The sequence below is a fragment of the Streptomyces sp. NRRL F-5727 genome (genome assembly GCF_000719555.1).
Classification (GTDB): domain Bacteria; phylum Actinomycetota; class Actinomycetes; order Streptomycetales; family Streptomycetaceae; genus Streptomyces.
Map to the genome: position 1 here is coordinate 1 of NZ_JOGX01000035.1, position 54520 is coordinate 54520.

A 54520-nucleotide genomic window follows, 5' to 3' on the forward strand; every position below is an offset into this window, starting at 1 on the left:
GGGGGGGCGGGGGCGGTGGAGGGGGTGGCCGCGTACAGACCGAGGAGGATCGTGACGGCGGCCGCCGTCGTGCCCGCGGCGAGGACGGCGGCGGGGAAGGCCGGCCGGCGGAGCGGGCGGCGGCGGACCGGGCCGCCGCGCCGGTGGCGGCCGGACGCGGGCGCGCCCCGGTCCCGCGGGCGTTCGAGGGGGACGAAGGGGTCCGGGCCGTCGTGGGGGACGAAGGGGTCCGGGCCGTGGTGGGGGTCGAAGGGGTCCGGGCCGTCGTGGGGGTCGGGACCGTCGTACCGCATGGGGCTCCGCTCTCTCGCCTGGGCCGCCGTCGGGTCCGGCGCCCGGGCGGGCCGCCGGGGCGACGGGGTCAAGGCTTTCCGCGCTCCGCCGCCCCGACACCCCACGTCAACCCGGTGGGTCAACTCCGTGCGTCAACCCGCCGCACCGGCTTGACGGGCGGCCCCGTCCCGCCTCAGCCCTGCGGGACCACCGCCACCGGGCACGGTGCCAGGTGCAGTGCCGCGTGCGCCACCGAGCCGATCCGCTGGCCCAGCGCCCCGCGCTTCGCCCGCCGGCCCACCACCAGGAGCTGCGCGTTGCCGGAGGTGGTCAGCAGCACCTGCCCGGCGCTGCCGAGTTCGACGTGCTCGGTCACCGGCACGTACGGGTACCGCTCGCGCCACGGCGCCAGGGCGTCGCGGAGCGCCTTCTCCTCGAAGGGCACCAGACCTCCGGCGTCGTCGGCGAGCCGCATCGACGCCGGGCTGTACGCGAAGAGCGGCGGCAGGCTCCAGGCGCGCACCGCGCGGATCGCCGCGCCGCGGGCCGCGGCCGTCTCGAAGGCGAACCGCAGCACGGCCTCGCTGTCCTCGGGGCTGCCCTGCTGGCCCACCAGGATCTCGCCGGTGGGCGGTTCGGCGGCCCGGTCGTCGCGGGCACGGACGGCGACCACCGGGCGGGTCGCGGCGGCGATGATCTGCTGGCCGTACGAGCCGAGCAGGAACCCGGCCACCGCGCCGTGGCCGCGCGAGCCGATGACCAGCATCCCGGCGTCGCCGATCGTGTCGAGCAGCGCGGCGACCGGGGTGTCGGTGAGCACCTCGGCGGTGATCTCCAGCTTCGGGTGCCGGGCCGCGATCTCCGTCTCGGCCGCGCGGACCACCTCCTCGGCGGCGCGCTGCTGCGTCTCCTGGTCCTGGACGAGCGGCAGGTCGAGCGGTTCCCACCGCCAGGCGTGCGCGAGCCGCAGCGGGACGCCCCGGTGCTCCGCCTCCCGCGCGGCCCAGTCGGCGGCGGCCAGGCTCTCCGGCGAACCGTCCACCCCGGCCACGATCTCCCGGCCCGCGCGGGACTCCCGGGTCTCGCCGCCGTCCGCTCCGGTCTGCTGGGCCTCGCGACTCATCTGACGTCCTCCCTGGTCGTGGCGTGACGGGCCCGGCCCGGCGGCCGGGGCCCTGCTCACTCCCAGCTTGGGGCCTTCGGCCGTCCCGGATGAGGGCCGGAGGTCCCGACATGCCGGTCCATCCGCCCCCGGGACCCAAGTTGAACGCGTTCAAGACGGCGTGGCAGGATGCTCCCGGGGGTGATCGTCATGAAGACGGCGACACGGACCGGTCCTCCTTCGTTCGGCCGGATCCTGATGGTGGCGACGGGCATGCTCATGCTGGAGCTGACGTCCGTCGCGGTGGTGGCCGCGCTGTACGGGGCGACCCGGGAGCCGGCGACGGGCGACGGCTACGGGTTCACGGTGATGATGCTGCCTCTGGTGGCGCTCCCGGCGACGCTCGTCGTCGCCGTCGCGGCCCTCGTCCTCGTGGTGCCGGCCGTCGTGCTCGCGGCGGAGCTGGGGCGGCGGCTCGGCGGCGCGCCCGAGGGGGAGCCCGGGCCGTGGTGGTGGACCCCGGTCTCCGCCGCACCGGTCGCGGCCGCCGGTGTCCTGTTCCTCCTGCGTGCGGTGCCGTCCCCGCGCGCGGCCCTCCTCGCCTGGGCGGCGCTGGTCGTGCTGATCGTCCCGGCCGCGCTGGTCGCCCGGCTGCGCCGGCGGTGGCTGCTGCGCGAGATCGCCCTGTGGGGGACGGTCGGACTCATGGGCCTCGCCGTCACGGGTGGTCTCGTGCTCGGCAGCGGCGTCCTCGACGCCCACGAGCCGCCGGTGGCCACCCGGGAGGAGCTGGTCGGCACCTGGACGGACGGGCGCGGCGGCACGCTGGAGCTGGCCGCCGACGGCACCGCGGAGGCGGACGGCGTCATGGAGCCGCCGGGCTTCGCTCCGCTCCCCGGCGAGGCGGGGGAGACCTGTACGGCGCGCGGCACGTGGACGTTCGCGGCGGCCGACGGGTGGGGCGAGAGCGTCGTGACCGACCTCCCGGACTGCGTGTTCGAGCCCTGGGAGATCGGGGGCGAGGACGACCGGGTGGTGCTCCGTCAGTGGGACGTGGACGGTGAGGAGACGGTCGGGCTGAGCCGGGCCGGCTGACCGGGCGGCCCCGGATCAGGCACTGCGCGCCAGCCGTGCGTGGGTGCCGTTGAGGTAGTGGTCGCCGATGTCGCGGAGGCGGTGGGACGGGCGGGTGCGGGCGGTGAGCGCGCGGGCGTTGCGCCAGAAGCGGTCGAAGCCGGGGCCGCCGCCCCCGGCGGGCGGGGCCCCCTCGACGAGTTCCAGGATCCGGGTGGTCAGCTGGACCGCCGCCCGGCCGGTGACGGTCTCGGCGGCGGCCACCAGCACCGCCAGGTCGGCGCGGTCCTCGACACCGAGCGTCCAGCCGGAGCGAAGGCCGCGGGTGAGGGCGTCGGTGGCGCGTTCGGCGACCGCGGCGGCGGTGTGCGCGGCGGTCGCCAGCTCCCCGTAGGAGAGCAGCAGATACGGGTCGTCCCCCTGGTCCTGCAGCGCCTCGGCGGGCGCCGCGCCCGGTTCCGGGACGGCCGCGCGGCTCACGTCGCGGGCCTCGGCGAGCGCGCCCTCCGCGATGCCGAGCGCCACGTGCACGAGCAGCAGCCGGAGCACGAGCGGCGCGAGCGCGGTGAACGGCGCCACCGCGTGCTCGTCCGCCGGCAGGGTGCCGAGGACCCGCGCGCGGGGCACCGGCACGTGGTCGAAGACCACCGTCCCGGCGCCGGTCAGCCGCTGCCCGACCCGGTCCGCCGCCGCCTCGGCGCGCACCCCGGGGTGGGCCGGGTCGACCAGGACGACGAGCTGGTCCCCGGTGCCGGCCGGGCGGGCGGCGACGACCAGCCGGTCGGCGACGGTCACGGCCGAGTCGAAGGCGCGCCGGCCGTCGAGGAGCCAGCCGCCCCGGTCGACGCGGGTGAGGGTGAGACCGTGGCCCGCGCCGGACGGCGCGGGTTCGGTGGCGCCGGCGAGCAGCCAGCCCTCGGCCGCCGTCCGGGCGTCGAGGCGCGGGAACGTTCCGGCGCTGCGGCCCGACGGGCCGGCGAGGAAGCGGCTCGTCCAGGACAGAGCGTAGTGGTGGGCGAGGAGTTCGCCGACCGAGCTGTCGGCGGCGGAGAGCTCCCGTACGGCGGAACACGCGGTGCGCAGGTCGGCCCCGTGCCCGCCGCCGAGGGCGGGGTCGGCGGCCGTGAGGAAGGCGGGGAGGCCCGCCTCCTGGAGCCGCTCCACCTCGTCGCGGGGGCTCCGGCCGGCCCGGTCGCGGGTGTGCGCGTCGACGGCCAGGTCGTCGGCGAGTTCCCGGACGACCCGCCGCCAGAGCGTGTCGTCCCTCGGCGTCGTCTGCTGCGCGCTCATACCGTCCCCACCCGCTCTCCGTAATCCCACTGGATCACTAGGGATAGTGGCAGAGGGGTGGCCGGGGCCCCAAGGGGCGTCCGAGGTGTGGATGAGCCTGTTCCGGTGGGTGAGACAGGGTCAGATCGGCGCAGGTGGCGGGGGTTGCCGCCGCTGCGAGCGGCGGGGTGGTGGCCCGTCAGGGGTTGGTCCACGCCTCCGGGTCGTCCGCCCGCGCGGCGATCTCGGCGGGCAGCCGGGCCGAGGCGACCTCCGCGAGCGAGACGCCCAGCACGTCGCGCACGCCGGCCCGCAGCGCGATCCACAGCGTCAGCAGCGACTCGGCGGGGCCCGTGTACGAGAGGTCCGGCGGGCGCTGGCCGCGCACCGACACCAGCGGGCCGTCCACGCAGCGGATGACGTCCGCCACCGAGATCGTCTCGGCGGGCCGTGCCAGCCAGTAGCCGCCCCGCCCGCCGCGCTGGCTCTCGACCAGCCCGCCCTTGCGCATGTCGCCGAGGATGCTCTCCAGGAACTTGTGGGAGATGCCCTGCCCGTCGGCGATCGCCTCGGCCTTCAACGGCCCGGCGTCGCCCGCGGCCGCGAGCTGGAGGGCGGCCCGCACGGCGTAGTCGGCCCTGGCTGAGATGCGCATGCGGCGCATTATTCCGTACGGCTCCGAGGGGCGCCGGACGCCGGTCGCCCGGGCCCCGCCGCCCCGGGCGCGGGGCCCCTCCGCGTACCGTCCACGCCCGCCGGACCGGTCCCCGGGCCGGGGTCGAGGCGCCGGCGGGCCGTCCGGTCCGCACCCTTGACGGCGTCCGCCGGCCGCCGGACACTCGGGGCAGGCAACCCGAGCGGACAGGTAGGGAACGGCATGCGACACGGCGACGGGCCCGACGGCCACCCGGCCCGGCCCCTGCCGCGCTCCCTGCCCCTGACCTCGCGCCGCCACATCGACCTGCTGCGGGTGTGCAGCGCGGCCTGACCGCGCCCGCCGCCTCCGCCGAGGCCCTCCCCGGCCACCGGCTTCCCGTCACTCAGCCGCCGCCGCGCGGCGCTCCGCCGCGTCCCGACGGAGCCCGCCCGGACCCGGCACCGAGCAACCCTGGGAGCACCATGTCCGTCGTCGTCCCCTCCGCGCTGCTGCCCGCCTCCGCCGCGCCCGCCTTCCGCGGCCGGATCGGCCGGTCCGCCGACAGCGGCCACTACGCCGTGCCGCACCGCTACCGGCTCCACCTCGCCCCGGCCGACCCCGACTGTCTGGGCCTCGCCGTCACCCACGGACTCCTCGGCCTCGACGCCACCCTGCCGCTGCGCCTCCTCCCCGAACTCCCCGACGCCGCCGACGGCTCGTACACCGCCCTCCGCCCCCTCTACGAGGCCGGCGCCCACCTCTACACCGGCCCGGCCACCGCGCCCGTCCTCGGCGACGCCTGGACCGGACGGATCGTCAGCAACCACGCCCCCGACATCCTCCGCGACCTCGCCCTCCGCTTCCGCGGCGACGGCCCCGACCTGCTGCCGGAAGAGCACCACGCGGAGATCGACGGCCTCGCCGCGCTCTGCGCGGACGGCGTCCACCGGGCGGCGCAGCGCGCCGGCGAACTCGGCCTCCACCCCGACGCGGACGCCCGGCGGGAGGCCGAGGACGCCCTCGGGACGCTCTTCGCGGCGCTCGCCGCCCTCGACGCGCGGCTCACCGGCCGGCCCTACCTCCTCGGCTCCGCCCCGACCCTCGCCGACGTGCACGTGTGGGGCGCCCTGCTGCGGCTCGACACCGTCCACCGCTGGCACCTGGACGCCGCCGCCCTGCACCGCGTCGCCGGGTACCGGACGCTCTGGGCGTACGCCCAACGGCACGCCGCCCACCCGGCGTTCGCCCGCCACCTCGACGTCGACGCGGTCCTGCGCCGCCACCGCGCGCACTGCCGGGGACGGGAGGCGGCCGGCGCGGCGATCCGGATCGTCGACTGGGGCGGCGGCACCGACGGCTGACGGCGGTCCACGGCCACGGCCACGGCTCTCGGGCGGCGGGACTCAGGCGGCGCGGCGCCCGGCCAGGGGTGCCGTGTCGGCGCCCGCGCCGGAGCGCACCCCGCGCAGGAACGCCTCCAGCGCCTCCACCGAGCTCGCCTCCGGCCGCCACTCCAGCTCCTCGCGCGCCCGGTCGGTCGACATCACCGGGATGTGCCGCAGGAGGTCGAAGAGGCCGGGGGAGGCGGGCGCGAGCCGCAGATGCCAGGCCGCCGCGAGCGCGCCGCGCACCGCGCCCGCCGGGACCCGCACCGGGCGGGCCCCGAACAGCTCGCCGAGCAGCGCCGCGTCCACCACCGGCTCCGCCGCCAGATTGAACGCGCCCCGCACGTCCCGCAGCACCGCCCGCGCGTACGCGTCGGCCGCGTCGTCGGTGTGCAGCACCTGGAAACGCAGGCCCGCCGGCTCCGGCAGCACCGGCAGCAGATCGGGCCGGACCAACTGCCCGGGCAGGAACCGGCCCGCGAAGATCCGGCGCTGCTCGCTCGCCGCCTCCTCCTTGAAGAGGAACGCCGGCCGCATCCGTACCACCCGGGTCTGCGGGTGATCGCGCTCGAAGGTGTCGAGCACCCGCTCCAGATACGCCTTCTCCCGGCTGTAGGCGGCGCCCGGCCAGCCGTGCGTCGGCCACGCCTCGGAGACCGGCGCGCCGCTCTCCGGGCCGGGGGAGTACGCCCCCACCGAAGAGGCGCACACCAGCGCCGGCACCCGGGCCGCCGCGACCGCGTCGCACACCCGCAGCGTGCCCAGCACATTGGTGCGCCAGGTCGTCACCGGGTCGTGCGTCGGCTGGAAGCGCCACGCCAGGTGCACGACCGCGTCGGCGTCCGCCACGTACTGGGCGAGCCGGGGTTCGTCGCCGTCCCGGGACAGGTCGACGGCGGCCCACTCGACGCCCGGCAGGTCGAGCCCCGGCAGCCGGCGGGCCAGCCCCAGCACGGAACCGACCTCCGACGAGGCCCCCAGGGCCCGCACCACGCTCGTGCCCACGTTCCCGGTGGCGCCCGTGACGACCACCCTCAGCCGCGTACTCGCGTTCATGTCTTCGACCCTCCGCCATCCGGGCGACGTCCGCACCTCGGCCCGTCCCCGGGTGACACAACGTGACCATCCGGGTCGCGCGAGCGACCGGCCATGAGCACCATGGAGCGACGCACGAGACGGGGGGCCGCCACGGAGGAACCCATGCTGCTGCCCGACCGGAACACCGTCGAACGGCTCCTCCGGCACTACCGCGCCCAGGAACGCACCGTCCGCGCCACCCCCGGAGACCCCTCCGTCCGCCGCCGCTTCGAGGACACCGCCTACACGCTGTGCGTGCTCATGGGCGTCCGCTCGACCCCCGAAGCCCTCCGCGCCGCCGAACGGTACGTCGCCCTGAAGTCCCGGGCACCCCGGGCACCCCTGTGACCGCGTCCGCCCGCCCGGCGTAGCGGAGCGCCGGTACGTTCCCGGCGGTGCGCCACCCGAGAACGGTTCGCCCGACTCAGAGGCGCGGCACCCGGCGGCGCCAGGCCCAGAGGGCGACCGCGGCCGCGCAGGCCGAGGCGACCAGCGTCAGGGGGAGCGCCACCGACGGGCCCTGCCCGGCGGCTTCCGCGGCGGCGGCCTCCGGGGCGGCGGCCGGGTGCTTCGCGGCGGTGCCCGCGGCGGCGGGAGCGCCGGCCCCGCCGCGTACGGACACGGTGCGGGTGTCCGAGCCCTCGGCCGGCGGTGTCTTCGGCGGCAGCAGCGAACCGACCGGCTGGACCTTGCCCGCCGCCGCGAAGCCCCAGTCGAGCAGCGAGCGGGCCTCCTCGTAGACGGCGAGCCCGCCGCCCGACTGCGGGTTCATCACCGACACGACGAGGGTGCGGTCGCCGCGGCGGGCGGCGGCGACGAGCGTGTTGCCCGCGTTGCTGGTGTAGCCGTTCTTGATCCCGATGATGCCCGGGTACCGGCCGACGCCGTCCGCGCCGGTGAGGAGCCGGTTGGTGTTGGCGATGCCGTACGACCACGAGCCCGCCGGGAAGTCCGCGTACGCGGTCGAGCAGTAGCGGGTGAACTCCGGGTCCTGGATCCCCGCCCGGCCGAAGACCGCCAGATCGTACGCGGACGAGACCTGGCCCGGCGCGTCGTAGCCGTCGGGGGAGACCACGTGGGTGTCCCGGGCCCCCAGCGACCGGGCCTTCTCCTGCATCTGGCGGGCCATCGACTCCCAGCCGCCGCTCATCGCCGCGAGGACGTGCACGGCGTCGTTGCCCGAGCTGAGGAAGACGCCGTTCCACAGGTCGGAGACCCGGTACGTGTACCCCTCCTTCACCCCGACGAGGCTGCTGCCCTCGCCGATCCCCGTCAGCTCCTCGTCGGCCACCGTGTGCCGCTCGTCCGCCTCGTGGTGCGGCAGCGCCGTCAGCGCGAAGAGGGCCTTGAGCGTGCTGGCCGGCGGCAGCTTCCGGTGCGCGGAACGCGCGGCGAGCACCTCGCCCGTCCCGGCGTCGGCCACCACCCAGGACAGCGCCGAGACGGAGGGCACGGCCGGGGCGCCGGCCAGCGGCTGCACCTGGGTGCCGGACCGGTCGAGACGGGCCGGGTCCACGAACCGCCGCGCGGGAGGGGTCGGTTCGGAGACGGAGCCCGGTCCGAGGGCGGGGGCGGACGCCGGGGCGCGGAGCGGGGTCGCGGCGTCGGCCACGGGGGCGGAGAGCACGAGCAGCATCGCGGCGGAGCCCGCGGCGGCATGGCGAAGAGCTGACGTGACGATCATTCAGCCACCGTAGGAAGGAGGGGAGGAGCGCGCAGAGCGGAGTGCGCCACCCGGCCTAGCGAACGCGACACCGGGCGGCGCGTCGTGCCGCCGGGCGGGTGGTCGTGACGCCCCCCGCACCCCGTCCGGCGGGTGGTCCTGAGCCCCCGCACCCTGTCCGGCCGGGTGGTCGAGAGCCCCCCGGCACCCTGCCCGGCGGCGGTCGCGAGGCGCCCGCACCCCGCCGGGCGGGTGGGGCGACCCGCGGCGGACTCCGGCCCGGGGCCGCGCCCTTCGGCCACAACCGCACGCGAACGGGGGTGCGTTGACCCTAGGATGCGGGCGGCCGTCCCGGTGCCCGTCCGGCGGTCTCCCTCTCACCCGTCGTCAGGAGTGGACATGGACGCCAGCCCCGGAACCGCCGCGGAGCGCGCCCCCGAGGCGGAGCCCTACCGGCTCGACCCGGCCGGCGGCTGCCCGCACGCCGTCAACGCCCGGCTGCTCGCCCAGGGCGCCGTGGCCCCGGTGGTACTGCCCGGAGACATCGACGGCATGGTGGTCCTCGGCCACGACGCCCTCCGCGACTTCCTCTCCGACCCCGACGTCGCCAAGGGCCCGCAGCACTTCACCGCGCTCGCCGAGGGCCGCATACCGGAGGGGTGGCCGCTGCGCACTTTCGCCACCGTGCCCGGCATGACGACCGCCGACGGCGCCGACCACCGGCGGCTGCGGACCCTCGTCAGCAGCGCCTTCACCGCGCGCCGCGTCGAGGAGCTGCGCCCGCGCGTCGAGGCGGTGACGGCGGGTCTGCTCGACGGCCTCACCGCGGCCGCCGCGGCCGGCGACGGCGTCGCCGACCTGCGCCGCCACTACGCCCTGCCGCTGCCGCTCGGCGTCATCTGCGAACTCCTCGGCGTCGACCCGGCCCTCCAGGAGCGGCTGCACCGGCTGTCCAGCCTCGTCGTCGCCACCGACACCGAACCGGCGCAGGCCGTCGCCGCCAACCGCGAGCTGGCCGAACTGCTCGCCGCGATCACCGCCGCCAAGGCGGCCGCGCCCGGCGACGACCTGACGAGCGCCCTGATCGCCGCCCGCGACGAGGGCGGCGACCGGCTCGCCCAGCCGGAGCTGATCGGCACCCTGCTGCTGCTGATCGTCGCGGGCCACGAGACCACCCTCAACCTCGTCACCAACGCCGTCCGCGCCCTCTGCGCCCACCGCGACCAGCTCGCCCTGGTCACCGACGGCCGGGCGGCCTGGGCGGACGTCGTCGAGGAGACCCTCCGCTGGGACAGCCCCGTCAGCTACTTCCCGTTCCGCTACCCCACCCGGGACCTGACGGTCGACGGCACCCTCATCCCCCGGGGCACCCCCGTCCTCGCCGGCTACTCGGCGGCGGGCCGCGACACGGCGGCGCACGGCCCGGACGCCGACCGCTTCGACCTCACCCGGACCGGGGCGGCCAAGCACCTGTCCCTCGGCCACGGCCCCCACTACTGCCTGGGCGCCCCGCTCGCCCGGATGGAGGCCGCGGTCGCCCTCGAAGCGCTCTTCACCCGCTTCCCCGAGCTCGACCTGGCCGTCCCCGAGACCGGCCTGACCTGGCACGCGGGCTTCGTCGGCAACAGCGTCCGCACCCTGCCCGTCCGGCTCGGCGCCCCCGCCCGCTAGGCCCTGTCGTCACACTCCTGCCGTCGCCCGCGTGGCAGGCGGGAGTGTGACGTCGGGGCCCGGCCCGCTCAGGCGCGGCGGCCCCGGTCCACCGCGGGGGCCGCCGCGCCGGGAGGCGAGCCGGGGGCGGCACGGAGGGCGGAGACGAGGCGCAGCAGCCGGTCCTCGTTCCCCGCGAGGCCCGCCGCGCGCAGCGCCTCGTCGGCCTCCGCCATGGGGTTCGTCAGCATCATCCCCGCGTACGGGGCGAGCCGCGGGTCCGTCAGCACGGCCTGGGTGGACTCGAGGAGGCGCAGGTACGCCTGGGCCGCGGCGCGCTCGGTGGCGGAGATGGTGGTGGTCATGTCGGGCTCCCTCTCGACGGCTTGACGCACCCCACCCTCTCGCACGGGTCTGACAATGCCCCTCAGGCCCGCCCGCGCACCCGCGTGAGCAGCCGCTCCAGGAACACCCGCTGCCCCGCGACGAGCAGCGGCTCCGCGTCCTCCGGCGCGAACCAGCCCACCCGGTCCAGCTCCGGGAACTCGGCCAGGGCGCCCGAGCGGGGCGGCCACTCCAGGGTGAACGTGCCCGGCACCACGGCCGCCGGGTCCAGATCGCCCTCCAGCGCCCACACGGTGACGGTCTTTCCGCCCGACTGCCGGACCTGCCCGAGGGCGAGCCAGTCGCCGTCCGGGACCGGTAGCCCCAGCTCCTCCAGGAACTCGCGCCGGGCCGCGTCCTCGGGAGCCTCCTCCGGCCCGTACTCGCCCTTGGGCACCGTCCAGGCGGCCTCCTCGCGGCGCGCCCAGAAGGGCCCGCCCATGTGCCCGATGAGCACCTCGATCCCGCCGTCCCCCGTCCGTCGGAAGACGAGCAGACCCGCGCTGCGTGTGACCGGCATACGGTCAGTCTGACCGCGTCCGGCCCGCCCCCGGCCGAGGGCGCGTCAGACCGGCGTGTCCCCCGGATCCTTCGCCGGTCCGGACGCCCCGCCGGAGAGGTGGGCCAGGACGGCGCCGGCGACCGCGCGGCCCTCGGCGGCGGCCCGTACCGCGGGCTCGCCGGCGTGCGACAGACCGCCCGCCGCGAACACCCCCGGCACCCCGGTCCGCAGCGCCGCGTCCACCAGCGGACCCCGGCCGCCGGGCGCGAGCGGCAGGCCGCCCGCGCGGGCCAGTTCCTGCTCCGGGATCCAGGCGCCGGTGAGGACGAGCGTGTCGCACCGCACGGTCCGCGGCCGCCCGTCCCGGCCCCGTACCGTCACCCCGTCCAGCCGCCCCCGGCCGGTCAGCTCCGTCACCACCGTCCCGGTGAGCACCGGCACGTCCCGGACGCCGGTCGCCGCCCGCGGCCCCTCGACCACCACCGCCGCGACCGTGACACCCGCGCGGCGCAGCAGCCGGACGGCGTGTCCGGCCACCGGGTCGTCGCCGACGACGACGGCGCGCCGCCCGATCCGCTCCGGACGCGCGCCGAACAGGGCCACCGTCCGCTGGAGCTCACCGGTCGTCAGCACCCCCCGGGCGCGGGTGCCGGGCAGCAGCCGGGCCGGCCGGGAGCGTTCGCGGGCGCCCGTCGCCAGGACCACCGCGCGCGCCCCGATCGTCTCCAGGCCGGTCGGTGCGGTCGTCTCCAGCCGCAGCGGGCCCGCCCAGCCGGTGGCCGACACGCCGGTCCGCACGACGGCGCCGGCCCGGAGCGCCGCGCGCACCGCCCGCCGCGCGTACCCCGGGCCGTCCATCGCGCGTCCGCGCGCGTCCGCGCCGAAACCGGTCCGGGCGCAGTGGCGGGGGACGCCGCCGGCCTCCGGCTCCCGCTCGAGCACCTCGACCCGTCCGGCGCCCGCCGCCGCGAGCCGGGCCGCCGCGGCGAGCCCCGCCGGGCCCGCGCCGACGACCAGCACGTCGACGGCGCGGGCCGTCCGCTCCTCCACCGGCCGTCGGTTCACCGGGCCCCGGCCCCCTTCCCGTACTCCTCGAACAGGGCGCGCAGGGCCGGCCGGCAGTGGCCGCCCTGGCAGCGGCCGGCCCCGGCGCGGGTGCGGCGGCGCAGCCCGTCCAGACCGGTCGGCGGGACGACGGACGTGAGCGCGGCCCGCACCTCGCCCCGGGTGACGTGCTCGCAGTGGCAGACGACCGTCCCGAAGGCGGGGTCGCGGGCGACGGCGCCGGCGTCCCGGTAGGGGCGGGGGAACGCCTCGCCGAGGTGGGGCATCCGCACCGGGGCCAGCGGCCCTTCCGGGCCGGTCCGCAGGCCGCACTCGGCGAGCAGGCCGAGGACGTGCTCGGCGAGGGCGAGGGAGGCCGACAGGCCGGTGGAGCGGATCCCGCCGACCGTGACGTACCGCAGGGCCGGCCGGGCGCCGCACCGGTAGTCCTCCCGGCCGGTCGCGGCCCGCAGTCCGGCGTACGCGGCCGTCACCTCCTCCGCCACGAGCGCGGGCACGATCCGCGCGCCCAGGTCCCGCAGCCCGGCGAGTCCTTCGGCGGTGGTGCCGGTGGCCGCGCGGTCGTCGAGGTCCTCGGCGGTCGGGCCGAGCAGGACGTTCCCGTACACGGTGGGCGCGACGAGGACGCCCTTGCCGAGCGGGCCGGGGACGGGCAGCAGGATGTGCCGCACGAGGTCGCGGGCGGCCTTGTCGTACACGAGCAGCTGGCCGCGGCGGGGCGTGACGGTGAAGTCCCGCACGCCGAGCAGCGCGTCGAACCGGTCCGCGTCCAGTCCGCAGGCGTTGACCAGGAAGCGGGCGGTGAGCGGGCCGCGGGTGGTCGTCAGCCGGTGGGGTGCTCCCGGGCCGGCGACGACGTCCGTCACCCGGCAGCCGAGGAGGAGGTCGGCGCCGGAGAGGACCGCCTGGGTGGCGTAGGCGAGGGTGGTGGTCCAGGGGCAGATCAGCGACTCGCCCGGCACGGCCAGCGCGGCGAGCGCGCCGGGGCCCAGGTGGGGCTCGCGGTGGCGGAGTTCGGCCGCGCCGACGATCCGGGTGGCGTGGTGGCCGTTGCGGGCCGCCTTGGCGGCGAGCCCCGGGAGCGCGGCCCGCTGCTCCTCGTCCCAGGCGACGAGGAGCGCGCCGACCGGTTCGACGGGGATGCCGGCCTCGGCGGCGTAGCCGGAGAGCAGCCGGTGGCCCGCGCGGACGAGTCCCGCCTCCAGGGTGTCGGGGGCGGCGTCGAAACCGGTGTGGAGGATCGCCGTGTTGGCCTTGGACGTGCCCTCGCCGACGTCGTCCGCCGCCTCGACGAGCGCGACCCGCAGCGGATACCGGGCGAGCGCACGGGCGATCGCGCACCCCACCACCCCGGCCCCCACGACCACGACGTCGTACGCCGCGTCCGCCCCACCGGGCAGCGGCCCCCGTCGGCTGACCGTGCCGCCCTCGGGCGACGGCCCGCGACGGCCGACCGCCCCGCGCCGCCGGGCCGTGGTCATGCCGTCTCCCGGAGGGCGTCGCCGCCGGCCGCCGAGGGGCGGTCGAGCAGGGCCGTCACCTCCGTCCGGAAGCGGCCCAGCCGCTCGGCCGCCTCGTCCGCGGAGATCGCGGGCTCGTAGACGGCGGACGGCTTCCAGGGCGGTACGGCCTCCGGCACGGCGAGCGACGGGTCGTGGCCGAGGCGGGCCATCGCGCCGACGCCGAGCGCCGTCGCGTCGGGCAGCGCGGCGACCTCCACCGGCAGCTGGAGCAGGTCCGCCTGGGTCTGCATCAGGAGCGCGGAGCGGGTCAGGCCGCCGTCGGCGCGCAGCGACTCCAGGGGTGCGCCCCGGTCGATGGCCGCGGCTCCGGCGAGTTCGACCACCTGGGCGGCGATGCCCTCGACCAGGGCCCGCACCAGGTGTCCGCGGCCGGTGTCGAGTCCCAGGCCGGTGAGGGTGCCGCGGGCGTCGCCGCGCCACCAGGGGGCGGCGAGTCCGGCGAGGGCGGGCACGAAGGCGACGCCGCCGCTGTCGGGCACCGAGCCGCCGACGGCGTCGAGGTCCCCGGCGCCGCCGACGACGCCGAGGTCGGTGAGCCAGCGGACGGCGGACGCGACCGTGTACACCTGCCCGTCGAGGCAGTGTTCGGTACGGCCCCGCAGCCGCCAGGCCACGCAGCCGACGAGGCCGGTCGTGGTGCGGCGGGGCAGCGGTCCGGTGCGGGCGAGGAGGAACGCCCCGGTGCCGTAGGTGCACTTGGCGGCGGCCGGCGCGGTGGCGCTCTGCGCGAGGAGGGCGGCCTGCTGGTCCACGACGAGCCCGGTGAGCGGCAGCCGTGGGCCGAACGCCGTGGTGGTGCCGGCGGGTTCGTCGCAGTCGACGATCCGGGGCAGCCGCTCGCCGCCGAGCCCGTAGAGGTCGAGCGCGGCCGCGGACCAGGAGACGGCGGCCGGGTCGAGGAGTCCGGTGCGGCCGGCGGTGGCCGCGTCGGTGACGAAGGCGCCCGTCAGCCGGTGCACCAGCCAGGCGTCGCTCGTGGTCACCACCCCGGCGCCGGTCGCGTGGCGGCGGATCCAGGCCATCTTCGGGGCGGCGAAGTACGGGTCGACGGGCAGGCCGGTCAGTTCCGTCAAGGTGTCCGTGTGCGGGGCGAGTTCGGTGCAGATCCCGGCCGCTCTGCGGTCCTGCCAGACCAGGGCGTCCGTGAGCGGTTCGCCGGTGGCCGGGTCCCAGGCGAGCACCGTCTCGCCCTGGTTGGCGAGGCCCACGGCGACCACCGGGACGCCCGCGTCGGCGAGGGCCGCGCGGCCTGCCGCGACCACGGAACCGTACAGCTCGCCGGGGTCCACCTCGACCCGCCCGCCCGGCAGCGGGCGGGGTGTGACCGGCGCCGTGCCGCTGCCCAGCACCCCGCGCCGGGGGCACAGGACGAGCGCCTTGGTGCCGGAGGTGCCCTGGTCGACGGCGAGTACCGGACCGCCCGTCATGAACCTGCTCCCGTCCTGGAGTCCACCGCCCCGGGTGATCGCCCGGTCACGGAAAGGGGTCAGGCTCGCGGGCCGACGGCCGTCAGTCAAGCTCCGTCCGGTGAACCTGTCAGGTAGGCGATGACTACCTGACGGTAGCTCAAAAGCTGTCAGTGGCCTGATAGTTGCGATCACGAAAATGATCCGGACGATCACCTTCGGTCGCGCCTATAGTGAGCGCCGCTCGCCGACGGACCGCGGGCGCCGACCGACCGCGCCCGACCGAGGACCGATGACCACGCCCACCGCCAGGCCCACGCCGCCCGGCCGCTCCGCCCGCTGATGCCCGGCCACGCCTTCCGGCCCGTCTTCCACCCGGCGGGCCACGACCACGCCCTGCGGCACGCGCTCCAGGACCTGCGCACCGGCCGCTGGGGCGAGATGGCGCGCCTGCTCGAGGACACCGCCGACACCGCGTACGCCGCAGGTGCCGGCCGCTGGGACGGCTGGACCCGCCGCACCCAGATCCTCGCGACCGTCGCCGCCGGCACCGACGTCGTCCACGCCTGGCGCGCCGAACAGCCCGCGAGCGCGGCCGCCGCCGTGATGCACGGCCGCGTCGCCGTCGAGCGCGCCGTCCGCGCCCATCGCGCCGGGCACGCCCAGACCCGCCTGCTCTGGCAGGAGGCGTGGACCGCCTGCCGGGAGGCCGCCGACCGTGCCCCCGCCGACCCGGTGCCCTGGATCGGCTTCCTCGCCCTCGCCGCGCTCGACGCCCGCCGGCACATCGCCGAGCACCGCGTCCCGCCGCCCGCGCCGATGCTGCCGCCCGGCCCCTGGGGGCTGCTCGCCGAGGCCGAGAAGCGCGACCCGTACAACCGCGAGGCGTACCACCGCATGCTCCAGTTCGTCTGCGCCCGCCGCGAGGGACCGCTCTCCGAGGCGGTCAACTACGCCCAGTGGGCGGCCTCATCGGCGCCCCGCGGCTCCGCCCTGCACGCCCTGCCGCTCTATGTGCGGGTCGAGCGCTACCGGCGCGACCGGGGCCACGAACACGCCCTCGACCTGCACTGGGTCGCCGAGGACGCGGTGCGCGAGGCCCGGCGGGCGATGGACGCCTGGTTCCTCTTCTGCGCCCTGCCGGAGGCGTCCCAGCTGGACCTCAACCATCTGGCGCACGCCCTCTTCGGCGCCCTGCGCTTCAGCGACGCGGCGCGCGTCTTCGAGGCGCTCGGCCCGTACTACACGCCCGCGCCCTGGGCCCACCGCACCCCGCGCCCGGACGACCGCGCCCTCGCCGAGGAGGTCTTCCTGCGCGCCCGCGCCCGCTGCCTCGGCGGCTGAGCGCGCTCCCGTACCGCTCCGTCCTGTCCGTCCCCCCGCCCGGAGGTCCCCCGATGCCCCGCACCGCCCCCACGGACGCGCCGCCCACGCCGCCCGTGGCCGCCTTACCGGACGAGGAGGCCCGGCTGCGCGAGCTGGGCTACCAGCCGGTGCTCGCCCGCCGGATGGGCGGCTTCGGCAACTTCGCCATCAGCTTCTCGGTCATCTCCGTCCTCTCCGGCTGCATGACCCTGTACGGCTTCGGGCTCGGCACCGGAGGGCCCGCCGTCATGCTCTGGGGCTGGGTGGTCGTCGGCCTCTTCGTCCTCTGCGTCGGCCTCGCCCTCGCCGAGGTCACCAGCGCCTACCCCACCTCCGGGGCGCTCTACTACATGGCCGACCGGCTCGGCGGCCGCCGCTGGGGCTGGTACACCGGCTGGCTCAACCTGCTCGGTCTGCTCGGCGCCATCGCCGGCATCGACTACGGCGCCGCCCTCTTCACCGGCGCCTTCCTCAACCTCCAGTGGGGCTTCGACCCCACCCCCGGCTCCACCTTCCTGATCTTCCTGGCGATCCTGCTGCTCCACGCCGGCCTCAACCTCTTCGGCGTCCGCCTGGTCAGCGTGCTCAACTCGATCAGCGTCTGGTGGCACCTGGCCGGCGTCGCCGTGATCGTCGGCGCCCTCGCGATCGTCCCCGACCACCACCAGCCGGCCTCCTTCGTCTTCACCGAGTTCGTCAACGACACCGGCTGGGCCAACCCGTTCTACGTCGCCGCGGTCGGACTGCTCCTCGCCCAGTACACCTTCTCCGGCTACGACGCCTCCGCCCACCTCTCCGAGGAGACCGCCAACGCCTCCGTCACGGCGGCCAAGGGCATCGTCCGCGCCATCTGGGTCTCCTGGATCGCCGGCTTCGCCCTCCTCGCCGGACTCACCTTCGCCATCCAGGACTACGCCGGCACCGTCGGCAGCGAGACCGGCGTCCCGCCCGCGCAGATCCTGCTCGACGCGCTCGGCACCGGCGGCGCCACCGCCCTGCTCCTCGTCGTCATCGTCGCCCAGCTCTTCTGCGGCAACGCCGAGGTGGCCGCCGCCAGCCGGATGGTGTTCGCCTTCAGCCGCGACAACGCCCTGCCGGCCTCGGCGACCTGGCGCAAGGTCAGCCGCCGCACCCGGACCCCGGTGCCGGCCGTCTGGCTCTCCGTCGGCGCCGCCGCCGTGCTCGCCCTGCCCTCGCTGTACTCGGCGACCGCCTACGGCGCGGTCACCGCGATCAACGTCATCGGCATCACCCCCGCCTACGCCATCCCGATCCTGCTGCGGCTGCGGGCCGGGCGCGCCTTCACGCCCGGCCCGTGGAGCCTCGGCCGCTGGAGCCGGCCGGTCGGCTGGACCGCGGTCGTCTGGGTCGCGGTGGTGACCGTCCTCTTCTGCCTGCCCCAGAAGAGTCCGGTGACCGTCGACACCATGAACTACGCGGTGATCGCCCTCGCCGCCGTCCTGCTCCTGGCGACGGTCTGGTGGTACGCCGCCCGCCGCTCGTACGGCACGCCGACCGCGTACGGCGGCAGCGCCCGCGAGGAGGCGGAGATCGCGGACGGGCTCGTCTGACCCCGGCCGGTCCGGCCGGTCAGAGGCTGTACTCGTACGTCCAGGCGGCCTCCTGGGCCGAGAAGTCGATGTCCGTGACCTCCAGGACGTGCCCGTGCTGGTCGCTCACCACCCGGTGGACGCTCAGCCGGGCCGCGCCGCCGGCCGCCGACCCCGCGGCGCCGGCCGGGACCCGCACCGACTCCCGGTGGGTGGCCCGCAGGCCGGCCTGGTGCATCCAGTGGTAGAGGAGGCGCAGGTCCGGCTGGTTGACGCGGGAGAGGGTCCGCCGGTAGCGGGCCAGCTGCGGGATCTCGTCGAGCGCGGGCCGGGAGAACCAGGACACCGCGCGCTGGAGCTCGCGGCCGTGCGGGGCCAGCACGCGGTGCCGGTGGACCAGCGTCGGCTCGCCCGGCGTGAGGTGCAGCCGCGCGGCCAGCGCCGCCGGCGGGGCCTCCCAGCCGAGCGAGGCCCGCACCAGGGCCTCCGCCGCGCGCGGGCCGCCCGGGAAGACCGGCCGCGCCGCGGGCGGCGCCGCCGGCGGCCCGGGCGGCGGGAGTGGCCCGCCCGCCGGGCCGTCCGCGGCGAAGGTGCCCCGCCGGTCGGTGACCACCAGCCGTTCCTCGCGCAGCAGTTGGAGCGCGCTGCGGACGGTCTGCCGGTTCACGTGGTACCGCTGCGCCAGGGAGCGCTCCGAGGGGAGCCGGCCGCCGGGGGCCAGGGCGCGGCGGACGAGGTCGTCCCGCAGGGCGGCGGCGACCCGCAGATAGCGCGGGACCTCCCCTTCGGGGGCGCCGACGGGAGACGCGGTGGGGGACGAGACGTGGGGCGAGACGTGGGACGAGACGTGGGACAAGGCGTGGGACGAGGCGTCGGATACGGCGTCGGATGCGACATCGGGTACGACGTCGGGTGCGGCCATGATCAACCCCTTCTTCGCTCAGCGTGACAGCGCGGGCCGTATGGGTGATCAATTCCTATCATTGGTCTAAACCATTTTGCTAGGGCGACCGTGCAGAGTGGCCGAAACCCGCGGCGCACCCTGTAATGGGGACCAGGCGACAGGACCGGCGGCTGCCGGTGGTGGAACAGGGGTGAGGCCGGATGACGACGCCCGCTGAGCACGCCCGACGCGGCCGCGCGGCCCGCAAGCGGGTCCCGCGCTCCTCCCACGGGCGCTGGATACCGAGCTCCCAGCGCCCCGACCCGCTCACCGTCCTGGAGAAGCAGGCCGCCGACCGCCTGCCCGACCTCGCCCCCGTGCGGTACGGACGGATGGCCGCCTCCCCCTTCGCGTTCCTGCGCGGCGCCGCCGCCGTCATGGCGGCCGACCTCGCCGCCACCCGCAACACCGGACTCACCGTGCAGCTCTGCGGCGACGCCCACCTGCTCAACTTCGGCGTCTACGCCTCACCCGAACGGACGCTCCTCTTCGACGTCAACGACTTTGACGAGACCCTGCCCGGCCCCTTCGAGTGGGACGTCAAGCGGCTCGCCGCCAGCGTCACCGTCGCCGCCCTCCAGAACGGCAGCCCCCGCTCCAAGGCCCACCGCGCCGCGCTCGTCGCCGCCGAGTCGTACCGCACCACCATGCGCCGCCTCGCCGGCCTCGGGGAGCTGGCCGTCTGGTACGAGCGGATCGACGCCGACGAGATCACCGCCCTCGCCCGCCCCCGCGAGCGCGAGCGGCTCACCCGGAACCTCGCCAAGGCCCGCCGCCGCACCAGCCTCCAGGCCCTGGAGAAGCTCACCGTCCCGGACGGCGACGGCGGCCGCCGCATCGCCGACGACCCGCCGCTCCTGGAACGCGTCGCCGACCTGGACCGGGTCACGATCGGCAAGATCTTCAGCGACTACCGCAGCTCGCTCTCCGAGGAGCGCCGGCTCCTCCTCGACCGCTACACCTTCCGCGACGCCGCCCGCAAGGTGGTCGGCGTCGGCAGCGTCGGCACCCGCTGCTTCGTCGTCCTCCTCGAGGGCCGCGACGCCGGCGACCCGCTCATCCTCCAGATCAAGGAGGCCGGCCGCTCGGTCCTGGAGGCCTATCTGCCGCCCAGTGCCTACCCCCACCAGGGCCGGCGGGTCGTCTGCGGCCAGCGGCTCACCCAGGCCGCCAGCGACATCTTCCTCGGCTGGATGACCGGCCCCGAGCAACGCCACTTCTACTGGCGCCAGTTGCGCGACATGAAGGGCTCGGCCGAGGTCGAGACGATGTCCCCGTCGACGCTGCGGGGCTACGCCCGGCTGTGCGGCCGGACCCTGGCCCGCGCCCACGCCCGCTCCGGCGACCGCATCGCCATCGCCGCCTACCTCGGCTCCTCCGACGTCTTCGACCGCGCGGTCGCCGACTTCGCCCTCGCCTACGCCGGCCAGAACGCCGACGACTACGCGAGCCTCGGCGCCGGCATCGCGGCCGGCATGGTGACGGCGGCCCCGGGCGTCTGACCCCCGGGCCCGCCGTCGACCGCCGTCAGTCCCCGACCCGCAGGGGCGGCCCCGCCGGGGTCTCCGGGACCGGCGAGAACAGCGCCGCCCGCACCACGGCCGGGGCGAACAGGCTGGTGAGCGGCGCCGTCAGGGTCAGCACCGCGCGGAACGGCACCCCGACCACGGCGTCGCCCGCCGCGCGCTCCTGCACCCGGGCCAGGTACCAGCCGGTCACCCGGTCCGCCGGCTTCGACCGGGCCGCGTCGCCCGTCGCGCCCGGCATCTTCTTGTCCGCGCCCGCCGAGATGTCCCACGCCTGCCGGGACGCGTCGAGCAGCGCCCGCTGCACCCGCCGGGTGGTCGGCGTCCGCCGGGTGTCGGACAGCGCCCGGCGCAGCGCGACCGCGGCGAGCGCCGCGACCGCCATGCCCTGCCCGTAGATCGGGTTGAACGAGCACAGCGCGTCGCCGGTGGCCAGGAAGCCGGCCGGACGGCGGCCCGGACGGTCGTACCGGCGGCGGACGTTGGCGGTCTGCCGGAAGCCGTGCACCGAACCGGCCGGCTCCGCGCCCGCCAGCCACTCGCTGAACACCGGATGCGGCAGCCGCTTCGCGTACTCCTCGAACGCCCCCTCGTCGGTGGGCGGTTCGTCCCCGCGCAGCCCCGACATGGTGACCATGTGCCGCCCGTCCCCGAGCGGGACGATCACCCCGCCGTACGGCTGCCGGGGGCCCGGCACGATGTAGTAGCCGAGCGCGTCGGTGTCCGGCACCGCCTCCGTCGCCCGGTAGACCCGCGAGCCGTAGGCGAGTCCGGTGTCGAGGGTCTCCTCGTGCGGCGCCTCCGCGCCGATCGCGGCCAGCCAGTCGGCCGCCTTCGTCGACCGCCCGGACGCGTCCACCACCAGATCGGCGGCGAGGGTACGGGGCTCCCGCCCGGTGCCCGCGCCGCGCTCCCGCAGCCGCACGCCGGTCACCCGCGCGGCGGTGCCGGTCAGGCCCACCGTCTCGGTGCCCTCGACGAGTTCGATCCGCGGATCGGCGAGCACCCGCTGCCGCACCAGCCACTCCAGCTGGGGCCGCGGGCCGCTGTAGAAGTGCGCCGAGGCGGGCAGCCGGGTGAACCACTGGCCGGCCTGCCACTGCACCATGTCGGAGGGCATGCCGACCCTGGGCGCGCCCAGCTCCCGCAGCTCGTCCATGAAGCCGGGCAGCAGTTCGTCGAGGGCCTGCTGGCCGCCCGCGATGAGTACGTGCAGATGCCGCCCCTGCGGCACTCCGGGCCGGGCGTCCGGCCCCTCCGGCAGCCGGTCGCGCTCGACGACCGTGACCCGCTCCGCGTGCTCCGCGAGGACCCGCGCCGCCAGCAGTCCGGCGAGACTTCCCCCGATGACCACCGCGTGACGTGTCCCGCGGCGCCCCAACTCGTCGGCCATACCCGCCCTTTCCCTTCGTGGACATGAAACGGTACCGACCAGTATCCACCGTCGGAGGGGAGGCGTACCGGCGCGCGCCGGGGGCGGAAGGGCGCGAACGGGCGCGCGCCTCGGGTGCGGCGGCGGGCCGCAGGTCAGTCCTCCGGCCCCGGCTCCTCCTGCCCCAGCTCCTCCAGCGCGGCCGTCAGCCACTCCACCCAGAACCGCTCCAGGTCGATGCCGCCGCGCAGCACCAGATGGCGCAGCCGGTCGGGTTCGCCGGCGCGCCGCTCGGCCGGGAAGTCCCGTTCCTCGATGAGGTGGTACTCGTCGAGCTGGGCCCGGTGCAGGGCGAGATGGCGCTCCAGCTCGGCGCGCAGCCCCGCCGAGCCGACCACGGCCGCGGCCCGCATCCGCAGCAGCAGCGCGGACCGCAGCGGCTTCGGGTCCTCGGCCGCTCCGACCCACTCCCGCAGGAACTCCCGCCCGGCGGGCAGCACTTCGTACTCCTTGCGCTGCCCGCGCACCGGGACGGGGGAGGGCAGGGCGCGGATCTGCCCGGCCTCCTCCAGCCGCCCCAGTTCCCGGTAGATCTGCTGGTGCGTGGCGGACCAGAAGTAGCCGATCGACCTGTCGAAGCGGCGCGTCAGTTCGAGGCCGGAGGACGGCTTCTCGAGCAGCGCGGTGAGGATCGCGTGCGGGAGGGACATGCTCGCATCCTAGGTTCGGGCCGCGCGCCGTACGGGCGGGGCCGGCGTCACAGGGTGGCGGCGAGCCGGGTGCCCTGGTCGATCGCCCGCTTGGCGTCCAGCTCGGCGGCGACGTCCGCGCCGCCGATCAGGTGCGCCGTGCGGCCGGCGGCGACCAGCTCCTCGTACAGGCTCCGCTGCGGCTCCTGGCCGGAGCAGAGGACGACGGTGTCCACCGGGAGCAGCTGCCGCTCGCCGTCGACGGTGAGGTGCAGGCCCTCGTCGTCGATCCGGTCGTAGCTGACGCCCGCGACCATGGCGACGCCGCGGTGCTTGAGCTCGGTGCGGTGGATCCAGCCGGTGGTCTTGCCGAGCCCGGCGCCGACCTTGGTGGTCTTGCGCTGGAGCAGGTGCACCTGGCGCGGCGGCGCGTTCCGCTCGGGCTTGCGCAGTCCGCCCCGGTTCTCGTAGGAGGTGTCGACGCCCCACTGGCGGAAGTACGTCTCGGGGTCCTGGCTCGCGCCCTCGCCGCCGTCGGTCAGGAACTCGGCGACGTCGAAGCCGATGCCGCCGGCGCCGATGATCGCGACCCGCTCGCCGACCGGCGCGCCGTCGCGGAGCACGTCGAGGTAGCTGACGACGCTCGGGTGGTCCTCGCCCTCGATGCCGGGGCTGCGCGGGGTGACGCCGGTGGCGACGACGACCTCCTCGTAGCCGTCGAGGTCGGCGGCGGTGACGTGGGTGCCGAGGCGGACGTCGATGCCGTGTTCGGCGAGCTGGACGCGGAAGTAGCGCAGGGTCTCGTCGAACTCCTCCTTGCCGGGGACCCGCTTGGCGACGTTCAGCTGGCCGCCGATCTCGGCGGCGGCGTCGAAGAGGGTGACGGAGTGGCCGCGTTCGGCGGCCGACACGGCGCAGGCGAGGCCGGCCGGTCCGGCGCCGACGACGGCGATCCGCTTGGCGAGCCGGGTGGGGGAGAGGACCAGCTCGGTCTCGTGGCAGGCGCGCGGGTTGACCAGGCAGGAGGTGATCTTGAGGTTGAAGGTGTGGTCGAGGCACGCCTGGTTGCAGCCGATGCAGGTGTTGATGGTCTCGGCGCGGCCGGCGGACGCCTTGTTCACGAAGGCCGGGTCGGCGAGGAAGGGCCGGGCCAGCGAGACGAGGTCGGCGCGCCCGTCGGCGAGGATCTCCTCGGCGACCTCGGGGGTGTTGATGCGGTTGGAGGTGACGAGCGGGATGCTCACCGCGCCCATCAGCTTCTTCGTCACCCAGGTGTAGGCGCCGCGCGGCACGGAGGTGGCGATGGTGGGGATGCGGGCCTCGTGCCAGCCGATGCCGGTGTTGATGATGGTCGCGCCCGCGGCCTCGATCTCCTTCGCGAGCCGGACGACCTCCTCCAGGGTGGAGCCGCCGGGGACGAGGTCCAGCATGGAGAGCCGGTAGACCACGATGAAGTCGGTGCCGACCCGCTCGCGGATCCGGCGCACGATCTCCAGCGGGAAGCGGACCCGGTTCTCGTAGGAGCCGCCCCAGCGGTCGGTGCGCTGGTTGGTGGCGGCGGCGATGAACTCGTTGATGAGGTAGCCCTCGGAGCCCATGACCTCGACGCCGTCGTAGCCGGCCTCCTTGGCGAGCTCGGCGCACCGGGCGTAGTCCTCGACGGTCCGCTCGACCTCGGCGTCGGTCAGCTCGTTCGGCACGAAGGGGCTGATCGGCGCCTGGATCGCGCTCGGCGCGACCAGGGCGGGGTGGTAGGCGTACCGCCCGAAGTGCAGGATCTGCATCGCGATCCGGCCGCCCTCGGCGTGCACCGCCCCGGTGATCAGCCGGTGCTCGGCGACCTCCTCGGCGGTGGTCAGCTTGGCGCCCCCGTCCCACGGCCGGCCGGCCTCGTTGGGCGCGATGCCGCCGGTGACGATCAGGCCGACACCGCCGCGGGCCCGTTCGGCGTAGAAGGCGGCCATCCGCTCGAAGCCGTGCTCGGTCTCCTCCAGGCCGACGTGCATCGAGCCCATGATCACCCGGTTGGGCAGGGTGGTGAAGCCGAGGTCGAGCGGGCTGAGCAGATGCGGGTACGGGGTCGTGGCGGTCACGGGGCGCCTCCTCGCGCAGGGATCGTCGAATCCTGTTGTAGGCGACGCGAGGCGGCTTGTGCAACTAGTTGCAGAAGGATCGGGGTGTGATGGTTACTACTCGGTAGAACGTGGCCGGGGCGGGGCGCGGTGTGCTCGCGCCGGCCGCCGCGACCGACGGCGGCGCCCGGTGCGGGCGCGTGGCTCCGCGCCGGGTCGCCCGGGCCCGCCCCCGGCCGACGCTCAGCCCACCCGGTCCAGCAGGAGGTCCAGGTCCTCCGCCGTTCGGGGGGCCGGGGTGCCCTCCGGTAGGAGGCCCTGGGTGCGGAGCAGGCGGCCGACCGACACCGCCCAGGGGCGCCGCAGCCGCGCCGCGTCCAGGAGCGCGTCCTCGGCCAGCAGGTCGGCGGCCGGGCCGGTGCGCAGCCCGGCGGGGGAGAGGACCGCGGCCTCGTCCGCCCACCGCAGCGCCAGGTCGACGTCGTGCGTGGCCATGACCACCGTCGTGCCCGCCGCCCGCAGCCGCTCCAGGGTCTCCAGGAGCCGTTCCTGCCCGTGCGGGTCGAGACCCGCCGTCGGCTCGTCCATGATCAGGACGCGGGGGCGCATCGCGACCGCGCCCGCGATCGCCGCCCGCTTCCGCTGCCCGTAGGACAGCAGATGCGTCGGCCGGTCCGCGAGCGCCGTGATGTCCAGCGCCTCCAGCGCCTCCGCGACCCGGAGCCGTACCTCCTCCTCCGGCAGCCCCAGGTTCATCGGCCCGAACGACACGTCCTGCGCCACCGAGGCGGCGAAGAGCTGGTCGTCCGGGTCCTGCACCACCAGCTGCACCGAGGTCCGCAGCCGGGTCAGCCCCTTCCGGTCGTACGCCACCTCCTCGCCGTCCAGCAGCAGCGTCCCCTCCCCGGGCCGCAGCCCGCCGCTCAGCAGCCGCAGCAGCGTCGTCTTCCCGCCTCCGTTGCGCCCGAGCAGCGCGACCGCCCGCCCCTCGCGCACGGCGAAGGAGACGCCCGAGAGGACGGCCGGCCCGTCCTCGTACGCGAAACCCGCGCACACCAACTCCACGACCGGGGTGGGTGTCGTCATGGCAGGAACCTTTCCAGTACGAGGGTGAGGGCGACGAGCCCCGCCAGGAGGCCGCCCGTCGCCGCGAGGAACGGCCGGGAGACCGCCGCCCCGGGCAGCAGGACCCGCAGCGTGCCGTCGTAACCGCGCCCGGCCAGCCCGGTCTGGAGCCGCTGTGCCCGGTCGAAGGCGCGCACGAACGAGGTCGCGCCGAGCCCGGCCAGCGACCGCCAGACGGCCGCCCGGGTGGTCGCCCCGAGCCGCGCCGCCTGCGCCTGCCGCACCTTCGCCTGCGCGTCCAGGAGCAGGAAGACGATCCGGTACATCACCAGGGCCACGTCGACCACCGGCGCCGGCACCCCGGCCCGCACCAGACGCGGCAGCACGTCCGACACCGGCGTGGTGAAGGCGAACAGCAGCACCCCCAGCGAGGCCGAGGCCGTCCGCAGCAGCAGCTCCCCGGCGTGCACCGGACCGTCCGGGGCCCAGGCCACCGCGCCCCCGGGCCCGCCCACCGCGAACAGCAGCGGCACGGCGCCCGTGACGCAGAAGCCGAGCGGGATCCGGAAGGCCCGCCACAGCTGCCGGCCCGGCACGCCGGCCGGACCGAGCAGCACGGCGAGGGTGGCCGCCGCGACCAGAGGCGCGCCCGGCCACGGCGGCAGACACACCGCGCACAGGGTCAGACCGAACCCGAGGACGGCCTTCTCCGCGGGATGGCGGCGGCGCCAGCGACTGCTGTGCGCCGCCGCGTCGATGGGCAGCATCGCCGGCTACGCGTCCGCGCCCGGGTCGGACGGCCCGGCCTCCGCACGGACCGCGGCCCGCTGCTCGCCCTGCCGCCGGCCGCGCCGCAGCCCGAAGTAGTACGCGAGCACGCCGGCGCCCAGCGCCGCCTGGAGCGAGAACAGCGCCGACTCGATCTCGCCGGACGGCGGCTCGTACAGCGGGCTGAACCACGGCTCGTAGTCCGGCTCGATCTCCGTGATCGCCGTCTCCGCCTCCGCGTCGGCGCCGGTGAACGGCTCCTCCTTGTGGTCGCCGAGACCGAGCGCCAGCGGCAGCACCGCCAGCGCCGCCACCAGCGCGAGCAGCAGGGTGTTGATCTTCGCGTTCCGGCTCATCACGCCGCCGCCTCCTCGCGCTTGGGCTCCGGCCGGGCGAGCACGCCCAGCCGCAGCAGGTCTCCCTTGCTGGACTGCGTGAGCAGCCGCATCACCAGGACGGTCAGCAGCCCCTCGCTGACGGCGAGCGGAAGCTGCGTCACCGCGAAGATCCCGCCGAACTTGGCGAGCGACCCCGCCACGCCGCTGCCCGGGTCGGGGAAGGCGAGGGCCAGCTGGACGCTGGTCACGCAGTACGTCGACAGGTCGGCCACGAACGCGCCGAAGAAGACGCCCACCATCAGCGGCGCCCCGAACCGCCGGAACAGCAGGTACGTCCCGTACCCCGCCCAGGGTCCGACGATCGCCATCGAGAAGGCGTTCGCCCCCAGCGTGGTCAGTCCGCCGTGGGCGAGCAGCAGCGCCTGGAAGAGCAGGGTGATGGTGCCGAGCACCGCCATGATCGGCGGCCGGAACAGGATCGCGCCGAGCCCCGTACCCGTCGGATGGGAGCAACTCCCGGTCACCGAAGGCAGTTTGAGAGCGGACAGGACGAACGTGAAGGCGCCGGAGGCGCCGAGCAGCAGGGTGGACTCGGGGTTGGCGCGCACCTCGCGGGTGAGCGCGCGGACGCCGTGGACGACGAACGGAGCCGATGCGACGCCCCAGGCGGCCGCGTGGACGGGGGGCAGATACCCCTCGGCGATATGCATGATCGGGAGACCCTCTCCAGCACCTCGTGGATGGACAACGCGCCCTGGCCGGTCTCCTGGCTGACGGTAGTGACGCCCGACTCCGCCTTCCCACCCCGCGACGGTCTCCCGCGGCGGCGCAGTGGCTTCCCCTGGGGGATGGAGCCGGACCTCCCGATCACAGTGGCGAGGGCCGCACCGGTACTGCACCGGTTTCCCGAACACCAAGGCGCTGTGACCTTAGTGCGTTGACCTGCTTCATCACAATGCGGGGTCGGTCACGTGCGCTGCGGAGTTCCCCGCACGGACCCGTTGTCAGACCCCCGCACTAGCGTGGACGTGTCCAAGTGCGTTGCTGCTGCTCGGACGACCGGGGGCGCCCCCGGCGGCGTGGAACCCGGCCGGAGGCGCCCCCATCGGCACCCGTCAGACCTTGCGGTAGGCGTACGCCTCCGAGGCCGCGGCCGCCACCGCGTCGAGGTCGCCGCCCGCGCTCGCCGTCACCAGCGCGGCCACCGCGCCCTCCACGAAGGGGGCGTCCACCAGCCGTGTCCCCGCCGGGAGTTCGTCGCCCTCCGCGAGGAGGGCCTTCACCGTGAGGACCGCGCTGCCCAGGTCGACCAGGACGGCCACCCCGGCCCCCGCGTCGACGTCCTCCGCCGCCGCGGCGATCAGCGCCGCGCTCGTGCCGAGGCCCCCGTCCGGGGTGCCGCCGGCCGCCGCGACCGGCGCCAGGTCCCCGCCGCCGGCCAGCCCCCGGGCCAGCTCCGCCACCGCCGCCGCGACGGCCGCGCTGTGCGAGACCAGCACGATCCCCACCCGGTCCCCGCTCATCCGTCCGTCACCTCCGCCAGCGCCGCGAACAGCAGCGCCGAGGACGTCGCCCCCGGATCCTGGTGCCCGACCGACCGCTCGCCGAGATAGCTGGCCCGGCCCTTGCGGGCCCGCAGCGGGACGGTCGCCACCGCGCCCTCCTCCGCGGCGGCGCGCGCCGCCGCGAAGGACTCGCGCAGGGCCGCCACAGCCGGAGTCAGCGCGTCCAGCATCGTCTTGTCGCCCGGCACGGCCCCGCCGAGCTGCCCGACCGCGGCGACCCCGGCCGCCAGCGCGTCCGCGAGGTCGTCCCGGGTGACCTCCCCGGCGTCGCCGAGCGCCTTGCCCGCGCGCCGCAGCAGCGTCCCGTACAGCGGCCCGGAGGCGCCGCCCACCGTGGAGATCAGCTCCCGCCCGGCGGTCACCAGGACCGCGCCCGGCGTCGCGGGCGGCTCCTTCGCCAGCGTCCCGGCCACGGCGGCGAAGCCGCGCCTGAGGTTGGCGCCGTGGTCCGCGTCGCCGATCGCCGCGTCCAGGTCGGTGAGCCGCCCGGCCTCCCGTTCCACCGCGGCCGCGACCGCCGCCATCCACGCCACCACGACCCCGGTCCCGTACGTCGTCTCCGTCATCGCCCGCTCACCGGCCCCAGCGCAGCGCGGCGGTCGCCACCGGCGCGTCCCACAGCCGCAGCAGCTCCTCGTCCGCCGCGCACACCGTCACCGAGCAGCCGGCCATGTCGAGGGAGGTCACGTAGTTCCCGACCAGCGTCCGCGCCACCGGCACCCGGCGCGCCTCCAGCACCCGCCGCACCTCCGCGTTGAACCCGTACAGCTCCAGGAGCGGCGTCCCGCCCATCCCGTTCACCAGCAGCAGCACCGGATCCGACGGCCGCAGGTCGTCCAGGACGGCGTCGACGGCGACCTCGGCGATCTCCCGCGCGGTCATCATCCCGCGCCGCTCCCGCCCCGGCTCGCCGTGGATGCCGACGCCCAGCTCCAGCTCCCCGGGCGGCAGATCGAAGGTCGGACCGCCCTTCGCGGGCGTGCTGCAGGCGCTCAGCGCGACCCCGAACGACCGCGACCGCGCGACCACCCGCCGGGCCAGCGACTCCACCCGCTCCAGCGGCGCGCCCTCGTCGGCCGCCGCCCCGGCCAGCTTCTCCACGAAGAGCGTGGCCCCGGTGCCGCGCCGCCCCGCGGTGTACAGGCTGTCGGTCACCGCGACGTCGTCGTCGACGAGGACCTTGGCCACCTGGATGCCCTCGTCCTCGGCGAGTTCGGCGGCCATCTCGAAGTTCAGCACGTCCCCGGTGTAGTTCTTCACCACGAACAACACCCCCGCACCGCTGTCCACGGCGGCCGCGGCCCGCACCATCTGATCCGGCACGGGCGAGGTGAACACCTCCCCGGGACAGGCCGCGTCCAGCATCCCCGGCCCCACGAACCCGGCGTGCAGCGGCTCGTGCCCCGAGCCGCCCCCCGACACCAGCGCCACCTTCCCCGCCACCGGCGCGTCCCTCCGGACCACCACCCGCCGCTCCACGTCCACGGTCAGCTCGGGGTGCGCGGCGGCGAGCCCCCGCAGGGCATCGGCGACGACGGTCTCGGGTACGTTGATCAACATCTTCACAGGTACCTCCCTGGTGAGATGAGAGCAGGCTAGCTGCCGGCTGTCCTGGCTTCGCGGCGGATTCAGGGGGCGGTGAGGGTGGCGGCGAGGACGGTGACGTCGTCGCGTTCCCAGTCGGTTCCGTGTCGCTGGGCGGCGGCGTGGAGCCGTCGGACGGTCTTGCGCGGGTCCGGTCCGGCGCCGGCGAGGAGGGCGGTGACCGCCTGTTCGCCGAGCATGGAGCCGTCGGCGTCGCGGGCCTCGGTGAGGCCGTCGGTGGCGAGCAGGACGAGGTCGCCCGGGGACAGGGGGGTCGTGACGACCTCCCAGGTGCCTTCGGGGGCCGTGACGAAGGATCCGATGACCGGTCCGGTCGGGGAGAGCTCCTCGACCGTTCCGTCGGCCCGGCGCACGCGGGCGAACTCGTGTCCGGCGTTGAGCCAGCGCAGGCGCCCCCGACCGGGGTCGAGCACGGCGATGACCAGGGTGGTGAAGCGTTCGTCCTCCGTGGAGAGCATGGACCAGGCGGCCGCGGCGGCGGTCCTCGGGTCGAGGCTGAGGCGGAGTGCGGACAGGACGGCGCTCTTGGTCTGGACGGCGAGCAGGCCGGCGTCGACGCCGTGGCCGGCGATGTCGCCCTGGACGAGGGCGGTCGTGCCGTCGGACAGGGTGAGGGTGTCGAAGAAGTCGCCCGCGATCAGGCCCTCCGCCGCCATCAGCTCGCCGTGCGCGGCCACGCCGGGGCCGGGGGAGTGCTGGGCGGTCAGGATCCGCCGCAGGCCGAGGGAGGTCGCGGCGTCGGTGCGCAGGGCCCGGTCGGCCTGGGTGGCGCGGTGGCGGGACTGCTTGAGCAGGAGGAGGGTGCGTTCGGCCTCGCTCCACACGCCGCCGACCCAGCCCCGGGTGGTGGGCGGGGAGAGCGCGGCCGTGTCGGAGGCCGTGCTGCCGAGGCGGGCCTCCAGGTCGGCGAGCGGGCGGACGATCCTGCGCCACAGCGTCCAGACCAGACCGCCCAGCAGGACGAACAGGGCGGCGACGAAGACGCAGTGAAGCGCGAAGAGCGTGTTCTGCGCGGTCTCGGCCGCGTGCCGGGCCCGCGCCTTGCGGGCGTCGAGGGCGGCGGCGAGGCGGTCCGTCGTCGTCAGGAGGGGCTGGATGCCGGCCGCGGGGTTGACGACCCAGGTGGCGAGGGCGGAGTGCAGGGCGGTGCCCTCGGAGACCAGGCCCAGGGCCGCGGTCTCCCGGGTGATCGCGTCCCCGAGCACGAGGGCCCGGTCGGCATGGACCTCCGGCACCGGCGCGGTCCCGGCCGCCGAGCCGAGCAGGTGCCGGCCCTCCTCGCTCTCGTGGACGACGGAGAACAGCCTGCCGACGTCGCGCGTGACGCTCTCGGCCCGCCCGGCGTCCGGCGACGGCCCGGCGTGCACCCGCACGGCCAGCAGGACGTCGATGACCGTCATCGCCACGATGACGACCACCAGGGCCACGAGCGCGTCCGCGGGTGACCGGAGCGGACGGGCGAAACGACTTCGCCAGGACACAGGCGGTTCCCGCCCCGGCCGACCCCGCACCGGGAGCGGGCCCGGCCGAGCTGGTCGACTCCCCGACGCCCGGTCCGCCGTCAGCATGCCCGCCCGCGCGTTCGGAATCCAGCACGCTCACCGTCGCTGGCGGTTCCGCCGCCGGGCCGTCCTCGCCGTCGCCGTCGCCGCCGTCGCCGCCGTCGCCGTCGCCGTCCTCGCCGTCGCCGTCGCCGTCGCCGCCGTCGGCGGTGTCCGGCGACCGGGCCGGCCGGCGGTCAGGGGCGGGTGGCCGCGACCTCCCGCTTGAGGATCTTGCCCGTCGCGCCCTTGGGAAGGGTGTCCACCAGCCACACCACCCGGGGGTACTTGTACGCGGCGACCTGGCCGCGCACGAACTCGCGCAGCTCCTCCGGGGTCGCCTCGGCGCCGGGACGCAGGGCGACCGCTGCGGCCACCTCCTCGCCGAGCGCGTCGTCGGGCAGTCCGATCACGGCGGCCTCGGCGACGGCGGGGTGCTCGTACAGGACCTCCTCGATCTCCCGGGGGTAGACGTTGTAACCGCCGCGGATCACGAGGTCCTTCTTGCGGTCGACGACGGAGTAGTAGCCGTCCTCGTCGACGCGGGCCAGGTCGCCCGTGTACAGCCAGCCGTCCCGCACCGTCTCGGCGGTCGCCTCCGGGCGCCCCCAGTACCCCTTCATGACGTTGTGTCCGCGCACGCACAGTTCGCCGACCCCGTCGACGACGTCCGCCAGCCGCAGCTCGACGCCCTCGATCGGTGTGCCGACCGTCCCGGCCTTGCGCGGGCGGTCCGGGTGGTTGAAGGAGGCGACGGGTGAGGTCTCGGACATGCCGAAGCCCTCCAGGAGCAGGCAGTCGAACGCCTTCTCGAAGCCGTGCAGGACCTCGACGGGCAGCGAGGCGCCGCCGGAGACGCACAGCCGCAGGGTGGAGACGTCGTACGCGCCGGGCTCCTGGGCGTGCGCGCCGAGCAGCGCCGCGTACATGGTCGGCACGCCCGCGAACACGGTGACCCGGCGCTCCTCGACGGTCCGCAGCGCGAGGACGGGATCGAAGCGGGGCAGCAGGGTGAGGCGGGCGCCGACGGTGACCGCGGTGTTCATCGCCACCACGAGGCCGAAGGTGTGGAACAGCGGCAGACAGCCCAGCACGTTGTCCGCCGCCGTGAGGCGGAACAGCGACCGGGCGGCGATCTCGGAGTTGCGGCCGAGGTTGGTGTGGGTGAGTTCGGCGCCCTTGGGGAGGCCGGTGGTGCCGGAGGTGTACAGGATGACGGCGGTGTCCTCGCCCGCGCCGACCGAGGCGGTCACGGGCTCGGGGTGGTCGGCGAGCAGCCCGGCCAGGGAGTCGGCGCCGATCGGCACCAGCGCGGCCCGCGAGTCCGCGGCGGCGCGGCCCGCGTGCACCTCCTCGGCGAGGGACTCGTGGGCGAACACCAGCACCGCGCCCGAGTCCCTGAGGTAGTGGGCGATCTCGCGTGCCTTGAGGAGCGGGTTCATCGGGACGACGACGGCGCCCGCGCGCAGCGCGCCGTAGAAGAGGACCGGGAACTCCAGGAGGTTGGGCAGCATGAGGCCGATCCGGTCGCCGGGCGCGACGCCACGCGCGGCGAGCAGCGCGGCCGTGCGGCCCGCGAGTTCGTCGAGTGCCGCGTAGGTCAGCGAGGTGGCGCCGAGTTCGACGGCGACGCTCGGGCCGTGCTCCGCCGCGCTGCGGCCGAGGAGGTCGGAGAGGTTCATGACGGTGTCCTTCTGAGGGGTGGACCGGGGGAAGGGAGAGGGGAGAGGGGGCCGGGGCGGCCGGCGGAGGTCAGCCGCGCAGTGCGGAGGCGAGGACGCCCGGCAGCTTCGCGAGGCCCGGGGCCGCGGTGAAGCGGGTGACCCGCCGGAGGGTGGTCACGCCGGTGCGGTGGGTGACGAAGTACGGCGGGCGCGGGGACAGTGACGGCGAGCCGGTGAAGAGGCCGCGGGGGGCGGGGGCGAAGGGGGCGCGCAGCACGGTCTTCTCGATGTCCTCCTCGGCGAGCATGAAGGCGTTGTGGACGAAGCCGACGCCGCTGCCGATGGACCGGCGGGTGTGACCGGGGTGGGCGCCCCAGGGGGTGTAGCCGAGGAGGAAGCCGATCGCGGACCAGCAGTTGACGCCGATCGTGCCGTAGCGCAGGTCCGCGACGGCCGCCTCGACCGAGGTGCGGTGGTCCTTCTCCGTCCTCGGGTGGACGAGGAGGGTCGCACCGAGGGTGCCGGGGAGGTGGCGGTTGGCGAAGGCGACGGCCTCCCGGAGGAAGGCGTCGGGGGTGTCGCCGGAGAGGCGCACGACGCCCAGCGCGCTGCCGAAGACCTCGTCGGTCAGCAGCATGTCCAGGTCGTCCGCGCCGGAGACGCCGGAGCTGCCGGAGCTGTCGGAGCTGTCGGAGCTGTCGGGGACGCCGGGGAGACCGGGGGCGCCGGAGCTGTCGGCGGTGCCGGAGACGTCGGGGACGCCGGAGATGTCGGGGACCAGGAGCCGGCCGTCGCCCTCCCCGTGGACCTCGGCCTCGGGGTGCGCGGTCCGCACGGCGGCCAGGCGCCGGTCCGCGCCCGGGTAGTAGTCGGTGCGGGCGGGCAGCGCGCGCAGGACCCGCCGGATCTCAGCCAGCAGCCGTTCGGTGCCGTCCCAGCCGCGCGGCAGCACCAGGATCTGGCTGGCCACGCAGTTGTGGCCGGAGTTGTTCATCTTGCTGGTGACGATGTGCTCGGCCTGGAAGCGGAAGTCCGCGTCGCTCCACGGGCCGGGCACGACGACGCAGGGGCTGACGCCGCCGAGTTCGCTGCTGAACGGTTTCGTGTTCAGCGGGGTGTCCGCGCGGCGGCGCTCCTCGGCCCTCTCGTCGGTGCCCCACACGATGGCGTCGTGCGTGCGTTCGCTGCCCGTGACGTGGATGCTGTCCACGCCTTCGTGCGCGGCGAGGTGGGCGCCCTCCGCCGCGCCGCCGTCGACGAAGCGCAGCCAGCCCCGCAGGACGAACTCGCCGAAGACCCGCTCGAAACGGGGGCGGAGGTAGGCGTTGACCGGGTTCATCTTCGCGAGGACGACCTGCCCGTCGACGTACAGCTTGTGCAGGATGTCGAGGGCGGTGATGGCCGCGACGTTGCCGGCGCCCAGGACCAGGGCCACGCCGGGCTCCGCGGGCCGGCCGCGGTACGCGCGGGCCGCGCGGTCGCGCACCCCGGCCGCCGTGGTGCCGGGCCGGGTCCACACACGCGCGGTGAACCCGTTGAGCAGCAGGCCGTCCCAGCCGGTGGCGGGGAAGACGTCGACGACCGTCCGGCCGTTCCGCTCCCGTACGGCGCGGGCGCCGAGCGGCTCCCGGCCGGCCGCGATCCGGCGCAGCACCCGCAGATAGGCGCTCGTGGTCTGGGCCAGCGCCCACGGCGCGCCCGCCCAGTCCTCCGCGGCCCAGGGGGAGTCGGGGGCGTAGCCCTTGGCGCGGGCGCACGCCGCGACCATGTCCTCGGCCCCGTCGGCTATCCGCGGCAGCAGCCGTTCGAGGAGCTCGACGCGCTCGGCGAGCGGCGTGGCCGTCCAGGTGCCGGCGTTCTCCCGCAGGTCGGCGACGGCGCGGTCCAGCGCCTCGGTGTCGAGGGTGGGTGAGGTCATGGTGGGGCTCCTTGAACGGCGGACGGCGGACGGCGGACGGGCACGGGGGACGCCGGGCGGCGGGCGGGCACGGGGGGGCGACAGCGGTACGGGACGGGGCGGGGTCAGGCGGCGCCGGCGCGGGCCGCGTCGCGCGCCGGGTCGATCAGGGTGAAGGCGGCGACCGCGCCGAGCAGGAGCAGGACGGCGGACGCCACGACGGCGTTCTGGTAGCCGGCGGTGCCCTGGGCGTCGACCATGCGGCCCATGAGGGTCGGGGCGATCAGGCCCGCGGTGGTCACCACGGCGTTCATCGTGCCGAGGGCGCCGCCTCGCCGTGCGGCCGGGGCGAGTTCGGCGACGGTGGTGACCGCGACGGTCGCGAAGGAGCCGCCGAGGCCGCAGCCGGCGACGAGCAGCGCCGTCTTCGCTCCGGAGCCGTCGGCCAGGGGGACGGCGAGGAAGCACAGCGCGCCGACGAACAGCAGACCCGCGCCGACGCGGCCGCGCGCCCAGCGGCTGCCCACGCCGCGGCGCATCAGCCACCCGGTCAGCGCGGCCTGGCCGAGCAGCGCCACGGCGCCGAGCGCCCAGGGCGCCGCCACCAGGGTGCCGGCGGTCGCGGAGGAGTGGCCGAGGGCGTTCTTCAGGTAGGACGGCAGCCAGACCAGCATGAGGGCGACGCACCAGTAGCTGGCGAAGTACGCGGCGGTGGTGCCGATCCACGTACGGCTGCCGAACACGCGCCGGTACGCGGGCCAGGCCCGGGACCCGGTGGACGCGGCCTTGCCGCCGTCGCTCTCGCGGAACCGGCCGTCCGCGCCGACGACGTACCAGACCACGGCCCACACCAGGCCCACGCCCGCGACCACCCAGAGGGCGGAGCGCCAGCCGTGGTTCTGGATGACCCAGGTCAGCCCCGGGGCGGCGGTGATCACGCCCAGCGTGACGCCGAGGGTGACCAGGGCGCCGGGCAGATTGCGCCGGTCGTTGGGGAACCAGGCCAGCGCGGCCTGCTGGGCGACCGGGAAGGCGGGTCCCTCGGCGGCGCCGAGCACGATCCGGGTACCGATCAGGACGGCGAGTCCGCCGCCGAGCGCGGCGGGCACCTGGGCCACCGACCAGAGCAGCGCCATGGCCAGCAGCAGCCACTTCGCGGACACCCGGTCGGCCAGCAGGCCCACCACGACGGCGGCCACCGAGAACAGCAGGAAGAACGCGCTGTTCGCCAGCCCGAAGTCGGTCGCGGACAGACCCAGATCGGCCCGGATCTCGTCGGCCGCGAGACCGAACACCGCCTTGTCGGCGAAGTTGATCATCATGAAGACCACGAGCATGCCGGTGACGACCCAGGCGCGGACGCCGGGGGTGCGGTCTGCCTGCGTGGGCCGTGCGAGCGGTGGTACGGCCGAGGTGTCGGCGGCGGTCACGGGAACCTCCGGGGAAGAGGGACGGCGCAGGCGGACGTGCGGGTGCCGCGCAGGGGGGGAGGGGAGGGAGCGACGGGGGAGTCGGGGGGAGTCAGGGGGAGTGAGAGGGGCGGCGGGTGGACCCGCTCGGAGCGCCGCACGCCCGGCCGGTGCCGGACGTGCGGCCGGTTCTCGCCGGGAGGTCGCTCCGCCGGTCAGGAGAGCGGCACGCCGGCGACGGCGATGCGCTCCATCACCCGGCGCTGCGGGTAGTAGTCGCTGATCGCGTAGTGCTGGACGGCGATGTTGTCCCAGATCGCGATCGAGTCGGGCTGCCAGCGGAACCGCACCTGGTACTCGGGGATGCGGGCCTGGAGCACGAGCGCGTCGAGCAGTTCGCGGTTCTCCTCCTCCGACAGGCCGACGATGTGCGTGGTGAAGGGCTCGTTGACGTAGAGGAGCTTGCGGCCGGTCCGCGGGTGGCGGACGACGACGGGGTGTTCCACGGGCGGCAGGGACTGCCGGAAGCGGGCGATCTGCTCCTCGGTCATGACGGAGCCCCAGCTGGGCACCCAGTCGTGGACGGCGGTGAGGCCCTCGATCCGGGCCTTCGTCTCCTCGGAGAGGTTGTCGTACGCGGCGCCCATGTCCGCCCACATCGTGTCGCCGCCGGCCGGGGGCACTTCGACCGCGCGCAGGACGGATCCCTGGGCGGGGGCGGCCATGAAGGAGTGGTCGCTGTGCCAGATGTTCTCCTGGCCGACGGCCGTCGCGTCCTTGGCCAGCCGGGAGACGCCGACGGTCTCGCTCCGGGGGAAGAAGGGGTTCGCCTCGGGCGCGCCCCAGACGCCGGCGAGGGCGAGGTGGTGCTCGGGGGTGAAGTCCCGCTGGTCGCGGAAGAAGATCACCTTCCACTCCAGCAGGGCCTGGCGGAGTTCGGCGGCGAGCTCCTCGCCGATCCGCCCCGTGAGGTCCGCCCCGCTGATCTCGGCGCCGATGTGCGGGGTGAGCGGGGCGACGTGGAGGAGCCGGTACTCGGCGGGGGGCAGGCCCGGAGCCGTGCGCTCCAGTACGCGCCGCCCGTAGTGCAGCAGGGGCTTGTCGAGGACGGGCTGGGGGGTGGTTGCGGGCGTGGCCATGGAATACCTCCGCGGTGACGACGGTGGCACCGGTGACGAACGACGGTGCCGCCGGGAATTCGTTACGGGGAGTATCGATATTCGGATGCGCGAGGGCAAGGGGTTCGCGCCCGTCGATTTCGGCGCCCCCTGGGAAGACCGTTTCCGGTCAGTTCTGCGCGGACACGGCGCGCGAGACGAGTGCGACCACCGTGTCCACCAGCGTGGCGTCGGGCGGTTCCATCTCTCCGACCAGGCGGAACACGAGCGGAGCGGCCACCATCGTGGCCACCGCGCGGACGTCGATGTCCGGCCGTACGTCGCCGCGGGCGATCCCCCGCTCCAGGATGTTCCGGGTCTCGCTCATGACGCGGGCGGAGTACTCCCCGTACGCGCCGCGCACGGCGCCGGCCTCGGCCGCGGCCCCGATGACCCCGGCCATCAGCCGGTCGACCCCCGGTGCCCCGTACGCCGCGAGCCGGGTCTCCAGGACGATCCTCAGCTCCGCGCGGAAGTCCCCGAGGTCGGGGACGGACAGCGGGCCGACGCGGGACTCGGCCGCGGCGATCAGCAGGTCCTGTTTCGTGGGCCAGCGCCGGTAGATCGCGGGCTTGCTGACCTCCGCCCGGAGGGCGACCGCGTCCATGGTGACGGCGCCCAGGCCCTTCTCCGCCACCAGGTCGACCACCGCGTCCAGCACCGCGCGGTCGACCCGCTCGTCCCGCGGCCGCCCCGGCCCCCGCCCCTCGTCCCGCACCCGCTTTCCCGCCATGTGCCGAGCGTACGGGCTCGCCCCGGGCCCCGTCCGCGCAGGGCGCCGGAGGTGACCGACGTACGGCCGCCCCAGCTCGACGGCCGGTGCGACAGCGGTTCAAGGGAGCCCCAAAAGACCTCGTGCATTCGGTAAACGGACGGGCGGTCGCGGGGGCCGGACCTACGTTCGTCCTGTGACCACTTCTTCGGAACGACCCGCATCCGGCGGCCCGCCCAGGGCCGCCGCCTCGCGCCGCGGGCTGCTGCGCACCGCCGTCGGCGGGGCCGCCGCCGTGACCGCCGGGGCCTGGGCCCTCGACGCCCCGGACGCGTCGGCTGCGCCCCGGCGGCGGCCCCGCCCCGCCACCCCCGAGGAGGCGCTGCGCGAGCTGAGCGCCGGCAACCGGCGGTGGCGGGCCTTCCGGGAGAAGCACCCGCACGAGACGCGTGCCGTCCGCAACGAGCTGGTGTCCGGCCAGCATCCGTTCGCGGTCGTCCTCGGCTGCATCGACTCCCGGGTCCCGCCGGAGCTCGTCTTCGACCAGGGCCTGGGCGACCTGATGACCGTCCGGTCGGCGGGCGAGGTCCTCGACGAGGCGGTGCTCGGCAGCGTGGCGTACGGGGTGCTGGAGCTCGACATCCCGCTCGTCATGGTCCTCGGGCACCAGGCGTGCGGTGCGGTGTCCGCGGCCGTCCACGCGGACGAGACCGGTGCGACCCTGCCCGCGCACATCCAGTTCGTCGCCGAGCAGATCAAGCCCGCCATCGACCGCTCGCTGGAGGGCGCCGCCCGCATCGACGCCACCATCACCGCCCAGGTACGGCTCGTACGGGCGCGGCTCGCCGCCGAGCCCGATCTGGCCGCCAGGATCGCGGCGGGACGGCTCGCCGTCGTCGGCGCCCGCTACGAGCTGACCAGTCAGGCGGTGCACGCGATCGGCTGAGACCCGTCTCCTCCCGGCCGCCTCGCGAGACCGGCCGTCCCCCCACGCGTACGAGCCCCGAGGGCGGGTAGGCGGTCTGGTGGGGAGGGCGCACGTGAGCGGGAAGGGGCGCGATCATGAACGAGAGCGACGGAACCCCCCGCGTGGTCGTGGGCGTCGACGGCTCCTCTTCTTCGTACGCCGCCTTGCGGTGGGCCGTCCGCCACGCCGAGCGGACCGGGGCGAGGCTGGAGGTCGTCGGCGTCTACGACGTCCCCGGCGCGACCGGGTGGTCCGCGCCGCCCGTGGACGCCGCCTTCGACGAGCAGCAGGCCCGGGAGGCGCTGGCCGAGGAGCTGCGCTCCGTGCTGACCGCGGGCGACGCGACACCGCCGCTGGAACAGCGCGTGGTCCGGGGCAACCCCGCCGAGGTGCTCGTCGAGGCGTCGGTCGGCGCCGAGCTGCTCGTGGTCGGCAGCCGGGGCAGGGGCGGCTTCGCCGCCCTGCTCCTCGGCTCGGTCAGCCAGCAGTGCGCCACGCACGCCTCCTGCCCCGTCGTGATCGTCCGCGAGGACATCGTCTGACCTGCCCGTACCGCACCCGCGGAGGTGGATCCCATGAACGTGACGACCTCCTTCCTCAGACTCCCCGACGGGCACCTCCTGCTCCCCGCCGCGGAGGTGACCGACCTCCTTCGGCGGCTCGCCGCCGTCTGGATCGAGTCCGCCGAGTCGGACGACTCGGGTCTCGCGCCGGACACCGTCGCCGCCCTCGTGGGAGCGCTGACCGAGGTCGCCGACAACATCGACGCCGAGTGCATCGCCCTCATGCCCGTGCGCGAAGGCCCGGTGCGCGAAGGCCCGGTGCGCGAGGACCAGGACTGACGCGGAGCGGCCGGCGGCGAGCCGAGGAGGCGGAGCGGAGATGGCACGGCCGGTGTGGAAGGGCAGTCTCGCCTTCGGCCTCGTCAGTCTGCCGGTCGGGCTCTACACGGCGACGGACCACCACACCATCCGCTTCCACCAGCTCCAGCGCGGCACCTCGGACCGGATCCGCAACCGCCGGGTGAACGAGCGCACCGGCGAGGAGGTCGACCTCGACGACATCGTCAAGGGCTACGACACCGGGGACGAGTACGTCCTCGTCGAACCCGGCGACCTCGACGACATCGCGCCCGGCCGCTCCAAGGTCCTGGAGATCAGCGGCTTCGTCGACCTCGACGAGGTCGATCCGATCTTCTTCGACCGGACCTACTACCTCGGCCCCGCCGACAAGGAGCACGGCAAGATCTACCGGCTCCTCGAACAGGCCCTCGCCCGCGCCCACCGGGCCGGCATCGCCACCTTCGTCATGCGGCAGCGCGAGTACCTGGTCGCGGTCAAGGCCGAGAACGGGCTGCTGACCTGCCACACCCTGCACTGGGCCGACGAGATCCGCGATCCGCGCGAGGAGATCGACACCCTGCCCGGCCGGCCGAGGACCACCGAGAAGGAGCGGAGGACGGCCGCGCAGCTCATCGACGCGATGGCGATCGACTGGGACCCCGACGCCTACCACGACACCTTCCGGGAGAAGGTCGCCGCCCTCATCGAGGCCAGGAAGTCCGGCGAGACCGTGGAGAAGGCCGAACCCCCGTCGGAGTCCACGAACGTCGTCGACCTCATGGACGCCCTGCGCGCCAGCGTGCGCGGCGCCCGGGGCGGCGAGCGGGGCCGCACCGGGCGCCGCGGCGGCGACCGCCCGAACGTCGCGGACCTCGGGGACCTCACGAAGTCCGAGCTGTACGACCGGGCCGCCGACGCCGGTATCCGGGGCCGGTCCTCCATGACCCGCGACGAGCTCATCGAGGCCCTCGCCGCATGAGCCCGCGGCTCAGGACGAGCGATCCGGACCGGCCGGGCTGGCGCCGGGTCCGGCACGGCCGCGGGTTCCGCTACCTCGACGCCGCCGGCGCCCCCCTCGGCGCGGAGGACCGGGCCCGGGTCGTCGCGCTCGTGATCCCTCCGGCCTGGCGGGACGTCTGGATCTGCCCCTGGCCCAACGGGCACATCCAGGCCGTCGGGACGGACGCGGCCGGCCGGCGGCAGTACCTGTACCACGAGGAGTTCCGGCGCCGGCAGGAGGAGGCGAAGCACGCGCACGTGCGGGAGGCGGCCCGCGGGCTGCCCCGGCTGCGCCGGGCCGTCGCCCGCGACCTCGACCTGCGCGGACTCTGCCGGGACCGGGTGCTCGCCTGCGCGGCGCGCCTCCTCGACCTCGGCTTCTTCCGGATCGGCGGCGAACGCCACCTGCGGGACAACGCCTCGTACGGCCTCACGACCCTGCGGCGCGAGCACGCCACCTGCGCGGGCGGGGAGATCTGCCTTCGCTATCCGGCGAAGTCGGGCCGCCGGCAGCACCGCACCCTCGTGGACGAGCCCACCTACCGGGTCGTCCGCGCCCTGCTGGCCCGGCGCGGCGGCGGCCGGCGCCTCTTCGCGTACTGGGAGGGCGGCGCCTGGCACGACCTGCGGGCCGAGGAGCTCAACGCCTACCTGCGGGAGAACGCCGGGCGGCCCCTCACGGCCAAGGACTTCCGCACCTGGCACGCCACCGTCCTCGCCGCCGTCGCGCTCGCCGTCTCGGCGCCGGTGGCGGACGGGACCCGCACGGCGCGCGCGAAGGCGGTCCGCCGGGCCGTCCACGAGGTCAGCGAGTACCTCGGCAACACGCCGGCGGTCTGCCGGGCCTCCTCCATCGACCCGCTCGTCATCGAACGCTTCGAGGAGGGCGTCACCGTCGCCGCCGCCCTGCGCCGCCTGGGCGAGGACGGCGGCTACGGCCAGCCGGCCACCCGCGGGGCGGTGGAGCGCGCGGTCCTGCGCCTCCTGACCTGAGGAACCCCGGCGCCGGCGAGCCGGAGCGGGGCGGTCAGAGCGCGTCCGCCGCGGTCCGCAGGTCGGCGACCAGACCCGCGTACATCTCCTCGCGGCGCGGGGACCGCAGGACGGCGGAGGGGTGCACGGTGGCGAGGACCCGGGTGCCGTTCCCGTCGCCGGGCAGCGGCCTCGGCACACCCCGGTCGGTGCCGACACGGAAGGACGGGCCGAGCAGCGCGCGGCCCGCGGTCGCCCCCAGGGTGACCACCAACTCGGGCGAGACCAGCCGGAGTTCCGCCAGGAGCCAGGGGCGGCAGGCGAGCGTCTCGCGCAGGCTCGGCGCCTTGTGGATGCGGCGCTTGCCGGTCTCCTCGCGGGTGAACTTGAAGTGCTTGACCGCGTTGGTGACGTACAGGTCGTCCTCGTCGATCCCCGCCTCGGCCAGGGCGCGGAAGAGCAGCCGGCCGGCGGGCCCGACGAAGGGGGCGCCCTCCCGGTCCTCCTGGTCGCCGGGCTGCTCGCCGACCAGCATCAGCCGTGCGCCCGACCCGCCCCGGCCGAAGACGGTCCCGGTCGCGTCGCGGTGCAGCGGGCAGCCCCAGCATCCGGCCGCGGCCTTCCGGTGTGCCGGGAGCCCACCCCGGTCCGGCAGAAAGGGCGTGGCGTCGTACGCGGCCTCCCGCCCCTCGGCACCGCCCATCGCGCACCTCCTCGCCGCGGCCCGCGACCCGGCATCCGGCGGCGCCGCCGACGTGCCCGCGTCTGCCCCCGCCGGCCCGCCCGAAACCCCGGCCGCGGCGGCGGTACGGCCTCGGCATGGCGGGCCCGGGGGCGGGTAGTCGCGCGCCGAGGCGAGGAGCCCGCGATGAAGATCCTGACGATGGGTGTCGAGGAAGAGTTCGTACTGGTCGACCGTCTGACCCGGGCCCCGGTCAACCGGGCGCCGGAGGTCATCCGGCGGGCGGGCCGGGAGCTCGGCGAGCAGGTCCAGGCCGAGTTCTTCAACGCCCAGGTCGAGATCTGCACCCGTGCCACCGCGCACCGCCGCGACCTGGGCGACGAGCTCTCCCGGCTGCGCACGGTGGTGGGCGCGGCGGCCCGGGACGTCCGCTGCCTGACGGTCGCCTGCGGCACGCCCGTCCTGCCTCCCGAGGAGCCGCTGACGGTGACGGACTCCGACCGCTACCGGCTGATGGCCCGGCACTTCGCCCCCCTGGTCACCCGTGCCGACGGGGTCGCGCGCGACGACGGACTCGTCTGCGGCTGCCACGTCCACGTCGGCACGCTCGACCGCGGGCGCGCCCTCGCGCTGGCCCAGCACATGCGGCCGTGGCTGCCCGTGCTCCAGGCGCTGGCCGGGAACTCTCCCTTCGCGGGGCGGCGTGACACCGGCTACCAGAGCTGGCGGGCCGTGGAGCACGCCCGGTGGCCGACCGTCGGCCCCACCCCGGACCTCGACGAGGCCGAGTACCTGGCCCACGTCGCCCGGCTGGTCGGGGACGGCACCCTGCTCGACAACCGCATGGTGTACTGGCACGCCCGGCCCTCCGAGCACGTGCCCACCCTGGAGATCCGGGTCGCGGACGCCAACGCGGAGCTCGACACGGTGGTGCTGCTCGCCATCCTGGTCCGCGGGCTCGCCGCCACCCTGCTCCCCCGCGTCGACGCCGCCGAGCCGGCGCCCCGGGTCCCGCGCGCGCACCTGCTCCGGGCCCACCGGCTGGCCGCCGCGCAGGGCATCACCGGCTTCGGCCTGGACCCGGTGGACGGCCGCAAGCGGCCGGCCGCGGTTCTCCTGGACGACCTGATCGCCCTCGCCCGGCCCGGGCTCGACGCGACCGGCGACACCGAGTGGGCGCGGGAGCAGTGGCGGCGGATCCGCGAGGACGGCGGCGGCGCCGCCCGGCAGCGCGCCGTCCTCCACCGGTCCGGACGCTTCAGCGCGGTGGTGGACGCGCTGGCCGCGGCCACGATGCGGGGCTGACGGTCCACCGCTCGCCCCGACGCACCGCTCGCCCCGACGTTCGGCGGTTCACCCCTCGCCCGGCTGCGGCGGCTCGTCCGGCTCCAGCTCGCCGGGGTCCATCCGCTCCAGCGGCTGGAGCGCGGGTCCTTGCAGGAGCCGTCCGTCGGTGCCGAAGCGGGAGCCGTGGCAGGGGCACTCCCAGGTGCGCTCGGCCGGGTTGAAGGCGACGACGCAGCCCATGTGGGTGCAGACCGCGGACACCGCGTGCAGTCCGCCGTCGTCGTCGCGGTGCACGGCGCAGGGCTTCCCGCCGGCGCGGACGACGGTCCCGCCGCCCCGGCGCAGGCCGCGCACCGCCTCCGTGGCGTCGCCCAGGCTGTCCAGCCGGTCCTTGACGGCGTGCTTGGCGGTGTCCCACTGGGCCTTGGCGAGCGCCGGGGCGGTACGGAGGACCGAGCCGACGCGGCCGGGGTCGTACAGCCCGTCCCACGGGTCCGCTCCGCCGCCGACGAGGGCGGCGACGATCGTGCCGGCCAGGGCCCCGCCCGTCATGCCCCACCCGGCGAAGCCGGTGGCGACGTACACGTTCCCGCCGCGCCCCGGCATCCGGCCGATGAGCGGGAGGTCGTCCGTCGCCGCGTTGTCCTGGGCCGCCCACCGGTGGCTGAGGGCGAAGCCGGGGAAGTGCCGCCCGGCCCACTCCTCCAGACGGGCGTACCCGGCCTCGGTGTCCTGCCCGGTGCCGGGCTGGAACACCTCGCCGGTGACGATCAGGAGCCGGGTGCCGTCCGGGAGCGGCGTCGTGCGGACGGACCGCTTGCCTCCCTCCTTCGTGATGTACATGCCCTCCGGGTCGAGCCGGGCGGGCACGGCACCCGCGACCACCAGGTCGCGGTGCTGGGTGAGGCGGGCGGCGAGCAGCGCGCGGTCGAAGACGGGGTGGTGGGTGGCCAGCACGACGTGCCGGGCGGAGACGCCGGCCCCGGTGTCGGTGGTGAGCCGGCACGGGCGCGGGTCGTCGCCGCCGTCCTCGTCGAGTCCGGTGACGCGGGTCCGCTCGTGGATCCGGCCGCCGCGCGCGACGATCGCGTCGACGAGACCGCCCAGATAGGCGAGCGGATGGAACTGGGCCTGGTCCTCGACCCGCACCGCGCCCGCGACGGGGAAGGGCAGGCCGGAGTCGGTGACGAAGGAGGCGTCGAGGCCGGCCGCGCGCGCGGCCTCGGCCTCGGCGCGCAGCGCCTCGACGCCGTCCGCCCCCTCGCAGTAGGTGAGGGCGGGACGTCGCTCCAGCGCGCAGTCGATGCCGAGTTCCCCGGCGGTGTCGACGACGTGCCGCAGCGCGGCGCTCTGGGACGCCGCGTACCGGCGGGCGGCGTCGTCGCCGTGCTTCTCCCGCAGGCCGTGGTAGGCGGCGGTGTGCAGGGCGGTGAGCTTTCCCGTCGTGTGCCCGGTGACGCCGCCCGCCGCCCGGTCCGCCTCCAGGACCATGACGTCGCGGCCCGCCCGGGCCAGTTCCCACGCCGTGCTGAGGCCGGCGATGCCGCTGCCGACGACCACCACGTCCGCTTCCGCCTCCTCCCGGAGCGGTTCGAAGGACGGCAGCGAGGCCGTCCGCATCCAGTACGAGTCACCTGTCTCCACGCGTTCGTTCATGCCCGGCGACTGCCCGGGCGGCCCATGCTGATGCGGTACGGCTCCGCCCGTCCACGCTCCGGGCGCGCCCGGTCACGCACCGCGCCGGGCCGCCCCCCTGGGGCACGACCCGGTGGCCGGATGGTCCGGCCACCGGGTTGGGGCTAGTGTCGAGAGATAGGCCGAAGGTGCGCCCGCGCCCCCGTGGTCTCGTGGTCCGCGGTGCGGGTCGAGGCGCGCGGAAGGAGCCTCCCATGACCCGAACACTGCGAGGCGCGATAGCGGTGGCCTCGGCGACGGCCCTCTCGCTGGGCGTGGTCGCGACGGCGACGGGCTCGTCGCCCGGACAGGCCAGGCAGGAGATCCGCATCGGGCTGCTGCTGCCGGAGAGCAAGACCACGCGGTACGAGAAGTTCGACCGGCCGTACATCGAGCAGAAGATCAAGGAACTCGCCCCGGACGCCCAGATCGACTACTACAACGCGGCCGAGAGCGCGACCACCCAGCAACAGCAGGTCAACACCGCGCTCGCCAAGGGCGACAAGGTGCTGATCCTGGACGCCGTGGACGCCAAGTCCATCCAGTCCTCCGTGGAGAAGGCGAACAAGGCCGGCGTGAAGGTCGTGGCCTACGACCGCCTCGCGCAGGGCCCGGTCGACGCCTACGTCTCGTACGACAACCGCAAGGTCGGCGAGCTCCAGGGCAAGGCGCTGCTCGACGCGCTCGGCGACAAGGCGGAGAGCGGCCAGATCGTCATGCACAACGGCTCGCCCACCGACCCGAACGCCGCCGAGTTCAAGGCCGGCGCGCACTCGGTCCTCGACGGCAAGGTGAAGATCGGCAAGGAGTACGACACCCCCAACTGGGACCCGAACAACGCCAACCAGCAGATGTCCGGTGCCATCAGCGCGCTCGGCAAGGACGAGATCGTCGGCGTCTACTCGGCCAACGACGGACTGGCCGCCGGCATCGCCACCGCCCTCAAGGCGGCCGGCATGGACGTGCCGCTGACCGGTCAGGACGCCCAACTCGACGCCATCCAGCGGATTCTGCTGGGCACGCAGACGATCACCATCGAGAAGCCGTACAAGCCCGAGGCCGACATCGCCGCGACCATGGCGGTCAACCTCGCCGAGGGCAAGCCGCTTCCCGCCGACCTCACCCCCACCACCGTCACCAGCGGCAGCGGCCAGAAGGTGCCGGCCACGCTGCTGACCCCGGTCGTCGTGGACAAGGAGAACATCAAGGACACGGTCGTCAAGGACGGGCTGTACACGGTCCAGGAGATCTGCACGCCCGCCTACGCCGACGCCTGCAAGGAAGCCGGGCTGGAGTGACCCGCCCGGTGGTGCCCGCTCCCGCCGAGGAGGCGGTCGAAGGTGACCGAAGCACCCGTGCTCGCACTGCGGGGGGTGTCCAAGAGGTTCGGCGCGGTCCAGGCCCTGTCGGGCTTCGACCTGGAGGTCCATGCCGGTGAGGTGGTCGCCCTGGTCGGCGACAACGGCGCCGGCAAGTCGACCGCCGTCAAGGCGATCGCCGGGGTGAACCCGCCCGACGACGGGGTCATCGAGTGGCAGGGCCGGCCGGTCTCCATCCACCGGCCCCACGACGCCCAGCACCTGGGCATCGCGACCGTCTACCAGGACCTCGCCCTCTGCGACAACCTCGACGTGGTCGGCAACCTCTTCCTCGGCCGGGAGCTGCGCCGGTTCGGCGTACTGGACGAGGTCCGCATGGAGCGGCGCTCGCGCGAACTGCTCGACACGCTCTCCATCCGGATCCCGTCGGTACGCATCCCCGTCGCGTCGCTCTCCGGCGGCCAGCGCCAGACCGTGGCGATCGCCCGCTCGCTCATCGGCGAGCCCAAGATCGTCATCCTGGACGAGCCCACCGCGGCGCTCGGCGTCGAGCAGACCGCCGAGGTCCTCGACCTCGTCGAACGCCTCCGCGAGCACGGCCTCGGCACCATCCTGATCAGCCACAACATGGTGGACGTGATGGCGGTCGCCGACCGGATCGCGGTGCTGCGCCTCGGTCGCAACAACGGCTTCTTCGACCGGCGCGCCACCACCACCGAGGAGATCATCTCCGCCATCACCGGGGCCACCGACAGCGCCGTCACCCGGCGCCAGGCCCGCAGACGCGAGCAACGGAAGGCCCAGGACGGGGAGGAGACGCCATGAACGGCGCCAGGGACCCCGACGGACGCCACGGCGAGCCCGGCCCGGTCGGCGCGGGAGGCCCGGCCGGCCCCGCCGACGCCGCCCAGGAGCCGGCGCCCGAGGCGGTGCCCGCGGTCGACAGCCGGCTGATCGTCCGCGAGGAGGGCTTCCGCGGATACGTCGGCGAGTTCCGGCGCAAGCTGCGCAGCGGCGAACTCGGCTCGCTGCCCGTCGTCATCGCCGTCATCGTGATCTGGACGGTCTTCGGCAGCCTCGACAACGCCTTCCTCTCCGCGCAGAACCTGTCCGACCTCAGCCAGCAGATCGTCGGCACCGGCATGATCGCCGTCGGGATCGTCTTCGTCCTCCTGCTCGGCGAGATCGACCTGTCCGTCGGCTCCGTCAGCGGACTCTGCGCGGCGCTCTTCGCCGTGCTCAACGTCATCAACGGCATGAACCAGTGGCTGGCGCTGCTCGTCGCGCTCGCCGGGGGAGCGGCGGTCGGACTCGTCCAGGGCTTCTTCTTCGCCAAGGTGGGCGTGCCCGCCTTCGTCGTCACCCTGGCGGGCAATCTCGCCTGGAACGGGCTGATGCTCCAGGTGCTCGGCACCAGCGGCACCGTCAACATCCCCAGCGAGAGCGTCGTCGCCGAGCTGTACTCCACGATCTTCGAGAGCCCGGCCGCCGCCTACGTCACGGCGGCGGTGGGCGTGGGACTCTTCCTGCTCGCCTCGCTGCTCGACGCCCGGCGCCGGCGGGCCGCCCGGGTGCCGTACCGGCCGATCGCCGAGATCGTGCTGCGGACCGTCGTCCTCGCGGCGATCGCCTTCGCCGCCGCGTACATCCTCAACCGGTACCAGGGCCTGCCGCTGGCGCTGCTGATCTTCCTGATCGTGCTGGTCGTCCTCGACTTCGTGCTGCGCCGCACCCGCTACGGGCGCCAGATCTTCGCCGTCGGCGGCAACATCGAGGGAGCGCGGCGGGCCGGCATCAGCGTGCCGTTCGTCCGGATGAGCGTCTTCACGATCGCCGGCACCATGGCGGCCGTCGGCGGCATCTTCCTGGCCGGCCAGATCCAGTCCGCGAGCCAGACCTCCGGCGGCGGCAACCTGCTGATGAACGTCATCGCGGCCGCCGTCATCGGCGGGACGAGCCTGTTCGGCGGGCGCGGCTCGGTCTGGTCCGCGCTGCTCGGCGCCCTCGTCATCGGCTCCATCCAGTCCGGCATGAACATCATGGGCGTGAGCAACGCCGTCCAGTTCATGATCACCGGCGCGGTCCTGCTGGCCGCCGTGGTCGTCGACTCCCTCTCCCGCCGCAGCCAGAAGGCCGCGGGCCGCGCCTGACGGCGCCGGACGGCGGTGCGGCGGGGTATCCGCCCTCCGTGCGGATCCTGTGCGGATCGCGGGCAGGTCCTGCGCCGGTTCGCCGGGGTGTCGGCTCCCCCGTGCTCTCTTCCGCCCGCAGGTTCCGCCCGTCCTGCGGGCCGCATTTTGCCTAGATCATCCCTAAATCACCCCTGAATCACCTCTGTATGCGCGTTTCTGACGATCCGTCGGTCGTGTTTGCGCATTGCTCCGGCGTTCTGGAAGCCTCCGTGTCACTTGTCCTGCACATGAGCACGGAGGCACCTTCACATGCCCTCAAGGCGAATACGCCGCGCCTGGTTCACCGCCGCCGTCGCGGCCTCGCTGGCGTTCACCGGCCTCGTGGCCCCGGCCCAGGCCGAGGACGCGCCCGGCTCGGACCCCACGGTCCAGGAGCCCCTCACCACCGAGAGCGCGCCCGCGCCGTTCGCGGCCACCGCCTGGACCTCGCCCGGCGGCGCGGCCGCGCCCGGCGACTTCACGCTGTCGCCCGGCGCCCTCAACGCCGAGACCACGACACGGGTCGCCCGCCTGGACGCCGTCCTGCCGAAGTCGGGCGTGCAGAACCTCCTCGCCGGGGCCAACCGCACGGCCGAACCGTGGTGCTCCCGCGACCCGTTCGGCACCGCTCCCGACCCGGACATCAAGTACTGCCTGCAGAGCGACGACTCCGTCTCGCGCGAGTGGGTGCCCCAGGGCATCACCGGCGTCTCCGACGCCAAGGACAACGAGCTGTGGGGCGAGGCCGGGAACATCCAGCTCTTCGCCTCGTACGACGGCTGGGACCCGGGCCGCGAGACCGACCCGGACCCGGCGACCGGCGACTGCACCGCCGCCGAACTGGCCGCCGACGACGCCTGCAACCAGAAGGGCGTCCGGATCACCTTCGTCCAGACCCGCACCAACCCGGCGACCGGAAGCCCCGAGACCAAGTACCGGCACGTCCTGCTGGGCTGGACCTACGTCAACTCGGCCGACCACGTCTCCTTCGACGGGCTGCACGCCGCCGAGTACCCGATCCAGAAGGGCGTCCACGCCGGCGGGATCGTCTGGTACGGCAACTACCTCTACGTCGCCGACACCCGCAACGGCCTGCGCGTCTTCGACATGCGCACCATCATGGACCTCGACCCGGACGGCGACCCCACCACGCACGACGCGATGGGCGCCGACACGGACGGCGTGCAGACGACCGCCAACGTCCAGGACAAGACGAAGGTCGGCCGGCACAACAACGTCTGGTACAGCTTCGGCTACCGCTATGTGATGCCGCAGGTCGCCGCCTGGAAGTTCAAGGCGACCCAGAGCAACCCCAAGGGCTCCTACGCCTGCGTCTCGACCGGCGCCCCGAAGGCGTCGTACATCTCCCTCGACCGCAGCACCACCCCGGACCGGCTGCTGATGGGCGAGTACTGCCGTCCGCAGACCGGCTACCCGTCCACCGGCCGCATCGCCTCGTACCCGGTCGCGGCCCTGGAGGGACGCTCCGCCGACGTGACCGCGGAAGGCTGGGCGAACTACCTGCCCCTGACCAACGGCGGCGCGCAGGGCGCGGCGGCGACCGGCGGCACGCTGTACGTCAACGAGTCCAAGGGCACGGACGAGCCCGGCAACCTCTGGCGCTACCGGTGGAGCAACGGCCAGCTCGTCCAGGCCGGGCAGCCCGTCAAGACCGCCCGGGGCCCCGAGGACCTGTACGTGGAGCGCGGCACGGGCCGCCTGTGGTCCCTCTCCGAGCACCGTCCGGGGTCGGCGTCCGACTGCACCGCGAACCGGGACGCCGCCGATCCGGTGGGCACCGACTACTGCCAGCGGGTGCTCTACGGGCACAGGCTGAGCTGGCTCGACGCCCAGCCGTAGGACCCGGCGGCTCAGGGCCCGGCGGTCCCGCCGAGTGTACGCACGGCCGCCACGACCAGGTCCCAGAACCGGTCCGCGTCGACGTCCGTCGCCACGTCGACGGTGGCCGGCAGGCCCGTCACGCCGTGCAGGTCCACCACCGTCGCGCCCCTGGTGTACGTCCCGTCCAGCTCCACCGTCACGGCCGCCCGCGCGAGGCGGGACACCGCCGGGTCGATCAGGTGGGCGACGGTCAGCGGATCGTGCAGCGGGGGCGCGTCGAAGCCGAACACCTCGCGGTAGGTGGACGCGAAGTAGGTGAGCAGTTCGACGCAGAGCCGGCTCAGCGGGGTGCCGAGGGCGGCGATCCGGGCGACCACCTCGGGGGTGGCCCGCACCTGGTGGGTCGCGTTGAGGCCGAACATCGTCACCGGCAGCCCGCTGCGCAGGACGATGTCGGCCGCCTCCGGGTCGCACAGGATGTTGAACTCGGCCGCGGGCGTGGTGTTCCCGCGCTCCGTCGAACCGCCCATGAGCACGATCCGCGCGATGCGGTCGGCGAGTTCGGGGTGGGCGAGCAGCAGCACCGCGATGTTGGTGAGCGGCCCGGTCGGCACGAGCGTCACCGGCTCCGGGTGCGCCAGGAGCGTGTCCCGGAGCAGGGTGAGGGCGTCTCGCGGGTCCTGCGGCACGTCCGGCTCGTCCGCGCCGAAGCCGGGGCCGTCGAGCCCCGAGGCGCCGTGGATGTCCGCGGCGACCCGGCCGGGCCCGCGCAGCGGCCGGGCGCTGCCCGCGGCGATCGGCACCCCCCGGATCCCGGCCGCCGCACACACCCGCCGGGCGTTGAGCGTGGTCTTCTCCACGGTCTGGTTGCCCGCGACGGTGGTGACGGCGAGCAGCTCGACCGCGGGATGCGCGGCGGCGAGGAGGATGTTGAACACGTCGTCGTGACCGGGATCGCAGTCGAGAATCACGGGGACCGGCATGCCCCCACCGTCCCACATCCGCCCTTCCGGAGGCACACGGCGCGCCCGACAGTATTTCCTGTCGCTCATGCGTTTCGACAGGTACGCTTGTCGCATGAGCGATGTGGCTGGGGTCCCGACCCCCGACAAGACCGACGACGACTTCTGGACCGCCCTCTCGAACCTGGTGGAGCCTCCGTACAGCGAGCCCGTGCAGGACGACGCCTTCACCATGGACGAGCACGTCCACGACGCCGTCCGCGACCTGGCGGAGCGGATCTCGACCCGCCTGCTGGCCTACCGCGCCGCCGGCAAGTCCCCCGATCCCGTCCTCATGGCCGCGCCCGACGTCCAACTGGCGCTCCTGCGCGCGCTGTACGAGGCCAAGCAGTCCGTCGACCGGCTGGCGGAGAGCGCCGCCACCGTCGCCGGCCGCAGCGGCGCGAACTACGCGCAGCTCGGGGCCGCCTGGGGCGGCATCAAGCGGCAGTCCGCCCGGCTCAAGTGGCCCCACGCCGTCGTCAGGAAGTCCGCCAGCGAGTCCATCCCGCTCCACTACGCGGGCGGCACCGCCGTCGTGCACCACGACGCGGACGCCGACGCCTGGTGGTACACCGCCACCGCCGCCGACCAGCAGGAGAAGGAGTCCGAGCCGGTCCACGGCAGCTACGCGGAGGCGATCGCCGGAGCGACCGAGTTCCTCCTCGCGCACACGACGCCCGGCCGGCCCGCGTCCGGGTGACCGGTCAGAGCGGGACGTCCCCGCAGCCGTACCCGCCCTCGCCCGGGTCCTCGCCCTCCGTGCGGCGGATGCGGCGGTGCTTCTGTGACGGCGACGCGGGATAGCGGGACAGCAGCGTGTCCAGCTTCGCGAGGGCGGTGGCCGTGGCCATGAGGACGAGCGCGGTCGCCGCGAGGCCGACGCCGACGTGCAGGCCGCTCGCGCTCAGGACCACGCCGATCCCGAGGCTCGCCGGGACCCCGAGGCCGGCCACGGCCACCTGGAGCACCTCCAGCCGTTTGCGCGCGCCGAACCGGCCGGCCATAGCGGTTCCCTTCGCCGTGAGCGATGAGCGATGAGCGATGAGCGGTGAGCGGTGAGCGGGTGAGCCGCGAGCAAGGAGCGGTGACGTGCCCGTGCCGGGGGTGGTTCCCGCCTCCTCGTGGCGGAACACGCCCCTCCGCGCGCTCCCCGGGCCGCGCGCGTGCGCCGACGCCCCCGTGGGCGGATCCTGGAAGGGACGGGGGAGCAGCGCCCCGGGCGCGTACGGCACCGGCGGCGCCCACCGGCGTGCGAGGAGGCAGACCATGACACGGAACCTGGAATGGAGGGTCGGCCTGGAGCTGAGCGAGGACGCGGGCAGGACCAAGGCCGAGGCCCGCCTCGACACGGGGACGGCGACCTTCACGGGGCACGGCACGGCCCGCTGCAACCCGGCGGACACGGACGTGCCGGCCATCGGGGACGAGCTGGCGGCGAGCCGGGCCATGAAGGACCTGGCGGGCAAGCTCATGCGGGAGGCGAACCGGGAGATGGACGCGGCCGGCGCCGGGACCGTACCGCAGCACACGGGCCCCGGATACGGCTGGCCGGAGGCGGTCTCCTGAGGAGCCCGCCGCCCCGCGCCACGGCCCCCGGGCTCCTTCCGGGGGCCGTGGTCCGTTCGGGCCCGGGGCGGACCGTCCGGTCCCCCGGCGGTCCGTCCGGTTCCCCGGCGGTCCGCTCAGTCCCGGGACGGCTCCACGACCAGGTGGTCGACGACCTCGACCACCCCGTCGACGGACTCGCACAGGCGCCGGAGCAGCGGGACGAGGTCCGCGCGGCCCACGGTGCCGCTGAGCGTGACCCGGCCCTCGTCGACGTCGATGTGGACGGCGGCGGGGGAGAGGCCGAGGATGCGGACGACCACGTCCTCGCGGATCTCCTCCTGGATCGCGCGGTCCCGGCGCAGGAAGAGCTGCAGCAGGTCGCTGCGGCTGAGCACGCCGATGAGCCGCCCGCCCGCGTCCACGACCGGCAGCCGCTTCACCCGGTGCCGCTCCATCAGCCGGGCCGCCTCGACCGCCGTCCAGGAGGGGCGGGCGGTGTGCACCGGGCTGGACATCATCGCCTCGGCGGTGCTGGGGCCGTCCTTGGCGGTGTGCCGCCGCAGCAGGTCCGCCTCGGAGACCACCCCCACCGGCCGGTTCTCCTCGTCGACGACCGGCACCGCCGTGATGCCGTACTCGTCGAGGAGCCGCGCGATCTCCTTGAACGGTGTCCCGCGCTGGACCGCGACCGCCGTCGGGGTCATCAGGTCCGCCACACTGCGGTGCCTCATCGTCCGTTCCGTCCCTTCTGCGGGTGACGGTTCCATGATCCCGCATCCGTCGCGCGCGGCGTGCGGGAGGGGTGGGGAACGGGGGTGCGAAGACGTCTTGTGGGCGGGACGGGTCCGTGGTTACCTGCGAGTTACCTCCGGTAAGTCCTCGTCCCGTCAAGGAAAGAGAGGCACCCCCATGCCCTCGGCACGTACGACCCGGACCCGCCGTCTCGCGGTCGCCCTCGCCGCCTC

The 54520-nt window shown here is 75.3% G+C and carries 52 protein-coding genes, 2 pseudogenes and 1 riboswitch (1 of these 55 cut by a window edge); of the genes and pseudogenes, 21 read left to right on the forward strand and 33 right to left on the reverse strand.

The genetic code is table 11. The annotated features are described in order from the left end of the window. Positions 1–293, reverse strand: a pseudogene (locus tag IF73_RS0122745) (hypothetical protein); the annotation flags it as partial. Positions 294–466: 173 nt separating this feature from the next. Further along, a complete protein-coding gene (locus IF73_RS0122750; RefSeq protein ID WP_078868198.1) occupies positions 467–1396 on the reverse strand; it encodes a universal stress protein in 930 nt (309 codons plus the stop codon). 189 nt (positions 1397–1585) lie between these two features. Here IF73_RS0122750 and IF73_RS0122755 point away from each other — a divergent pair, with 189 nt between their 5' ends. After that, positions 1586–2470 carry a hypothetical protein gene (locus IF73_RS0122755; protein ID WP_158822109.1) on the forward strand — a complete coding sequence of 295 codons (885 nt, stop codon included), beginning with the start codon at positions 1586–1588 and terminating at the stop codon, positions 2468–2470. Positions 2471–2485: 15 nt separating this feature from the next. On the opposite strand, the gene IF73_RS0122760 is transcribed toward IF73_RS0122755, so the two are convergent. Further along, positions 2486–3739 carry an acyl-CoA dehydrogenase family protein gene (locus IF73_RS0122760; protein ID WP_051717168.1) on the reverse strand — a complete coding sequence of 418 codons (1254 nt, stop codon included), beginning with the start codon at positions 3737–3739 and terminating at the stop codon, positions 2486–2488. Positions 3740–3917: 178 nt separating this feature from the next. Further along, entirely contained in the window at positions 3918–4373 is a 456-nt protein-coding gene (locus IF73_RS0122765) for an RrF2 family transcriptional regulator (protein WP_031011047.1), read from the reverse strand. Between the two features lie 464 nt (positions 4374–4837). Here IF73_RS0122765 and IF73_RS0122775 point away from each other — a divergent pair, with 464 nt between their 5' ends. Further along, the gene (locus IF73_RS0122775) at positions 4838–5716 is read left to right on the forward strand and encodes a glutathione S-transferase C-terminal domain-containing protein (protein WP_037880147.1); all 879 of its coding nucleotides are present in this window, start codon (positions 4838–4840) and stop codon (positions 5714–5716) included. Between the two features lie 42 nt (positions 5717–5758). Here IF73_RS0122775 and IF73_RS0122780 read toward each other — a convergent pair whose 3' ends face one another. Continuing rightward, positions 5759–6796, reverse strand: a complete 1038-nt coding sequence (locus IF73_RS0122780) for an NAD-dependent epimerase/dehydratase family protein (RefSeq protein WP_031011048.1) — start codon at positions 6794–6796, stop codon at positions 5759–5761. 144 nt (positions 6797–6940) lie between these two features. On the opposite strand from IF73_RS0122780, the gene IF73_RS0122785 reads away from it, so the two are divergent. Continuing rightward, on the forward strand, positions 6941–7165 hold the full coding sequence (locus IF73_RS0122785) for a DUF5133 domain-containing protein (protein WP_037880137.1): 225 nt from the start codon (positions 6941–6943) through the stop codon (positions 7163–7165). A 76-nt stretch (positions 7166–7241) separates the two neighbouring features. Here the strand turns inward: IF73_RS0122785 and IF73_RS0122790 are convergent, their stop codons facing one another. Next, on the reverse strand, positions 7242–8501 hold the full coding sequence (locus IF73_RS0122790) for a D-alanyl-D-alanine carboxypeptidase family protein (RefSeq protein WP_031011050.1): 1260 nt from the start codon (positions 8499–8501) through the stop codon (positions 7242–7244). Between the two features lie 378 nt (positions 8502–8879). Between IF73_RS0122790 and IF73_RS0122795 the strand changes: the two genes are divergently transcribed. After that, the gene (locus IF73_RS0122795) at positions 8880–10151 is read left to right on the forward strand and encodes a cytochrome P450 family protein (RefSeq protein ID WP_031011051.1); all 1272 of its coding nucleotides are present in this window, start codon (positions 8880–8882) and stop codon (positions 10149–10151) included. A 68-nt stretch (positions 10152–10219) separates the two neighbouring features. On the opposite strand, the gene IF73_RS0122800 is transcribed toward IF73_RS0122795, so the two are convergent. From IF73_RS0122800 to IF73_RS0122820, 5 genes and pseudogenes are all read right to left on the reverse strand, one after another. After that, entirely contained in the window at positions 10220–10495 is a 276-nt protein-coding gene (locus IF73_RS0122800) for a hypothetical protein (protein ID WP_031011053.1), read from the reverse strand. A 62-nt stretch (positions 10496–10557) separates the two neighbouring features. Beyond that, positions 10558–11034, reverse strand: a complete 477-nt coding sequence (locus IF73_RS0122805; protein ID WP_031011056.1) for an NUDIX domain-containing protein — start codon at positions 11032–11034, stop codon at positions 10558–10560. 90 nt (positions 11035–11124) lie between these two features. After that, positions 11125–12066, reverse strand: a pseudogene (locus IF73_RS0122810) (FAD-dependent oxidoreductase); the annotation flags it as partial. Positions 12067–12077: 11 nt separating this feature from the next. Further along, positions 12078–13562 carry an FAD-dependent oxidoreductase gene (locus IF73_RS0122815; protein WP_051717170.1) on the reverse strand — a complete coding sequence of 495 codons (1485 nt, stop codon included), beginning with the start codon at positions 13560–13562 and terminating at the stop codon, positions 12078–12080. Then, positions 13559–15031, reverse strand: a complete 1473-nt coding sequence (locus IF73_RS0122820; protein ID WP_031011062.1) for an FGGY family carbohydrate kinase — start codon at positions 15029–15031, stop codon at positions 13559–13561. The genes IF73_RS0122815 and IF73_RS0122820 overlap by 4 nt, the downstream gene beginning before the upstream one ends. A 321-nt stretch (positions 15032–15352) precedes the next feature. On the opposite strand from IF73_RS0122820, the gene IF73_RS0122825 reads away from it, so the two are divergent. Both IF73_RS0122825 and IF73_RS0122830 read left to right on the forward strand, forming a co-directional pair. Further along, positions 15353–16354 (forward strand): hypothetical protein, encoded by a 1002-nt coding sequence (locus tag IF73_RS0122825; RefSeq protein ID WP_031011064.1) that lies wholly within the window; start codon positions 15353–15355, stop codon positions 16352–16354. Positions 16355–16407: 53 nt separating this feature from the next. Further along, positions 16408–17946: an amino acid permease gene (locus IF73_RS0122830; RefSeq protein ID WP_031011066.1), complete on the forward strand. Its 1539-nt coding sequence runs from the start codon at positions 16408–16410 to the stop codon at positions 17944–17946. Between the two features lie 19 nt (positions 17947–17965). On the opposite strand, the gene IF73_RS0122835 is transcribed toward IF73_RS0122830, so the two are convergent. Next, positions 17966–18847: a winged helix-turn-helix domain-containing protein gene (locus IF73_RS0122835; protein ID WP_158822111.1), complete on the reverse strand. Its 882-nt coding sequence runs from the start codon at positions 18845–18847 to the stop codon at positions 17966–17968. Between the two features lie 182 nt (positions 18848–19029). Here IF73_RS0122835 and IF73_RS0122840 point away from each other — a divergent pair, with 182 nt between their 5' ends. After that, positions 19030–20370: a DUF2252 domain-containing protein gene (locus IF73_RS0122840; RefSeq protein WP_031011068.1), complete on the forward strand. Its 1341-nt coding sequence runs from the start codon at positions 19030–19032 to the stop codon at positions 20368–20370. Between the two features lie 25 nt (positions 20371–20395). On the opposite strand, the gene IF73_RS0122845 is transcribed toward IF73_RS0122840, so the two are convergent. The 11 genes from IF73_RS0122845 to IF73_RS0122895 all read right to left on the reverse strand — a co-directional run bounded on the left by IF73_RS0122845 (position 20396) and on the right by IF73_RS0122895 (position 31295). Continuing rightward, a complete protein-coding gene (locus tag IF73_RS0122845; protein ID WP_031011069.1) occupies positions 20396–21787 on the reverse strand; it encodes an FAD-dependent oxidoreductase in 1392 nt (463 codons plus the stop codon). A gap of 134 nt (positions 21788–21921) precedes the next feature. Then, positions 21922–22476 (reverse strand): PadR family transcriptional regulator, encoded by a 555-nt coding sequence (locus tag IF73_RS0122850; RefSeq protein WP_031011072.1) that lies wholly within the window; start codon positions 22474–22476, stop codon positions 21922–21924. Between the two features lie 47 nt (positions 22477–22523). Beyond that, a complete protein-coding gene (locus IF73_RS0122855) occupies positions 22524–24548 on the reverse strand; it encodes an NADPH-dependent 2,4-dienoyl-CoA reductase (RefSeq protein WP_031011074.1) in 2025 nt (674 codons plus the stop codon). A gap of 222 nt (positions 24549–24770) precedes the next feature. Beyond that, on the reverse strand, positions 24771–25613 hold the full coding sequence (locus IF73_RS0122860) for an energy-coupling factor ABC transporter ATP-binding protein (protein ID WP_031011076.1): 843 nt from the start codon (positions 25611–25613) through the stop codon (positions 24771–24773). Next, the gene (gene cbiQ, locus IF73_RS0122865) at positions 25610–26359 is read right to left on the reverse strand and encodes a cobalt ECF transporter T component CbiQ (RefSeq protein ID WP_031011079.1); all 750 of its coding nucleotides are present in this window, start codon (positions 26357–26359) and stop codon (positions 25610–25612) included. Before cbiQ ends, IF73_RS0122860 begins: the two co-directional genes overlap by 4 nt. Positions 26360–26365: 6 nt before the next feature. Further along, positions 26366–26716, reverse strand: coding sequence for an energy-coupling factor ABC transporter substrate-binding protein (locus tag IF73_RS0122870; RefSeq protein ID WP_031011082.1), 351 nt, complete (start codon positions 26714–26716; stop codon positions 26366–26368). Continuing rightward, positions 26716–27408 carry an energy-coupling factor ABC transporter permease gene (locus tag IF73_RS0122875; protein WP_031011083.1) on the reverse strand — a complete coding sequence of 231 codons (693 nt, stop codon included), beginning with the start codon at positions 27406–27408 and terminating at the stop codon, positions 26716–26718. The genes IF73_RS0122870 and IF73_RS0122875 overlap by 1 nt, the downstream gene beginning before the upstream one ends. Positions 27409–27436: 28 nt before the next feature. Further along, positions 27437–27659, reverse strand: a riboswitch (cobalamin riboswitch). 154 nt (positions 27660–27813) lie between these two features. Then, positions 27814–28221: a PTS-dependent dihydroxyacetone kinase phosphotransferase subunit DhaM gene (locus IF73_RS0122880; protein WP_031011085.1), complete on the reverse strand. Its 408-nt coding sequence runs from the start codon at positions 28219–28221 to the stop codon at positions 27814–27816. Next, on the reverse strand, positions 28218–28829 hold the full coding sequence (dhaL, locus tag IF73_RS0122885; protein WP_031011087.1) for a dihydroxyacetone kinase subunit DhaL: 612 nt from the start codon (positions 28827–28829) through the stop codon (positions 28218–28220). Before dhaL ends, IF73_RS0122880 begins: the two co-directional genes overlap by 4 nt. 7 nt (positions 28830–28836) lie before the next feature. Then, positions 28837–29823, reverse strand: a complete 987-nt coding sequence (dhaK, locus tag IF73_RS0122890) for a dihydroxyacetone kinase subunit DhaK (protein ID WP_051717177.1) — start codon at positions 29821–29823, stop codon at positions 28837–28839. Between the two features lie 68 nt (positions 29824–29891). Further along, on the reverse strand, positions 29892–31295 hold the full coding sequence (locus IF73_RS0122895; RefSeq protein ID WP_031011092.1) for a PP2C family protein-serine/threonine phosphatase: 1404 nt from the start codon (positions 31293–31295) through the stop codon (positions 29892–29894). Positions 31296–31434: 139 nt separating this feature from the next. Between IF73_RS0122895 and IF73_RS41570 the strand changes: the two genes are divergently transcribed. Next, a complete protein-coding gene (locus IF73_RS41570) occupies positions 31435–31638 on the forward strand; it encodes a hypothetical protein (RefSeq protein ID WP_031011093.1) in 204 nt (67 codons plus the stop codon). Here the strand turns inward: IF73_RS41570 and IF73_RS0122905 are convergent. From IF73_RS0122905 to IF73_RS0122925, 5 genes are all read right to left on the reverse strand, one after another. Continuing rightward, positions 31607–33091 carry a long-chain-fatty-acid--CoA ligase gene (locus tag IF73_RS0122905; protein ID WP_031011096.1) on the reverse strand — a complete coding sequence of 495 codons (1485 nt, stop codon included), beginning with the start codon at positions 33089–33091 and terminating at the stop codon, positions 31607–31609. The two genes, IF73_RS41570 and IF73_RS0122905, sit on opposite strands and share 32 nt — an antisense overlap. 70 nt (positions 33092–33161) lie before the next feature. Next, a complete protein-coding gene (locus IF73_RS0122910) occupies positions 33162–34991 on the reverse strand; it encodes an aldehyde dehydrogenase family protein (protein WP_031011097.1) in 1830 nt (609 codons plus the stop codon). 104 nt (positions 34992–35095) lie between these two features. Further along, complete coding sequence (locus IF73_RS0122915; protein ID WP_031011098.1) at positions 35096–36400, reverse strand: MFS transporter; 1305 nt, start codon at positions 36398–36400, stop codon at positions 35096–35098. 194 nt (positions 36401–36594) lie between these two features. Then, positions 36595–37518 (reverse strand): TauD/TfdA dioxygenase family protein, encoded by a 924-nt coding sequence (locus IF73_RS0122920; protein WP_031011100.1) that lies wholly within the window; start codon positions 37516–37518, stop codon positions 36595–36597. A 148-nt stretch (positions 37519–37666) separates the two neighbouring features. Further along, complete coding sequence (locus IF73_RS0122925) at positions 37667–38269, reverse strand: TetR/AcrR family transcriptional regulator (RefSeq protein WP_031011101.1); 603 nt, start codon at positions 38267–38269, stop codon at positions 37667–37669. 175 nt (positions 38270–38444) lie between these two features. On the opposite strand from IF73_RS0122925, the gene IF73_RS0122930 reads away from it, so the two are divergent. The 5 genes from IF73_RS0122930 to IF73_RS0122950 all read left to right on the forward strand — a co-directional run bounded on the left by IF73_RS0122930 (position 38445) and on the right by IF73_RS0122950 (position 42049). After that, positions 38445–39194, forward strand: a complete 750-nt coding sequence (locus IF73_RS0122930) for a carbonic anhydrase (RefSeq protein WP_031011103.1) — start codon at positions 38445–38447, stop codon at positions 39192–39194. 116 nt (positions 39195–39310) lie between these two features. After that, positions 39311–39757 (forward strand): universal stress protein, encoded by a 447-nt coding sequence (locus IF73_RS0122935; RefSeq protein ID WP_031011105.1) that lies wholly within the window; start codon positions 39311–39313, stop codon positions 39755–39757. 33 nt (positions 39758–39790) lie between these two features. Next, the gene (locus IF73_RS0122940) at positions 39791–40057 is read left to right on the forward strand and encodes a DUF6213 family protein (RefSeq protein WP_051717172.1); all 267 of its coding nucleotides are present in this window, start codon (positions 39791–39793) and stop codon (positions 40055–40057) included. Between the two features lie 40 nt (positions 40058–40097). Beyond that, positions 40098–41036, forward strand: a complete 939-nt coding sequence (locus IF73_RS0122945; RefSeq protein ID WP_031011109.1) for a Ku protein — start codon at positions 40098–40100, stop codon at positions 41034–41036. After that, positions 41033–42049: a DNA topoisomerase IB gene (locus tag IF73_RS0122950; protein ID WP_031011111.1), complete on the forward strand. Its 1017-nt coding sequence runs from the start codon at positions 41033–41035 to the stop codon at positions 42047–42049. Before IF73_RS0122945 ends, IF73_RS0122950 begins: the two co-directional genes overlap by 4 nt. Before the next feature lie 34 nt (positions 42050–42083). Here IF73_RS0122950 and IF73_RS0122955 read toward each other — a convergent pair whose 3' ends face one another. Further along, positions 42084–42731, reverse strand: a complete 648-nt coding sequence (locus tag IF73_RS0122955) for a UdgX family uracil-DNA binding protein (protein WP_031011113.1) — start codon at positions 42729–42731, stop codon at positions 42084–42086. Positions 42732–42896: 165 nt separating this feature from the next. Here IF73_RS0122955 and IF73_RS0122960 point away from each other — a divergent pair, with 165 nt between their 5' ends. After that, entirely contained in the window at positions 42897–44015 is a 1119-nt protein-coding gene (locus IF73_RS0122960; RefSeq protein ID WP_031011117.1) for a carboxylate-amine ligase, read from the forward strand. A 48-nt stretch (positions 44016–44063) separates the two neighbouring features. Here the strand turns inward: IF73_RS0122960 and IF73_RS0122965 are convergent, their stop codons facing one another. Beyond that, positions 44064–45653: an FAD-dependent oxidoreductase gene (locus IF73_RS0122965; protein WP_031011119.1), complete on the reverse strand. Its 1590-nt coding sequence runs from the start codon at positions 45651–45653 to the stop codon at positions 44064–44066. A gap of 233 nt (positions 45654–45886) precedes the next feature. On the opposite strand from IF73_RS0122965, the gene IF73_RS0122970 reads away from it, so the two are divergent. The 4 genes from IF73_RS0122970 to IF73_RS0122985 all read left to right on the forward strand — a co-directional run bounded on the left by IF73_RS0122970 (position 45887) and on the right by IF73_RS0122985 (position 51021). Beyond that, positions 45887–46969 (forward strand): substrate-binding domain-containing protein, encoded by a 1083-nt coding sequence (locus IF73_RS0122970; protein ID WP_031011121.1) that lies wholly within the window; start codon positions 45887–45889, stop codon positions 46967–46969. Between the two features lie 42 nt (positions 46970–47011). Beyond that, the gene (locus IF73_RS0122975; RefSeq protein WP_031011123.1) at positions 47012–47815 is read left to right on the forward strand and encodes an ATP-binding cassette domain-containing protein; all 804 of its coding nucleotides are present in this window, start codon (positions 47012–47014) and stop codon (positions 47813–47815) included. Next, positions 47812–49140: a sugar ABC transporter permease gene (locus IF73_RS0122980; RefSeq protein WP_031011125.1), complete on the forward strand. Its 1329-nt coding sequence runs from the start codon at positions 47812–47814 to the stop codon at positions 49138–49140. Before IF73_RS0122975 ends, IF73_RS0122980 begins: the two co-directional genes overlap by 4 nt. A 291-nt stretch (positions 49141–49431) precedes the next feature. Beyond that, the gene (locus IF73_RS0122985) at positions 49432–51021 is read left to right on the forward strand and encodes a hypothetical protein (protein WP_031011127.1); all 1590 of its coding nucleotides are present in this window, start codon (positions 49432–49434) and stop codon (positions 51019–51021) included. Positions 51022–51032: 11 nt separating this feature from the next. Here the strand turns inward: IF73_RS0122985 and IF73_RS0122990 are convergent, their stop codons facing one another. Continuing rightward, positions 51033–51986, reverse strand: a complete 954-nt coding sequence (locus IF73_RS0122990) for a nucleoside hydrolase (RefSeq protein WP_031011129.1) — start codon at positions 51984–51986, stop codon at positions 51033–51035. A gap of 94 nt (positions 51987–52080) precedes the next feature. Between IF73_RS0122990 and IF73_RS0122995 the strand changes: the two genes are divergently transcribed. Then, the gene (locus tag IF73_RS0122995; RefSeq protein ID WP_031011130.1) at positions 52081–52707 is read left to right on the forward strand and encodes a hypothetical protein; all 627 of its coding nucleotides are present in this window, start codon (positions 52081–52083) and stop codon (positions 52705–52707) included. A gap of 4 nt (positions 52708–52711) precedes the next feature. Here the strand turns inward: IF73_RS0122995 and IF73_RS0123000 are convergent, their stop codons facing one another. Beyond that, positions 52712–53011, reverse strand: coding sequence for a hypothetical protein (locus tag IF73_RS0123000; protein ID WP_031011132.1), 300 nt, complete (start codon positions 53009–53011; stop codon positions 52712–52714). A gap of 262 nt (positions 53012–53273) precedes the next feature. On the opposite strand from IF73_RS0123000, the gene IF73_RS0123005 reads away from it, so the two are divergent. Then, positions 53274–53573, forward strand: a complete 300-nt coding sequence (locus IF73_RS0123005; RefSeq protein WP_031011134.1) for a DUF1876 domain-containing protein — start codon at positions 53274–53276, stop codon at positions 53571–53573. A gap of 116 nt (positions 53574–53689) precedes the next feature. On the opposite strand, the gene IF73_RS0123010 is transcribed toward IF73_RS0123005, so the two are convergent. Further along, positions 53690–54286 carry a CBS domain-containing protein gene (locus tag IF73_RS0123010; RefSeq protein WP_031011136.1) on the reverse strand — a complete coding sequence of 199 codons (597 nt, stop codon included), beginning with the start codon at positions 54284–54286 and terminating at the stop codon, positions 53690–53692. 178 nt (positions 54287–54464) lie between these two features. On the opposite strand from IF73_RS0123010, the gene IF73_RS0123015 reads away from it, so the two are divergent. After that, positions 54465–54520, forward strand: the start of a protein-coding gene (locus IF73_RS0123015; RefSeq protein ID WP_031011138.1) for a YncE family protein. 1228 nt of this gene lie beyond the right edge of the window; only the first 56 of its 1284 coding nucleotides appear in the window; it begins with the start codon at positions 54465–54467; its stop codon lies beyond the right edge, outside the window.

Excerpts from the sequence above, each read along its gene's own strand:
- dhaK (WP_051717177.1), bottom strand. The coding sequence starts at position 29,823 with ATGTTGATCAACGTACCCGAGACCGTCGTCGCCGATGCCCTGCGGGGG.
- IF73_RS0122815 (WP_051717170.1), bottom strand. The coding sequence starts at position 13,562 with ATGACCACGGCCCGGCGGCGCGGGGCGGTCGGCCGTCGCGGGCCGTCG.
- IF73_RS0122825 (WP_031011064.1), top strand. The coding sequence starts at position 15,353 with ATGCCCGGCCACGCCTTCCGGCCCGTCTTCCACCCGGCGGGCCACGAC.
- IF73_RS0122870 (WP_031011082.1), bottom strand. The coding sequence starts at position 26,716 with ATGAGCCGGAACGCGAAGATCAACACCCTGCTGCTCGCGCTGGTGGCG.
- IF73_RS0122800 (WP_031011053.1), bottom strand. The coding sequence starts at position 10,495 with ATGACCACCACCATCTCCGCCACCGAGCGCGCCGCGGCCCAGGCGTAC.
- dhaL (WP_031011087.1), bottom strand. The coding sequence starts at position 28,829 with ATGACGGAGACGACGTACGGGACCGGGGTCGTGGTGGCGTGGATGGCG.
- IF73_RS0122880 (WP_031011085.1), bottom strand. The coding sequence starts at position 28,221 with ATGAGCGGGGACCGGGTGGGGATCGTGCTGGTCTCGCACAGCGCGGCC.
- IF73_RS0122955 (WP_031011113.1), bottom strand. The coding sequence starts at position 42,731 with ATGGGCGGTGCCGAGGGGCGGGAGGCCGCGTACGACGCCACGCCCTTT.
- IF73_RS0122970 (WP_031011121.1), top strand. The coding sequence starts at position 45,887 with ATGACCCGAACACTGCGAGGCGCGATAGCGGTGGCCTCGGCGACGGCC.
- IF73_RS0122830 (WP_031011066.1), top strand. The coding sequence starts at position 16,408 with ATGCCCCGCACCGCCCCCACGGACGCGCCGCCCACGCCGCCCGTGGCC.
- IF73_RS0122765 (WP_031011047.1), bottom strand. The coding sequence starts at position 4,373 with ATGCGCATCTCAGCCAGGGCCGACTACGCCGTGCGGGCCGCCCTCCAG.
- IF73_RS0122850 (WP_031011072.1), bottom strand. The coding sequence starts at position 22,476 with ATGTCCCTCCCGCACGCGATCCTCACCGCGCTGCTCGAGAAGCCGTCC.
- IF73_RS0122845 (WP_031011069.1), bottom strand. The coding sequence starts at position 21,787 with ATGGCCGACGAGTTGGGGCGCCGCGGGACACGTCACGCGGTGGTCATC.
- IF73_RS0122755 (WP_158822109.1), top strand. The coding sequence starts at position 1,586 with ATGAAGACGGCGACACGGACCGGTCCTCCTTCGTTCGGCCGGATCCTG.
- IF73_RS0122995 (WP_031011130.1), top strand. The coding sequence starts at position 52,081 with ATGAGCGATGTGGCTGGGGTCCCGACCCCCGACAAGACCGACGACGAC.
- IF73_RS0122960 (WP_031011117.1), top strand. The coding sequence starts at position 42,897 with ATGAAGATCCTGACGATGGGTGTCGAGGAAGAGTTCGTACTGGTCGAC.
- IF73_RS0122875 (WP_031011083.1), bottom strand. The coding sequence starts at position 27,408 with ATGCATATCGCCGAGGGGTATCTGCCCCCCGTCCACGCGGCCGCCTGG.
- IF73_RS0122985 (WP_031011127.1), top strand. The coding sequence starts at position 49,432 with ATGCCCTCAAGGCGAATACGCCGCGCCTGGTTCACCGCCGCCGTCGCG.
- IF73_RS0122750 (WP_078868198.1), bottom strand. The coding sequence starts at position 1,396 with ATGAGTCGCGAGGCCCAGCAGACCGGAGCGGACGGCGGCGAGACCCGG.
- cbiQ (WP_031011079.1), bottom strand. The coding sequence starts at position 26,359 with ATGCTGCCCATCGACGCGGCGGCGCACAGCAGTCGCTGGCGCCGCCGC.
- IF73_RS0122820 (WP_031011062.1), bottom strand. The coding sequence starts at position 15,031 with ATGACGGGCGGTCCGGTACTCGCCGTCGACCAGGGCACCTCCGGCACC.
- IF73_RS0122795 (WP_031011051.1), top strand. The coding sequence starts at position 8,880 with ATGGACGCCAGCCCCGGAACCGCCGCGGAGCGCGCCCCCGAGGCGGAG.
- IF73_RS0122925 (WP_031011101.1), bottom strand. The coding sequence starts at position 38,269 with ATGGCGGGAAAGCGGGTGCGGGACGAGGGGCGGGGGCCGGGGCGGCCG.
- IF73_RS0122840 (WP_031011068.1), top strand. The coding sequence starts at position 19,030 with ATGACGACGCCCGCTGAGCACGCCCGACGCGGCCGCGCGGCCCGCAAG.
- IF73_RS0122785 (WP_037880137.1), top strand. The coding sequence starts at position 6,941 with ATGCTGCTGCCCGACCGGAACACCGTCGAACGGCTCCTCCGGCACTAC.
- IF73_RS0122965 (WP_031011119.1), bottom strand. The coding sequence starts at position 45,653 with ATGAACGAACGCGTGGAGACAGGTGACTCGTACTGGATGCGGACGGCC.
- IF73_RS0123005 (WP_031011134.1), top strand. The coding sequence starts at position 53,274 with ATGACACGGAACCTGGAATGGAGGGTCGGCCTGGAGCTGAGCGAGGAC.
- IF73_RS0122905 (WP_031011096.1), bottom strand. The coding sequence starts at position 33,091 with ATGAACCTCTCCGACCTCCTCGGCCGCAGCGCGGCGGAGCACGGCCCG.
- IF73_RS0122945 (WP_031011109.1), top strand. The coding sequence starts at position 40,098 with ATGGCACGGCCGGTGTGGAAGGGCAGTCTCGCCTTCGGCCTCGTCAGT.
- IF73_RS0122980 (WP_031011125.1), top strand. The coding sequence starts at position 47,812 with ATGAACGGCGCCAGGGACCCCGACGGACGCCACGGCGAGCCCGGCCCG.
- IF73_RS0122780 (WP_031011048.1), bottom strand. The coding sequence starts at position 6,796 with ATGAACGCGAGTACGCGGCTGAGGGTGGTCGTCACGGGCGCCACCGGG.
- IF73_RS0123000 (WP_031011132.1), bottom strand. The coding sequence starts at position 53,011 with ATGGCCGGCCGGTTCGGCGCGCGCAAACGGCTGGAGGTGCTCCAGGTG.
- IF73_RS0122775 (WP_037880147.1), top strand. The coding sequence starts at position 4,838 with ATGTCCGTCGTCGTCCCCTCCGCGCTGCTGCCCGCCTCCGCCGCGCCC.
- IF73_RS0122790 (WP_031011050.1), bottom strand. The coding sequence starts at position 8,501 with ATGATCGTCACGTCAGCTCTTCGCCATGCCGCCGCGGGCTCCGCCGCG.
- IF73_RS0122990 (WP_031011129.1), bottom strand. The coding sequence starts at position 51,986 with ATGCCGGTCCCCGTGATTCTCGACTGCGATCCCGGTCACGACGACGTG.
- IF73_RS0123010 (WP_031011136.1), bottom strand. The coding sequence starts at position 54,286 with ATGAGGCACCGCAGTGTGGCGGACCTGATGACCCCGACGGCGGTCGCG.
- IF73_RS0122910 (WP_031011097.1), bottom strand. The coding sequence starts at position 34,991 with ATGACCTCACCCACCCTCGACACCGAGGCGCTGGACCGCGCCGTCGCC.
- IF73_RS41570 (WP_031011093.1), top strand. The coding sequence starts at position 31,435 with ATGCCCGCCCGCGCGTTCGGAATCCAGCACGCTCACCGTCGCTGGCGG.
- IF73_RS0122935 (WP_031011105.1), top strand. The coding sequence starts at position 39,311 with ATGAACGAGAGCGACGGAACCCCCCGCGTGGTCGTGGGCGTCGACGGC.
- IF73_RS0122920 (WP_031011100.1), bottom strand. The coding sequence starts at position 37,518 with ATGGCCACGCCCGCAACCACCCCCCAGCCCGTCCTCGACAAGCCCCTG.
- IF73_RS0122940 (WP_051717172.1), top strand. The coding sequence starts at position 39,791 with ATGAACGTGACGACCTCCTTCCTCAGACTCCCCGACGGGCACCTCCTG.
- IF73_RS0122950 (WP_031011111.1), top strand. The coding sequence starts at position 41,033 with ATGAGCCCGCGGCTCAGGACGAGCGATCCGGACCGGCCGGGCTGGCGC.
- IF73_RS0122860 (WP_031011076.1), bottom strand. The coding sequence starts at position 25,613 with ATGACGACACCCACCCCGGTCGTGGAGTTGGTGTGCGCGGGTTTCGCG.
- IF73_RS0122805 (WP_031011056.1), bottom strand. The coding sequence starts at position 11,034 with ATGCCGGTCACACGCAGCGCGGGTCTGCTCGTCTTCCGACGGACGGGG.
- IF73_RS0122835 (WP_158822111.1), bottom strand. The coding sequence starts at position 18,847 with ATGGCCGCACCCGACGTCGTACCCGATGTCGCATCCGACGCCGTATCC.
- IF73_RS0122760 (WP_051717168.1), bottom strand. The coding sequence starts at position 3,739 with ATGAGCGCGCAGCAGACGACGCCGAGGGACGACACGCTCTGGCGGCGG.